Genomic DNA, 57,671 nt, shown 5'->3' on the forward strand with positions numbered 1-57,671 from the left:
AGTGCTATTTAGAAAAGGTATTGAATAGCAAGTGATTTTTCATGCTCTTGCCCTGGTGTGAAACCCCGCCTACAATACAGGGAATAAACTCACTTGTAGGTGTGATTTTACATCACGCAAAACCGCCTAAAATCAGCGGGGTATAAAACCCCGCCTACAACGCAGGGAATAAACCCTCTTGTAGGCGCGATTTTATATCGCGCAAAACCGCCTAAAATCAGCGGGGTGTAAAACCCCGCCTACAACACAGGGAATAAAACCTCTTGTAGGCGCGATTTTATATCGCGCAAAACCGCCTAAAATGAGGGGGGGTGTGAAAACCCGCCTACAACGCGGGGAATAAACTCACTTGTAGGCGCGATTTTATATCGCGCAAAACCACTATCATTAAAACGCCCTTAAGCAACTATCCCAAACAAGGTTAATAGCGCGATTAATACTAAATAAAACAGAATATTACGTTTGACTAAGCGCATCATACAGGTGGCTTCGTAAGTGCAACCAAAATGTTGCTGTTCGATTTGTTCCGCGGCTAGTGCAGTCGAAGTCACAACCTTACGATTACAGCTCTTGAAATCAAGCAAATAACGCAGCCAGCAACTGGTGCCTTGGGAAAAGTTACCTATGATCAAAAAGCCAAAACTGGCCACCCGCGCTGGTAACCAATCCAACCAAAACAATGTGCGCTGTAACCCGCGCTTAAATGGCCGTAAAGGATGTTCTTTATCATGATAAACCCAGTCTGCCACCGTTCTTATCACTGCATAGAGTATCGCACCTGGCGCACCGAGGATCACAAACCAGAAAATCACTGCGCAATAATGGCGAAAGTTCAGCCAAGCTAAGGTTTGGCCAAAAGTTTCACCACCACGCTCAAATTCGGTACGACGTTGCCCCATTTGCAAGGCATACAGCGTTGCCGCTTCGTTGTCACCTCTACTCAAAGCATTTAAGTAACCTTTGTAGTGGGCGCGCATTTGCGCACAACCAAATGCCACCAACAGCACGCAAATATTGGCAACTAAGTGCCACAGCACAAAGTCAGAAAATCGCACCAATAATACGATTGCCACCACCGGCAAGAGCAACCACAGTAAAAAGCCTAACGGCTTGCCTAGCATACCATCAGGTTGCAGATGCTTTTGGCTACGTTGGTAGTATTGCTGCATATAGTAATCCACTTGCCAATAGTTGGCCCGTGCCCCTAGCCTTTCAATAATTAAGGCTAAGATAATTGAAATTAAAACCATGCTGTTTCCTTCTTTAAAAGCAGTTAACATGCAGCCATACGGCTAAGCTCTCGCTAAGACTATGCTAATAATGCCCGAAAATATGTCCAATCAAAACCCATACCGGGGTCAGTTTTTCGCCCCGGCGCAATATCACTGTGCCCCACAATTCGCTCTGAAGTGAGCTTAGGGTAAGCCGTTAACAATGCCTTAGTGAGCGATGCCAGCGTATGGTATTGCGCTTGGGTGTATTCACCGTCGTCTACACCTTCAAGCTCAATACCTATACTAAAGTCGTTGCAACGTTCAACACCTGCATAGCTGGATGGCCCGGCGTGCCATGCGCGCTTGTCAAAATCGACGTACTGGGTAAACACACCGAGTCTATCTATTACACCATGGGCAGAAACACGCACGCCGCGCAAATCAACAAAACTGTCATCAGCACTGCAATCTAAGTAACCCATAAACAAATCGTGAATATAAGGCGTCCCATACACGCCGCGGGGCAGCGAAATACAATGCACGACTAGCAGGCTGATCTCAGCCCCCAGCGGGCGCTCGTCATAATGTGGCGACTTAAAACAACGTGCAGCGACAACTTGGTGCGCCTTAACTTCCATTCTCAACAGCACTCGGCTTAGTTAAAGTGCCTATAACATATCAAGGAACAGCACTTCATGCCAGCTTGCTGGCACTTAGCAATGTCGATTAAGTGGATGAAAAAAGACGGTAAAATATTAAACTTATGACAAAGGTATGATTGTGAATAGCGGACGCTAGGACAGCGAAGAAAAGAGCAACAAGGTGGAGTTATAAGTGATTGGCTAAATTTGCTTAAATCTAGGATGGACTTGAAAGCGGTTGTAGGACACAACGCACACAGCAAAAATGGCAAACGCCCCACGCAACTTAGGCTTAATAGGCTTTAGAGCAATGGAGCGAGCGAGGCGAAAGACAAGGTTAAATCGCTTGACTATATAGCCAATTGAGGAATTGTCGACGCGCTTTTACATCACTAAAGGTTAAATTACGATTACCGTTTTGATCTTTAATTGCTACGCAGCTTTTATTGATTGAAACAGAGATAACAGGAAGTGATATGTGAACAAAGTGTCCAGCATTTTGCGAATTTTTCATGGATGGATCTCGAATGAAAAGAGGCGAAATGTCTTAGACTGGATAGAACAAACGCACCGACAAGGTTGTCGATGCGCAGTATGCGCGGCGCAGTGCCACGCATCGAACGCACTAATTAAAGTACAGCTACGTTTTCAGCTTGTGGGCCTTTAGCGCCGTTAGTCACTGTGTAGCTTACGCGTTGACCTTCAGTTAGTACGCGGAAACCGTCAGCTTTGATTGCGCTGAAGTGTACGAATACGTCACGGCCGCCGTCGTCTTGAGTGATGAAACCAAAACCTTTAGACTCGTTGAACCACTTTACTGAACCAGTTGAATTTTGAGACATTTGAAAAACCTTTTTTAAAAAATAACTTTAGCAAATAAATTTGCGTTTAACGTGAGTACTCTGAATATTACATGGTGGTGCTAGTAGGTTTTCGCAAAGACGCAAACAACAACGTGTAGCGGACAACAAATAAATCATACTTCGTACAAACTCACCGCCATTATACATAGTTATTTGCCCCTGTCGATTCTTTTTTAGATTATTTTTTGACCACAGCAATTAAGTAAATAGAAAATTCTCGGATTTGTACTTTGCGCTACTGCTTTAGTACATTTGTACATCAAGACAAAACGCCGTAAAATTGCGCCACTTGTTTCTCTCCTCCAACTGCAAGAGACCAATATGTCGATTTCAAACCACGTTCCCGCTTCACTTATTAGCCAGCTAGTAAAGCTCGCGCTGGATGAAGACCTGAATTACCAATCTGCCGCTGACGGTGATATTACCGCCCAGCTAATTCCAGCGACTCAACAAAGCCAAGCTTTTGTGATCACCCGTGAAGACTGCGTATTCTGCGGTAAAGATTTGATTTTGGAAGTGTTTAGACAAGTCGACAGCAGTGTAGAAGTTGAAGTGCTAGTAAATGATGGTGATTTTGTACCAGCCAATAGCCGCCTTTTTACTGCTAAAGGTAGTTCGCGCGCGATTTTAACCGCAGAGCGCACCGCCCTGAACTTTGTGCAAACCCTCTCAGGTACGGCGACTACCACAGCACACTATGTTAAAGAATTGGCCGATTCTAATACCCAGTTATTAGACACACGTAAAACCGTGCCGGGTTTACGCGCCCTGCAAAAGTATGCTGTCACTTGTGGCGGTGGCAAAAACCATCGTATTGGCCTTTTCGATGCCTTCTTAATTAAAGAAAACCACATTGCAGCGTGCGGTGGTATCGCCAAAGCAGTCGCCACAGCCAAACAAAATCATCCAGGTAAACCTGTCGAGGTGGAAGTAGAAAACCTAGCTGAGCTACAACAAGCGCTGGATGCGGGCGCCGACATTATTATGCTGGATAATTTCAGCGTAGCGGATATTCAGCAAGCGGTAATCACCACCGCAGGCAAAGCCAAGCTTGAAGTGTCTGGCAATATGACCATAGATACATTACGCACCTATGCCCAAGCTGGCATTGATTATATCTCAAGCGGCGCACTCACTAAAAACGTACAAAGCATCGACCTTTCCATGCGCTTTGAATAAGTTTAGTCAGCTCTCCGACCCCCTCACAGGTTAAATGCGCGATATAAAATCGCGCCTACAAAAGCTCCACACCAGTCACCTGTAGGCGGGGTTTTACACCCCGCAAGTTTTTAACCGAAACTGCAGTTTGATTGGTTAAATGCGCGATATAAAATCGCGCCTACAAACGCTCCACACCAGTCACCTGTAGGCGGGGTTTTACACCCCGCAAGTTTTTAACCGAAACTGCGTTGTGATTGGTTAAATGCGCGATATAAAATCGCGCCTACAAACACTCCACACCAGTCACCTGTAGGCGGGGTTTTACACCCCGCAAGTTTTTAACCGAAACTGCGTTGTGATTGCTTAAATGCGCGATATAAAATCGCGCCTACAAACACTCCACACCAGTCACCTATAGGCGGGGTTTTACACCCCGCAAGTTTTTAACCGAAACTGCAGTTTGGGTGGTTAAATGCGCGATATAAAATCGCGCCCACAAACGCTCCACACCAGTCACCTGCAGGCGGGGTTTTACACCCCGCAAGTTTTTAACCGAAACTGCGTTGTGATTGGTTAAATGCGCGATATAAAATCGCGCCTACAAACGCTCCACACCAGTCACCTGTAGGCGGGGTTTTACACCCCGCAAGTTTTTAACCGAAACTGCGTTGTGATTGGTTAAATGCGTGATATAAAATCGCGCCCTCAAAAAGACCACACAATCTATTCTGTTCTGTCATCATTTTTATACGGTAATCCGCTGTAATCCGATTTAAGGCACAAGCCATTGACAAAACCGTGCAAACGCCGTTAAATACGAATAAAGTTTGATGTTGTAACAAAAAGTTAAAAACGGCCGTTAAGATGGCCAGTTTTAGCGCTACAAATTGGCTACAAAAACGCCAAACCTTGATTCGCATTACAAAAATACGATTTAAGAATGATAATTTCTTGTTACCATCATCATTAGGCATTAAAGTGAACGTAGCAAGCAGAATTAAGTCCTGTAAGTCACTTGGCAAACTGACAAACTCCTGCTTTAACTTATAATAAGCCGTAGTCGGCTTGTACAACTCAGCTAAGGATACCTTGGGGTTGTGACTTTGTTAGATTCGGTACGCGTGCCAAATTTGGTACGAGTATCTTTTATTTAATCCTTAGGAGAAGAAAAGATGACGCAACAAAAGCAACAGGGTTTTACCCTAATTGAATTAATGATTGTAGTAGCAATTATCGGTATTTTGGCGGCAGTAGCGTTGCCTGCTTATCAAAATTACACTGTAAAAGCTCGCTTTACAGAGGTTGTGACTGCAGCCGAATCTGTAAAATTTACTATGGCAGAATGTATGCAAACAAATAACAATGTGATTGCGTCTTGTGACACATTTGAAGAATTAGGTATTACCCAGCCAGTAGCAAACAATGGCCTAGCTTCTCTTAAAATTGAAGCAGGCGGAATTATTACAGCGACAGGAACCGCTAATGCAGGCGGTTTTACATATACGTTGACACCTCCAACAATCAAAGCTGGTGAAAATCCATCAACATATATATTTGCAAAAGGTGGTACTTGTACTGAATCCACAATTACAAATCTATGTTAAGTTAGGAATTGCGGTGGTTAAGCCACCGCAACTGACATTTACTCAATAGACATGCAAAAAAAATCAACTGCTGAATCCGCAGATACATTTATTTGGACTGGTGTAAGTGCTCGCGGTAAAAAACTTGAGGGCGAAATGACTGCACAAAGTATTGCCCTAGTTAAAGCGCAACTGCGTAAACAAGGTATTACCCCTTCCAAAGTTAAACGTAAACCTAAAGCCTTATTTAGTTTTGCCAGTACCGACAAGGTCTCTGCTCGCGATATTGCGATTCTCACTCGGCAAATTGCCACTATGCTTACCGCAGGTGTGCCGCTGATTCAATCAATTGATATGATAGCCTCGGGCACTAAAAATAAAGCGGTTACGCGCTTAATGGAAAAAATCTCCGATGAAGTCAAAGCCGGTCAGCCACTTGCCAAGGCGCTACGTGAACACCCGCGCTATTTTGATGATTTATACTGCGATTTAATCCATTCTGGTGAACAATCTGGCGCCTTAGACCGTATTTTTGACCGCGTGGCACTCTATAAAGAAAAAGCCGAAGCGCTTAAATCAAAAATAAAAAAGGCGATGTTCTACCCTATCGCTGTTATTGTTGTAGCGCTTATCGTTACTTCAATCTTACTGGTGTTTGTAGTACCGCAGTTCCAAGATATTTTTAATGGTTTTGGTGCTGAACTCCCTGCTTTTACCTTAATGGTGATAGCCTTGTCTGAATTTATGCAAGCGTATTGGTGGGTGATACTATTTGCTATTGGCGGCTTTATTTACGCCTATAAAGAAATGCTGATTAAAAGCAAACCGCTGCGTAACTTTAACGACCGCATGGTGTTGCAGCTACCCGTTGTAGGCGATATTTTAAAAAAGGCTGCGGTTGCCCGCTATGCGCGTACCCTTTCCACCACCTTTGCAGCTGGCGTCCCCTTAGTTGATGCGCTTGATTCTGCCGCAGGCGCTTCCGGTAATGTGATTTACCGTGATGCCATTGTCGATATTAAAGGCGAAGTTAGCTCAGGCAATCAAATGAACTGGGCAATGCGTAATACTAAAATCTTCCCCGATATGGTGGTGCAAATGGTGTCTATCGGCGAAGAATCCGGCTCGCTCGATAGCATGCTCGCCAAAGTAGCCAGCATTTATGAGCAGGAAGTTGATGATGCGGTTGATGGCCTCTCGAGCTTATTAGAGCCTCTAATTATGGCGGTGCTTGGGGTGCTGGTCGGCGGTTTAATTGTTGCCATGTATTTACCGATTTTCCAACTGGGTTCAGTGATTTAAACTGGCGTTGTATTTTTTGGCCTTGCAGTTAATTTGGAAAACCTAGCCATGCTCGAACTTTTTAGCCAAACTTTGGCGCTGTTGCAAAGCAACCTTGCTTTTTATCTCCTCACTGTAGCACTAACCACTTTGTGCATTGGCAGTTTTCTCAATGTGGTGATTTATCGTTTACCCAAAATGATGCAAAACGAGTGGCAAAACGAATGTCGCACACTGTTAGCGGATGAACTTAAAACTAATACAGTCGGCAACCAGCCCGTATTTAACTTGGTATTGCCACATTCGCATTGCCCGAGCTGCCAGACTCCTATCAAAATTTGGCAAAATATTCCGCTACTGAGCTGGCTGCTGCTTAAAGGCCAATGTGGTCAATGTCACAGCAAAATAAGTAGCCGCTATCCAATAATTGAAATGCTTACCGCGCTGCTCTCGGTGGTAGTGGCATGGCAGCTTGGCGCCTCCACTTTGGCGCTCACGTATATTGTGGTCACCTGCGCACTTATCGCCCTCACCTTTATTGATATTGACCATATGTTGCTGCCCGACCAAATCACCTTGCCGCTGTTATGGTTTGCCTTACTTGCCGCCGCTTTTGGTATCACTATTCCACCTGCTGAGGCAATTTTAGGCGCTGCAATTGGTTATATGTCGCTGTGGTGTGTATTTTGGGCATTTAAACTCCTTACAGGCAAAGAAGGTATGGGCTATGGCGACTTTAAATTGCTTGCCGTATTTGGCGCCCTGCTCGGTTGGCAGGCGCTTTTACTGATCATTTTACTCTCAAGCTTAGTGGGCGCCATTATTGGTAGCATTCAACTCAGCATTCAGGGCAAAGACAAAGCCACTCCCATTCCGTTTGGGCCATATATTGCCATTGCGGGTTGGATTGCAATGCTGTGGGGTGACGCACTGCAAACTTGGTATTTTGGATTATTAAGCTAATGGCAAAGTGGATTTTAGGCCTCACAGGCGGGATTGGCGCCGGTAAAACCGCGATTAGCGATGAGTTAGCACGGTTTGGTATTGAGATTGTAGATGCCGATGTGATTGCCCGACAAGTCGTACAACCAGGTTCAGTTGGTCTTAGGCAAATTGCCGCACATTTTGGCAAGGCTATATTACTTGCCGATGGCAGCTTAGACCGTGCGCAATTACGCGCGATTATTTTTGCCGACGCCGCGCAAAAAACTTGGCTAAACAACTTGTTGCACCCGCTTATTCGCACTCAGATACTTGAGGCGTTAGCACATAGCCAAAGCGCTTATGTGGTGCTTTCTGCGCCTTTGCTATTTGAAAACAAGCTACAAACACTATGTAACCACACTTTGTTAGTGGATGTGCCGGTCGAGCTGCAATTGGCACGTACTACCCAGCGTGATGGCGTAACCTCTGAGCAAGTCGAGCAAATTATTGCGGCGCAAATGCCACGGGAGCAAAAGCGCGCCCTTGCCGATGATATTTTAGATAACAGCGGTGCACTTGCCGACACCTTGGCAAAGCTTAAGCAGTACCATCAAGGCTATTTGCTAAAAGCGCAGCAACAAAGATAGCCAAGTAAGCGTTCCCTTACTAAAATGGTACCAGGAATGATGATTAGAATAATGAAAAGTTTATCTTTTTAAACGGCTTCCCCAATACAGCCTAGCTAATACCGTTTATTTTCACGACTCAAGAACTGGATTGAAGTATGGATCAGAATTCACCACTACTGCGTAAATTTATGACTTTAGGTCGAGTGACCGCAGAGCAAGTCAAAAGTAAACAACACGACGCACATTCAGTCGCTGAGCTAATCTCTCTATGTAGTGGCATGGACGGCAAAGCACTCGCAGAACAATGCCTTGATTTGTTTCGCGTGCCCTACTTTGATTTAAATGACTTTGATATTGAGTCCATTCCCAAAGAGCTGGTCAAAGAAAAACTCATTCGCCAGCACCATATTTTACCGCTCTGCAAACGCGGCCGTAAGCTGTATGTTGCAGCGTCTGATCCAACCGATTACGGCGCTTTGGAAAACTTTGAATTTAGCACAGGTTTACAATGCGAAGTGGTGGTGGTCGACTACCGCCAGTTAGAGAAGAAAATTGATTCGTTATTTGATGCCACCAGTGGCCTCAATATGAACGAAGATGAATTCAAAGAATTCAGCAAACTTGAAACCGACGATGGCCCAACTAGTCAGCAACAGCAAGATGACGACAAAGAAAAAGACGATGCGCCCATCATTGTTTATATCAATAAAATCCTGATGGATGCGATTAAAAAAGGCGCATCGGATCTCCACTTTGAGCCTTACGAACACAAATACCGCATTCGTTTTCGCATTGACGGTATTTTGCATGAAATGGCAAGCCCACCTATTACCCTGTCGAACCGTTTATCCGCACGTATCAAGGTTATGTCGCGCTTAGACATTGCTGAAAAGCGTAAGCCACAGGATGGTCGTATTAAGCTCAAGATCTCTGACCGCAAAAGCATCGACTTCCGGGTCAGCACCCTGCCGACCATGTGGGGTGAAAAAATCGTAATGCGTATTCTCGACTCATCCAGCGCTATGCTCGGGATTGATGTACTCGGTTATGAGCCAGAACAAAAGCAGCTCTATCTTGATGCCCTCAACCAACCGCAAGGCATGATCTTAGTCACAGGCCCAACCGGCTCAGGTAAAACGGTGTCACTCTATACCGGTTTGAATATTCTTAATAAGCCTGAGACCAATATCAGTACCGCGGAAGATCCGGTTGAAATTAACCTTGAAGGGGTTAACCAAGTGCAGATCAACCCAAAAGCCGATATGACTTTCGCCAATGCGCTGCGGGCGTTTTTACGTCAAGACCCTGACGTAGTGATGGTGGGTGAGATCCGCGACCTTGAAACTGCCGAAATTGCCATTAAAGCAGCGCAAACGGGTCACTTGGTATTAAGCACGCTCCATACCAACTCGGCGCCAGAAACCCTAACGCGGCTACTCAATATGGGAGTACCAGCTTATAACGTGGCCAGCTCGATTAGTCTTATTATCGCCCAGCGGCTGGCGCGCCGTCTATGTCCAAAATGCAAGCAACCTGAAACGCTGCCAAAAGAAGAGCTTTTAAAACAAGGTTTTAAAGAATCCCAGCTGGATAAAATAACCCTGTATGCACCAAAAGGCTGCGACCATTGTACTGATGGTTACAAAGGTCGAGTGGGTATTTACGAAGTGATGAAGATCACCCCTGAAATTGCCCAAGTGATTATGCGTGGCGGCAATAGTTTGGAAATTGCTGAAATGTCGCTAAAAGCAGGCTTCGCCAATTTACGCGAATCCGGCCTTCGAAAGGCCGCGGCGGGAATGAGCTCACTGGCCGAAATCAACCGCGTGACCAGCTATTAGCCCCGCTCCAAAACTCTCAACCTTGCGGGGTGTAAAACCCCACCTTGTTGTTTTACCCCTGTGGGCGCGACTTTATGTCGCGCTAATTCTAGAACAGCTTATTAAGGCTAAGCTTAACAAGGTCTCCTTATGGGGGCGAAAGTAACTATTTTTGGTTAAACAGATCTAACGCACTTTTGGTCATGGCGGTGACACCGGTTTTAATGGTGAGCGGATAATCTGGCGCAAATTTGCTTGAGTGTAATGACGGTAAGCTTTCACCCGTTGCAATACTTTGCTGATACTGCGCAGGTTCAACTCCACCTAACCAAAAAATGGTGATAGGCACAGCTTCATCAGTGCGGCCATACAAACCAAAATCTTCACCGGCCATAACAGGTTCAGCCTGCTGCACCTGCGCAGCACCAATCGCCTCTTTAATACTGGCAGTGACCCGCGTTGCCAGTGCTGGGTCATTATAAGTCGATGGAATACGCTCATCTTCATGCACGTACACTTCAGGCATGAGCTCTGCTGGCAACCCAGCACTTAGCGCAATACCTTCAGCGACGCGTTTAATTGCTGCGACTTGTTGGTCGCGCACCGCAGGGTCATATGAGCGTAACGTCAGTTGTAACTTCACTTCGTTAGAAATAACATTGTGCTTTGAGCCACCATGGATTGCCCCAACGGTAATAACCGACGGTTTCAATGGCGATATTTCTCGGCTGGTGATGGTCTGTAATGCCAACACTAAACGCGCCGCAATTACTACTGGATCAATGGTGGTATGAGGATAAGCGCCATGGCCGCCTTTGCCTTTCACTGTGATGTCAACTGAGTCCACATTAGCAAGCGCGTACCCTGGCGCTATCGCCACTTGACCAGCTGGCACATTGGCGCTGACGTGTAAACCAAGCACATAATCCGGCTTGGCAAAACGGCTAAATAAGCCCTCTTTGAGCATTGCCTTGGCACCGCCGCCCACTTCTTCCGCAGGCTGGGCAACTAACATCAATGTGCCCTGCCATTTATCTTTATTAGCCATTAGCTGCTGCGCGGTACCGACCAAACTGGTCATATGAATATCATGACCACAACCGTGCATTACCCCAACTGTCTGCGCATTACTACCTGTCGTAGTCACTTTAGAAGCATAGGGTTTGCCGGTTTCTTCAGTAATTGGTAGACCATCGGTATCCGCGCGGATCATCACAGTGGGGCCATCACCATTGCGATATAGCGCCACTACTCCAGTTCCTCCCACTTGTTCGGTTACTGTAAGGCCAAGTTGTTTAAATTCATCCGCTAGACGTTTCGCTGTCGCCACTTCGTGATACGACAATTCTGGATTCTGGTGCAAATGTAAATAGAGCGCTTCTAACGCTGGCAAGCGTTGTTGTAATTGCGCGTCAAGGGTATTGGCTGAAACACTCGCGGATAACGCCAGCATCACTGAAGAGAACAAAAATTTCATAGCAAAGCCTTTGATTGTTATTGTTAAACCAAACTAGCACAGGCCAAGGCTGAATGCTAATAAGCCACGGCTAATGTTTGACGTGGCTTAGCGTTGCTAGTGCTAGCTATTACCGCGAGAAATAGTTCTCCAGTATTTGATAATAAATCCCTTCAATCGCATCCAAGTCGGCTAGCGGTAAATGCTCATTCACTTGATGGATAGTATGATTTCGTACACCCACTTCAATCACTTGAGTTGCACCTGTGGCAAAAAATCGTCCATCAGACGTGCCACCAGCTGTGCTAAGCTGTGGATATTGACCCGTGCGCTGAAAAATAGCGTGTTCAACTAGGCTCAAAAAACAACCTTCTGTGCGGGCGCCAGTATAATAGGGTTCGCACGGCCGCTCCCACTGTAAGTCACAATTATCAGCCCAAGGCTGCAGTAAGGCTGCGATATTGGCCATCACGTCGTCACCTTTATAACCATGGCCATAACGAATGTTAAAGGTAATTTCACAGCTCGCTGGAACTAAATTATCGACCACATTGGCAACATTCACGCCTGTTATCTGCAGCGAGGTACTTGAGCCGGGTAAATCTAGCGGCCAACTCACTTCAGCTAAGGCACAGACTATTTTACCTGCCAAATGCGCGGCATTAACGGTATTTTGTGGATACGCCACATGACCTGCTTTACCTTTAATAACGATCCGTCCAGAAATCGCCCCGCGACGCCCATTCTTTATGGTGTCACCTACTCTAAGTTCAGCTGTGGGCTCCCCAACTAAACACGCATCTAGCGCTATGCCTTGCTGCTGCAGATATTCGGCAATGACTTTTGAGCCATGTTCCGCCTCACCCTCTTCATCACTGGTGATAAGCCAATACAAGCTGCCGCGCCGCTCCTGCATTTGTCCATCATCGCTAATAAACTGCTGACAAGCCGCCAACATCGCGGCTATGCCCCCTTTCATATCGCAGGTCCCACGACCATAAACAGCACCATCTAAAATGGCCGCGGCAAATGGCTCTGCACGCCACCCACTCCCCTTAGCGGGCACCACATCGACATGTCCGGCAAACGCCAAACTCGGCCCAGGAGCAAAGTGTTTTACCGCAACTAAATTATCTACACCTGCCACAGGCAAGCGCGTTAAAGTAAAGCCCAGCACACTTAGCTGCCTAGACAGCCAATCCAGTAACCCAGCATCGCTTGGCGTTACTGAAGGGGCCTGAACTAAAGTTTGTAAGTGGCTAAGCGCTGTGGCTTTGACAAATGGCTTGGATTGCTGATGTGTCATTTTCATGGTTGCAATTAAGTGGCGAACTTGAGAGTCCATTACAGCAAGCCAATATGATGAATTTATGGCGCTAAGATGGCGAGCACATGTCAATCCGCAACTTTGCCGTACTACTGTAAGTAACGAACCTCGGAAAACTTAATCTAAATCAAACTTTCAAAATCTTCTGAACACACCACAAGTGAAACTTGATCTAGAACAGGTTTTACCGCGCCACATAGCGTAATAATGCTTGCAACAAAGAGAATTAGCCGAATAGGCACAGGAGATGAAAATGAAAAAACTAAGCGCAGCATTACTCACTTCACTATTGATGACAGCCCCTTTAGCACACGCAAACTTCAGTGTGAATGTTGGTGCGATTAATGTGAACCCAACCAGTTCAGCTTCTGCCATTGACCAAAATAACGCGCTTGGCTTAAGTGCTGATGCGAACACTCAGTTAGGTATCACGTTTGACTACGCCTACTCAGATAACATCGTATTCGAACTAGTAGCAGCGACACCGTTTAGCCACACGGTGAATGGCGAAGGTGGCCTAAAAGGAGCTGAAATTGCTGACGTTAAACACCTACCACCAACATTACTAGCGCAATACCATTTCTTTGGTAAAGAATCTGCGTTTCGCCCGTTTGTTGGTATTGGTGTGAACTACACCGTGTTTTTTGACGAAGAACCAAGTGCGGCACTAAAAGCCACTTTAGGCACAGATGATGTGAAACTAGATCTAGACTCATCGTTTGGTTTAGCCGTACAAGTGGGCTTTAACTACATGCTGGACGAGAAATGGGGTATTCACGGCATGGTCTCTAAAATCGACATCAATACTGATGCCACTGTGTATGCCAATGGCGTAAAAGCACTCACATCAGACGTTGAACTTGACCCTGTTGTTGCCATGTTAGGTGTAAAATACACGTTCTAAATCACACCTGACAAATATGGCAAGGCCAATCGGCCTCACCTTTTCATGATATTGACTTTCTCAATCCCAGGGCCACATCAGTGGCCTTTTTCAATTTTTTGATTGCTAGACTTTTTTTCTTCCAACATCGCTTTCCAATGCATCACTTCTGCTGGCAGGATAGGCGCAGTACCAGTAAAACCAGCGACTTCGAGCATTTCCTCAACTGCAACCACTCCCTTTTTGCTACGAAACACGCCACGCACATAAGCAATGGCATGTAAGCCACGCTCAGAATGGAAGTTTTGCTGAATATAAAAATATTTATGATCCCAACCAACCAATTGCGTCGTCACCGTAAACTTTTGCAGCGGTTTGATATCACGAATGTAAGTGATGGCCGTGGCGTTTACTATCGGAAACCAGCGGCGCTTATAAATTGCAGCAAATAAACCAACCCGCTCTGTCAACCAAGTGCGAGCTAAATCCATAAAGGCCAAATAACGCGAGTTAGTTAAATGTAGGTTAATATCACAATCGCTTGGCAACGCTCGGAATTCTGTGTCGATAGGTGACAGTAGCGACTCATATTGGCCGTTACGCTTGATACGCCAAAGCAGTAATAAAAGACGAAAATACAGATTCATAATTAAATGGTCTAACCAGTTAGCAAGGTATTGAGTCTAACACAATTATCATTACGCTCAACTGCTGGATTACGGTGGGTTTTGGTTGCTAAGCAAGCACAACTCATCTACTCTAAAGAGAATATTCGCAAAGATACTTTAGCAATGAAACAATTAGTTAGCGCGCTTTTATTGACCTTGGTAAGTCTACCTTGTATGGCCGACTTTACCGTACCGGGCAATGGTAAAGTAGGCTACCCAACTGGAGCTGAAAAACCGTTTGAATTTGGTTTTGCTTGGCAGGCTGAGACTGGCCAGTTTAGTATCGGCAGTAAAAGTTATGAAATGGATCTGCCAGAATCTTACTCAGTGGCGCTGACCTTAAGTAAGGACGATAGCAAAGTGTGGGTGCAGGAATTTACCCCAGGTTTTATTGAAAGCTTTGAGTGGCAAATCGGTGAACACCTCGTATCTCTTAAGAAAAAGCAGTTTTCACAACCTGTAAAAGGTGATTATGTGCTGACCCTAAACGGCATTGATTACTTTCTTGCCCGCAACAACATCAGTATTACCATAACCTTTAATCAACAAGGTGTTGAAGACGTAAAACTAGATGGCGTGACCAAAGACATGGGCACCAAACAATAATGTTCGCAAGTTTAGCACTTTAAACAAACAGGCCGCTCATTGAGCGGCCTGTTTCGTTATACTTTTACGGTTTTACGATTAATGCCATATTCGCGCAGTTTATTCGCCACCGCGGTATGGCTTAATCCTAGGCGTTTCGCTAACTGCCTTGAACTGGGATAAGCAGGGAACAACTTACGTAATAAGGTTGCCTCAAAGCGTTTTACTGCATCTTCCAACGACCCTTCAAAATCCGTATCTAAGTATCCTAAGTCATCGGTAAAGTTTGGCAGTTGTAAGTGCTCGATGCGCAATTCTTTGCCATCAAGCAAAGACACAGCACGATACACAGCGTTTTCCAGTTGGCGGACATTACCGGGCCACGGATATTGTTCCAAATATTCCAAACAATGCTTGGCAATGACTGGCGCTTCATGACCAGTTTGCTGCGCATATTTTTGCACAAAGTGCTCCGTCAATGGGCCAATATCTGCTTTACGTTCACGTAGCGGGGACAATTCAAGCGTCAACACATTGATGCGATAATACAAGTCTTCACGGAACGTGCCTTCCTGTACCATAGCTGGCAAATCTTTCTGCGTTGCTGCGATGATCCGTACATTGACTTTCACTTCGCTTTCACCACCTACCTTACGGAAGGTGCCATCCTGCAAGAAACGCAGTAGTTTAGTTTGCAGCTGTGCCGACATTTCGCCGACTTCATCTAAAAATACCGTGCCACCATCCGCTTGTTCTAACACCCCACGCTTTGGCGTAACGTGTTCATCATAGCCGGCATAACCAAACAGCTCAGACTCAGCGACTTCATCTGGTAGCGATGCACACGACAGCGCCACAAAGGGTTTGACTGAACGGTTTGACGCATAATGACACGCACGTGCAAGTAACTCTTTGCCAGTGCCAGTTTCGCCGGTAATAAGAATCGGCGCTTCCAATAACGCCATCTTGCGCGCTTCGCGTACGACTTTACGCATTGCCGTGCTGTGGCTATGAATGGTGGCGAAACTCTCTTGACCATAACGGCGAAATGCGCTGACTTGCTGTCCTAAACGACTTTGTGACTTGATATTAATCACCGCCCCCGCCAGCACATCACCTTCTGGCCCTTGTGGCACAGAAATAGGCAGAATGTCAGCAATGAAATCTTCACCAGCAACTTCTACCCGAGTCGTCTGGCCAAGCACCTCTTTCCCCTCAAGCCAGCGAGTAAAGTTAAACCCTTTTAACAAATTATTGATTGGCGAACCTATTATCTCTGCAGTGCGCAAATTCAAATCTTTCACTGCAGCATCATTACAATGGCGCACAAAACCTTTCGCATCGATGGAAATAATGCCGTCTGGCAGCGCACTTAGCAGTGTGTTCAATTCATTATGTTCACGCTCTGAGGGCAAGTACGCGGTCGTACGCACATCTTCAACACCATCTATTAGACGGATCTCAGGCATGATCTTTTTAAATTGCTCAAATTCAATTGGGGGAAAACTGACGTACATACGACAGTTGACAGAATCAACCTCGATGCCTTTCAAATCTACGCGATATTTTACCAAAATATTCAGGATCTCTTGGGCAATACCAATTCGATCTGCGCAGTGGATCTCGAGACGCATTTGTTCCTCAAAAGGGGTTTTGTGACTTGCGATGATCATACTCTAAGAATAGACGCCCGACTAGAGGATTGTAAACAATTTTGAACACTTTAGTTTTTGCGATGAAAGCCAGCTGGGCATAAATAATACTTCTTGCGTACAAGCAAAAAAGACTAAGTTGACCTATAGTTGAATTGCTTAATTATTAGAATATCTTAACAATCCGCCACTTGAACTCAGATATGAAATATAAATATAATAAAAAAATATGAGTTTTCGCAATAGATAACAGGAAAAAAACGTTGGGGAAAATTAAAGTAGCTAGACTTATCGCCATTATTCCCATCATTTTGTTGTATGCCGGTTGTGGTGGTGGAGAGCCACAAACAACCTCGCCTATAACACCTGAGCAAGAGCAACAACTGAGTGCTCGAGAACGTTTTTTACAACAAAGCGCCCCACTTGCGCTTCATATCAAACGCGCTGATGGCAGCGCGCTGAGCGATATTCAAGTCAATATCGCTGGCGACATATATCATTCCGATAGCAACGGCTTAATTACTACCCGCTCGTTAGCACTTGGCAATTATTTGCTTAAACTCAGCGGCGCAAGTATTTTTACCAGCTTTAGTGTAGTAAGCCACCAAGGCCTAACTTCAGCCCAAGCCATAATCGCCACCGTAGCACCAAATACCGCACACCAGAGTTTATTTTTTGCTGGTGATACTATGTTTGGCCGCCGTTTTATGGACCCAAGCTTATTAACAATGTCTGCTTTTGTACCTGATGTGCTTGGCGCCTTGATTAGACCAACAAGCGCTGCCAACGATGCGATGAATATCACACAATACGTGGCAGACTTAGTGCAAAGTAGTGATTTTAGCTCGGTCAATTTAGAAACCGCGGTGACAGCTAACCCTACAACACCCCACCCCAGCAAACAATATGTGCTGTTTAGCTTGCCAGACACCTTACAAGGTTTGAGCAAGATAGGGGTAGATTACGTCGCCCTTGGCAATAACCACGTTTATGACTATCTTGATGCTGGCCTCAATGACACGCTGGCTGCAGTGAATGCAGCAGGGCTTTATCACAGTGGTGCCGAACAAGATCTGAGCAGCGCGCTGGCCGCTAGTATTGTCCAAATACCACAACTACGACTCGGGCTAATTTCAGCGACCTCGATTCTAGGTCAAGAGCATCAGCAAACCTATGTCGCCACTGACAATAAAAGCGGTGCGGCAGATTTAACTGCTTCAACTGCGCTCGACAGCGCAATTAAGGCGATGCAACAACAGAGCGACTTTCAGATTGTGCAAATGCACGGTGGCGATGAATATTCTTATGCGCCAACTGAATTTATCAGCAACCGTTTTGAGTTTGTCAGTAAACGTGGTGTAAGCCTAGCGATGGCACACCACCCGCATGTGGCGCAAGGTTTTGCTACCTTTAACGGCGTCCCGGCGCTACTTGGCTTAGGCAACTTTGTGTTTGATCAAGATAGACTCGAGACCATGTTGGGGGTAGCGGTAGTGGTGCATGTCGACCCACTTACACAGCAAGTTTACAACGCACTGGCTTATCCACTTTATATTGAAGACTCAGCACCTAAATTGTTGGCAGAACCTCTGGCTAGCCGTCTATTAAAACGTTTGGCACAGTACTCTGATGACAATGTCACTGTGATCCCTCGCGGCAGCTACGCTGAGGTGTATTTCCGCGCTCAGCAAGCGCAAGTTTCAACGCAGACCGTCTCAATCAATTTACCAGCCGGCGAACATATTTTAGATTTACGTCGCTATGCACCGCCATCGGCATTTTTATCTGCTCTAACCAGCAGCAATGCCGAGTCCAAGCTAACTTTAGGCCAAGACGTACTGTATTTTGGTGATTTTGATGATTGGGATAATGATGATGAGCGCTTAGAAGCCAGTCGCTGGTCTTACAACCACGAAGACATTTACCCTTGCTTTACGGCCGCACACCGCGGTCAGCAGGGGATGTGTTTAAGCCGCTCTAAGTTTGATAACACCCCGATTGCACTGTCGTTTCGTCATACCATTCGGCCGATGCCCGTGACACCGAGCGTAAAAGTCGATGCGATATATCCCGATATGACCTTATTTGGTTATCTAAAAGCAATCAATGCAGGGCGAGTATTGGCCGAAATAAACTATGTTTACACTTCTTCTGAGGTTGAACCCGCTAACTTTGAAGGTGACGCAATTCGTCGAGAAGAACAGCAAATTTATGCAGGCGGCAGCACTGACTGGCAAAGTTTTGCGTTGCCAATAAAACCCGAAAGTAAACTTGAAGCGACCAAACTCACGTTTCGCCATTTCCCGGCGCTAAGTGGCGATGCCTTATTGGCATTAGACGATATCGCTGCAATATCTTGGCAACAGCAGCTCACGTTGCAAAATTTTAACTGGCAACAGCAAAAACCCCATGGACTTGAATTTTTACGTGTAAATACAGCAAGCTCGGCTACATTTGAGCTTACTTTTAGCACCTTAAACTGAGTGTTTGGAGCCTTATTTGCCATCTATTTTAAGTCAACTTACAACACTATTGCAGCGCCGAAAAGGCATTTGGTTTAGCGTTATTTTGCTGCTCGCAGTGTTCAGTAGTGAACCTAATCGTTGGTTTGGCAAGGTCGATGCAACGCTCTACACGGCTTACAACCACCTTAATCAGTCGCCATGGCTGGCATCGCGCTTAACTACGCCTGAGGTTGTAAGTATCGAAAGTGATGTACTTTATCGTGAACATATAGATATCGTCTCAGCACTGGCTTCTTACCCAGTAAAAGCGGTGATTGTGCTGAGCAATGCCACCCTAGCCGGTGTAAGTTCGTTACCAAATACTTATTATCCGCTCCAAACAGAGCAGTTGTGTTTACCTGCACCAACTGTTTGGTATGGTGCAATGGGGGCGTATCAACCTGATGCAGATAATTGTAGGAATGTGTGGCAAACACTTTATCCAGAGCGAGATCATCAGCAAACTCAGTTACTGAATTTTCAAACTCCGATTGGTCAGATCCCCAAGTTTACTGCCAAACGCCTTTTAGCAGGCGATGTGCTGCCAACTCAACTCGCCAACAAAGTGGTTATCGTCAGCCAGAGTCACAATCGTTTAGTGCTACCTTTAACGATTTCTTTGTTGCCTAATTCCCACGATCCTTCCATTCTTTACGCCTATCTTGCTGATAATCTGGCTAAGCAGCAACTGATCACCATTACCCCTAGGGTTTGGCACCTAAGCTCGACCTTAGTACTGGTGCTGTTATTACTATTTTGCTACCAGCAACTGCAAGTACGAAAAGCCTTTTTAGTCGCGATATTGGCGTCAACTTTAGCGCTCCTGAGTAGCGCTACAGTTTTTATTACTCTGCAACACTTGCTACCGGCTGGCAGTTGGCTGATTTATATCTGGCTTATTTTCATCTTAGTGTTTTTAAATCAAAAGCTGCGTGATGAACGCCATTTGCTCGATTTGATAGCCTTAGTGCAAGAGCGCATGATGGGTCGCTATTTACCAAAGGCCTTTACCGCCCGAGATAATCCTTGGGATGCTATAGTGGTAATGGTAAGGCAGCAATTAGACTTACAGAAAACCATTTTTTTGGCCCGTATCAGTACCGACCATCGCCTGCGTGAGATCCGTGCTGTTGGCTGTAACATAGATGAAATCACAGAACTTCGCCGAGATTTTGAACGTGAGCCTTATGCCAGCGCTATTAAGGCCATTGGCGCAATTAAGGTAGAGCGCACTTTCTTCCAACATCTTGCTGAAAATGAGCAGCAATATTTGGTGCCTTTGATGTATGCAGGAGACATTCGTGGTTTCTGGGCTATGACAGTGCGTACCGACGCCACGTTTAACGAAAGTGCTTTTATCCGCAATGTAAACCGCTTTGCTAGCCAAATTGGCGAGTTACTGTTTCATTTTGACTTACACACTCGACAGCAACAAACTCAGCAACACCCTTTGGCAAAAACCTTGCTATTGACCATCAACCAACCTCTAAGCCAGCAAGTTCGTAGTGCTATCAATGAGATGGAGCAAAAGCTTAATACACTTGAGCAAGTGTTTAACCACCTGCACAGCGCTGCGATTTTATTTAATCTGTTTGGCCAAGTCGTACAAACCAACGCGGCTCTTGAGCGCTTTGCCAATTTGCATCAGTTGACCATCTTTGATATGACCGCGCTCGACATGCTAAGCAAAGTCACTTCGTTGTCGCATGAAGAAGCCAAAGGAAAATTGCGTTTTATTACCTTGCACCATGGCACGCTGTTTCTGCCCGTGCTCCTCGCTCAGCACAAATATATATTAAAAATCAGTGCATTGGACGAAAAGTCAGCATCCAGCAGTGGTAACCCATTTGAAATTGTTGGCATCGTGTTTGAATTTTTAGAAATGACGGAGCTGTTTGCTAATCTCAATTCACCTGAGATCTTACTCAATGCGCTGTGCAACAACTTACAGGAAAGTAGCACCGACCCGACGGAGGCTTGGTCTTAGTGGATTGGACTTTAGCACTCTTTCCTGAAGGCGGCGGTTTAGGCCAATCGGTTATCACCACAGTTTGGATTGGTGTAATGGTAGTTGGCTTTTTAAATTTGCGCTTTGGCTTTCCGCTTACGGGCTTAGTTGTACCGGGTTATCTTGTCCCTTTGTTTATTTCCAGCCCTACTTCAGCTGTCGTGATCTTAGTGGAATCTGTGGTGGTTTTCGGCTTAATGCGTTTGACTGCCAAAACCGCCATGGAGCACTTTGGCTATGCCGAAATGTTTGGCCGAGACCGCTTTTTTGCCATTATTTTATTGAGCATTCTGGTGCGCGTGGTGATGGACACATTACTTTGGCCCAGTGTCGCCCTGCTCTTAAGTCAATGGGACATCAGTTTTGATTATGCCTCGGAGCTCTATAGCTTGGGCTTAGTGATCATCGCGTTAACCGCTAATGTGATGTGGAATGGCGGCTTCCGCTATGGCGTAAAAGTAACGGCTATTCAGTTAGCACTGACCTATGTCATTGTGCGCTATGGCTTAATGGGCTGGACCAATTTCAGCATCGCCAATTTAAGTATTATGTATGAAGCAGTCGCAGCTTCTATTGTTGCGGCGCCAAAAGCCTATATTATTTTGGTGATTACTGCATTTTTAGCTTCCCGCGCTAACATCAAATACGGCTGGGAATTTAACGGTATTATGTTGCCCGCGCTACTTGCGTTACAACTTACCCAGCCAAGTAAACTCATTACCTCGTTTATTGAAACCGGTGTCATTTTGCTCATCGGCGGCCTGTTGCTTAGCTATACACGGCTGCGCCATGCCAACTTTGAAGGCGCACGCTTGCTGATGTTTTTTTTCAACATAGGTTTTGCTTACAAACTGCTGCTCAATTATTGGGTGGTGCACTATTACCCCGCGCTGAAAGTGACTGACACCTTCGCTTTTGGCTATATGTTATCCACTCTGCTCGCGCTCAAGATTTATCAAAAAAATGCCCTTGGCTTGATTATTCGCGCTACGTTACAGACCTCAGTACTTGGTGGCTTCTATGCCATTGCGATAGGTTTTTTGTTTATGTTTGTGCCAAGCTTATTATTTACTCCAACCTCGGTGGAGCTCCAGCCAGTAGGCGCTCCACGTACGCTCAGCGAACGAGTTAATGACTATAAAAGCGTGCTGTTTACCCAAAGCAAACAACCGTTATCGTTAGCACAATTGCAAGAGCAACAGCAACTTGAACGGTTTAGCCTCGCGGTGAAAGGACTTGCGCGCACGCCTGATAGCGAAGCTCTAAACAGGCTTGCGAGCGAATTTGCTGCGCTTGATTTTATCCTAGAGCAGGACGACGAACATTGGTTTATTAGTGATAGGCAAGGTCATGCTTCGCGTGGCTTATTTGTGCTCAATCGAAACCCACATGCAGAACATGTTGTGCTAGTCCCTTTTCCAAACAGTGAGCGACTTGCTAGTGACAGCGCTATTGCGCTTTATAGTCTTTACCGAGGGCGCGCCTTAGTGCTTGGTAATCAGCAAACACCGAGGGTGGAACTCAGTTCTCCCCCACCGCCACAAGCCTATGTCAATGCGTTTCTGACCGCGATAGGCAACACCGAACTGGTACAATTGCGTGAAACCAACAAACGTTACCAAACGCCACACTTAGCAACGCCAATCAGCAGTAGTTTTTGGATCTACAATCAAATCCCAAATTCAATCTCGCAGCGCGATTTGCTTGAGGTATTTGGCCCACTTACGGCAAATTTTGGGTTAGCTACGCCGTTTAGTTTACCTACCCCCCAATATCATGGCCAATTTATCGAGATTTTTATCAACAGTGAGAACTACGCGACCTTGCTGGCTAAGCTCGCGGCCCAACACAGTGCATTTACCACCACCGCGCTACTTGAACGTAATATCAGTCTTGATACCTTGATAGCTGAATATACACCACATATCTCAGCAAAAGGCAGCTATCAGTTTCAATTGTTAAGTTTTAGTCAGGCAGCGCTCTGGGAAAACGAAATCCTTAAGCCTTTGTTTGCCCTTGCTGCAAACAGTGATCCAGAAACATTAACGACAGCAACACACTTACACCTCAATCGACTGAACGCTATTGCGTTCACTATGGGCTATCAGTTGCAGTATATTCGTAACTCTGAAGGTCATTTTGTGGCGCTCTTGCCGCGTGATGAAGCTCAGTATTATCAGCTAGGCCAAGGTATGTACGTGCTTGCCTTAGGTAAACCAAGCGCTACGACCATACAAGTGCCAAGGCCATTATTTGAAAGTAATACCTTAAAGTTTGCTGCTCAATTATTTAGTCAAAGTAATGCTGAGCTGTTGCTGATTGCTGGCGCACATCCCTTTGCCAGTCCTACTGCCAACGTAATGTCGCCAGATAATGTGACCTCTTTATTTAATGTGGTACACCAAAGTGCGCAGCGCTATTTTAATGGCGTACCCATTCTAAATTTACAGATCCGCAGTCACAGCGCACCTTCATCAGTGCGCCCAAGCGCCATTGCGTTTCAGAACACTTTTGCCCAACCAGAGCAAGCAAACTTGCTCGCACAACTTGAGACTGCGCTACGCCGTTTAGGAGTAGAAGCGCAATGGGTGCAAGGGCAAAGCGCCACCCGCGGATTAGAACTTGGCACATCCCCACAATCGGGATATCAGCAATTTAGTACACAAAGTGAGTTGGCGACATTATGGTTAGCCGCAGACTTTAAACAGCAGTTTTCCATCTCAGCTCAAGCACTTGAAGAGCGCTTACTGAGCGTTGCGCATGATGCCGTGGTGTATCCGTTTAATCACGCACAGTTTGCTCAATTGCCTTGGGCTCAGCTCACCGACCAACAGCGCAATCAGTTACAAGCCATGCAGCAAGCGTATTTAAGTAATCAGCATGTGCCTTATTTGTACGCGCTTTGTCAGGCGCTCTCAGATAGTCATTGTAAGGTGGTAGATATCTTCCAGAACCAAACCGAGCTGGCGCTACTAATAACCAATGGTGAAGTCATTTATGGCGTCTATCTGCCAACCCGTAACAAACTACTGTTCAATCGCGCCGACGTGGCGGCCTTGATGGTGCAACCATGAGTGCCCTAAAACGCGCCTTATTGTGGTTATTCATGCTGATCTTAAGCTTTGGCTTGCTGTGGTGGGCCACACAACTATACTGGTGGCTGGCCTCAGCAGAGCCTGTGGCAGCTCGTGGCGATGACGAAACCCGTTCAAAAGTACATTGGCTATCACCAACCAAACCGTTAGTTTACGCCTTTAACCCAAACCGCACGCAAGGTATTCGTGTGCTGTCCAACGCGATTTTTAATGGTGCGGTGACCATCACTACTCCAGTCAACTATGCCATTGAATACGCTTTGTTAGACGACAAACAACAAGTATTAAGTCGTCATGTTTATCACCATGCTTCAAAATTGGTCGACAACACAGTTGCTGAGCAGGTCAAACAGTTGATTGAAAATCGCGAAGCCCTTTCGGTAGCATCTGGGCAGTCTTTTTTCATTGACCACGCACACTTAAAAACCGCTTCGGCGCTGTCACTCCGTCTTATTCCAGAAGAGCCATTAATGCGCGGCGTAGTGGTGCGGTTACACGCCAAAGTCCCTACCGCAGAAGGCGATTTGGAACGCGCGTGGTTAAAACTCCCTCAAGCCCGCCGCGATAGGTTGCTTGCTTATCACTCATTGGGGGCCAACGGCGTAAGTGAACAGGAGTTAGCGCAGGTCGTTGCCAGCACTTGGCTTAAACTTGCTCCGCAAGGCGTGCCGAACATAGACTTCAGCGCAGATACACTCTATGAACACCTCCCCTATAATGTAATGACTTACGATTTTGGTGCGTTACAGCTCGATTTAGATGGCTTTTACAGCAGTGCGGGGCTTAACGCTTCAATTCGGCTTCGCGAAGCGACTACGCTCAAGATGAAAAGCACCTCACCACACAGTGACTTAACCTTAACTTGGTACGATTTTGCCGAGCTCCAGCCACCACAAAACGTGCCGCTCACAGCGTCAAACGATGGTTTTTACGTAACACCAAAACTGAAACCTGGCTTGTTATTGATCCAATCAGACGCAGTGCGCGTGAGCCGCTGGTTTTTATCTGATGGTACCCCAGTTCAAGCCAAACATAGTTATCTTTACGCCTTAACACCAGAGCGCAGTGCGCATTTTAGTGTTGTATCTGGTGCGGATGTTGCGCTTGAATTGCGCGTGCCGCCCAACGCGTTAATAGACAGTACCGCAGCAATCAGCCAAGCACCATTGAGTGTTGATATTGCGCTCTATCAAGATGGGCAATTAATTGAACGCAGTACCATAGAGCTAAATCGTACTATGTCCACCACAGATCGGCATATTGCTGATGACACCAATCGCTATCAAGTAGGCGAAGCCAACCGAATTTATTTACAAGTACCTAAGTCTGTCAATCGCATTGAACTTAGCAGCAATGCTAGTGTGTGGGCAAAACTCCAAGCTCGCCTTGGGCACGGTCATTATCGCCAATACCGCTGTGAGCAAAACTGCCAACCTGAGCAATATCGAGAAATCGGCGCTTGGTTTAGCCAAGCAGCAGACAATGACTACGATTTTATCGCCGCGAATGCGCTGTTTGCAGTACGTTTATTTGAAGCAGCCCCAGAGCCGCAGCCCACTACAACAACTTATCAAAGTGTGCCTTTAGACTCCGCTAAACGTACCGTAACTGCGCTGCTACCAGCGCCTTGGAAGTACTTTGAGGCACCACCAGCGGCAACCCCATACCGTTTTAGCCGTGTAACAACGCCTTTCGATATGAATCACCCGGATATGAATCACCCGGAGTTGAAATTAATTGCCAGCTATAACAGCCCCCCTTATGTGCAGCAGTGGTCTGGGGTACAGCAACCAGAGCAGCTCAGTGCCAATCTCAAAAACGCCAAGCGGGTGTTTATCAATAACCAAGCTGCCGCTCCTTGGTTGGAACAAAGGCTTTACTTTGTTGCGCGTGGCGACACACTCACCTTACGCTATGATAAAGTGCCGCAAAGCATAGTTCTCAAGCTGTTTGCCACCCGCTCTAATCACACTTTACTGCTGCAAACGGCGCTTAAAGGCGTGCGCCGTGACGGGATTTGGTCAGATTACACCATTCGCAACAAGGACTTTTTCTTGGCACCTTGGCAATCTGAGGGTGAGCAAGCGTTTTTACTGCACCCCAAAACGCCCACGCTCTATGCCTATGACAGTGTCACCTTACCAATCGGCACTGATTTAAGCACACTGCAGCAACTCGAGCTCACTGTCGATTCCGACGTTTGGATAGGTATTAGTAATGAGTATTATGATGCGCAGCGACAAGTGGACTGGAGGCAAAATGAACTTCGTTAAAGTGGTTTTACTAACATTGTGGTTATTGCCCCTGTCTTTAACTGCTGCCCCTACAGCAAACGCAATTGCCGATTGGCTTAACGACCCCAGAGCACCTTTAGCCGGCATTGAGGTCAAGGCCAAAGCCACCTACTGGCAAGCAATAGATACCGACCCCGATGGTTTTGGTGGTGCCGCCAATTATGCGCCTGAACGTAGCCAATGCGTTATTTTTGCACCACATCAGTTTTTTGATGAGCACACTTTAACCTTAGCGCAAAGCCTTTTCCCATTGTGCCAACTGTTGTTATGGAATACTCAACATCGTCATACTCGCACTAAACAAGGTGACAGCCGAGATTTCAGCCTCACCACACAAAGCTGGCCATATCAATTACTTAAGGCCTATTTAACGCGTTACCCCAGCGCGACTATTATCCAATTACACGGTTTTAGTCGTGATAAACGCCATACTGAAGCCGCTAAAAATGCCGATCTTATCCTAAGCAATGGCAATCGCAGCGGTTCAAAGCGGCTACAAGACCTACAGCAATGCTTTAGTAACGCAGGTTATCAGGCACTGCGCTACCCGCAACAAGTCAGCGAATTGGGCGGTACGCGTAATGTACTCAATCAACTGCTCACTCAACCGGGGCAGTTTATTCACCTCGAAATGGAGCGCAATACTCGACTTGGCCTAGTGCAATCTGAAACCAAACTGGAGCAGTGGAAACTATGTTTCGCTTTCTTGCATTCCTCTTAGCGCTAAGCGTTATAACACCAGCACTTGGTTCGCCTGCAGCGGTGTTAACACCTGCGCAGTGGCAGCACAGCGCGATGGTTACGCCATGGCCGGATAACTCAGATGTCAGCAGCTTTAATCGTGACCCCGTTGCTGTAAGCGCGGACAGCAGTTACAGCTTAGCAGCCGAACAATCAGCATGGCTTTGGCTGCCCGCGTATCGTTGGTTACAAGTACCTGTTAAGGATGTAAAAGCAACCGATTGGTCCGCTGGTAATACCCCGTTTGCCCAAGCTCGGCTCGATTTATTCCAATGGCAGTGTCAAGAACAACACTGTCAATTACCTAGTAGCGCCCATAACCGCTGGCTTAGAGTCACCAATCACAACACTACCGCACGAGCTATACCTGCACTTGAGGGGCGCTGGCAAAGCGCTGACGATGCTTTTTGGCAACCACGCGCTTTGGCATTATCGGGCCAACGTTTAAACCAAGGAGCACAATCAAGTTACTGGTATCAACTCGAGGCAAAGCAAAGCGTACAGCTCTTTTTTGCCAACCCCAGCTATATAAAAATTGCCTTTCGTCAGGATTTAACCCTGTTGGATGACGCACAACCCGGCGCACTCAATATTTACCTTAATGAGCAGCTGGTTACGCGCTTAGTCGCCAACCAACAGCAAGCGTTGGAGTTCAACAACGTCGAGGTGAGTATCGCCCGCAGTGAGTTTCTAAATATCCCAGCCAACAGTTATTTGCGTGTCAGCGCCAATGCTTTGCATTGGTTGCAAATAAGCGACGCGGCACGGCCATTTTTGGATATGCGCAGTAATGATAAATTGCCATTACCTGAGTTGCTGCCTACTTGGTATAAAAGTTTAAATAACACCGCACAAGCTATTTATCTGGCTAAGGATATCAGCGCATTAAACCCGGCAGCAAACCAGCTACGTACTAACCTTGCACAGCGTCGCCAAGCCGACCTTGAGGCTATTTTTACCCTCGCTACACCGCTTACCCCTACGCTACAAACCCAGCCTATCACCACCATGTATAGGCAAGAAACCGTACAGGAATTCTGGCGTCAAGTCGAAGACTTAGTTTATCCAGCAAGCCAAGCTCGTCATTTGCAAAGCCACAACCTAACCGAGCAAATGACTTTTCAGCTGCCGCGTAGACGCGTAACTGACAAGGTGAGTTTGTATCTACGTGCAACACGCCCAAGCCAGTTGACGTTACAAAGTGAGAGTTTAACCCAACAAATTCAGTTAGTTGCTACTGAAAGCTGGGTCAAACTGGACATTGCAGTACCACTTCAAACGAAACAGTTACTATTCACTACCAACGAGCCACTACAACTTGCGCTAGTGGCACAAACCTTGGCACCGCTGCCTTATCATGCCGGTTGGCTAAGCCAACCGGGTAGTAACCAGCAAATAGCACCGGCAATTGAGCAGTGGTTGGCCGAGCAGCAAGCTCAGCGCGCCGAGCTGTACTTATCAGCCAGTCGCGCCTTAGATAATACTTCAACGGCAGCTGAGCAATCAGCCATCAGTAACAGTACCAGCACCAGTCAAGGCTACTATCTGCTCGGTGAAGCAGCGCAATTAATGACTGACGCGCCATTATTAGCCTTACCCACACTCAAACAGCTCACTTCCCATAGCGATATCAACATTGCGAGCAAAGCTTGGCAATTGCGAATAAAGGCGCTGCGGTTATTGCAAGAGAGTAATCTTGCCGAGCGCTATCTGCGCAGTTTACTGCAAAGTGCTCAACCTGAACTTGCCGCTTTGGCTGCAGAGCTTCTTATCGACTACTACCAGCATACTGCGCAGTGGTATCCGTTATTATCTTTATGTAGCAGTCTCCATCCAGCTCCAGCTGATTGCAAGGCACATCAAACAGCTTGGTTGATGGAGGAGCAACAATGGCTCGCCCTTGCTTGGCATTCACGCGAAGCTGACGCTGAGCATTTTACCCTTGCTAAACATTGGTTAGGCTGGACTGACGATGATGTGCGTCCACAGCCTGTCTCTTGGCAAATGCAGCAACATGGCCAGTTGATGTTACAAACTGCAACTGGGGAGCAAACAGTCAGTGTATTAAACCAAGCGCAAAGCATCACGTTACAAGCGGAGCAAGACAGTGAGGTTCGCTTAAAAGTACGTGCAGCTTTTACGGCCAGTAGCACTGAGCGTAACGCTTGGCTGAAACTTAGCGGAACGCAGCAAGCGCAATTTTTGCCTATTATCAACGATATCTCAGCCGAGCAACTCACCTTAGCTGACGGCACCCCGCTTTCTATCGCAAGTAATGCCCGCTTTACTTTACATCAAGGACAGTCTTTAACGCTCAGTAGCGACACCCAGCTCTATCTTGAAATCGCATTACAACCGTTAGCTCAAGCCACAATACGACCACAACCGCTGCCAAGCGAGCAATGGCTTTCACCACATTTGTCAGCGGAGCAGTTTATTGCCACGCTTTACGGTGCGCCAGTCGATCCTACAACCCTGATTAATAATGCGTTATACCTGCTCGAGCGCAATGAGTTGAGCCAAGCACACTATATTGCGGTGCTACAGCGGTTGCATTGGCTTAAATACGACCAAACACCAGAGCCACGTTACGCTCGTTTAATGCGCTATGGCGAATGGCAAGAAGCCACTCGCTACCTTGATTTTGCCAGTGCCGAATTAATCCCGCTTGATACTCCAATCGCAGCGAGCCAAGCCGAGCGAATACTGCGCCACAGTGTAAGTAAAGACTTACCGGGGATAGTGCTGCGCGCCAACCATCTATTGCAGTTCGATTTATCCAAATTACAAACCAGTGCCGTACGCCTCGCGCTCTATTACAGCTCAGCTGAATTTGCACCGCATCAAAACACTGAAGTTGCTATCACCTATCAGGGCCAAACCACCTCTCATACCATAACGGAGCAAGAGCCGCTGTATTTGGGTTTTGAACTGCCACAGATAGCTGAGCAGATCCCACTCACATTGCAATGGCTAACCCCACAACTGGCAGAAATGGTTACAGTCGAGCTTGAAGTGCCAAGCGGAAATGGTCAATGGCAAACGTTTTTACTCGATAACCAACAGCGTTTTTATCGCGCCGACGCCAAACAAGCCGTTAAGTTGGAACTCACTCATGACAGCTGGCTAAAACTGGAATATTGGCAACCTTCGGGTCGGGTTGAGCAACAAGCGTTTTATCCCGCAGGGCGCATCACTCTTGCTGCTGCAACGCAGTTTCCAGTGCGTGCTCAGTCATGGCAATTGCGTTCGAGTAAAGAAAAACTCAACTACCGAAAGCAGCTAGTGCAGCCTATCGGTGAACCGTGGCAAGCCAATACCATAGCCGTAACCCAAGTGCAGTGGCAAGATGCACCAACGCAACTCACCGACGCCCCCTATTGGTATGGCGAACTACGGCTACGCGAACAAGGGATCTTTGAAGGGGATGACGAGCTCACCAGCAATGCAGCACAGCAACTGGCGCTTGGTTTTAAACAGGCTTGGCAAAATCATTGGTTGCAAGGTGAGGTCAGTAAAAGTGTGAGTCCAAACTTCCAAGATTACTGGCAGCTCGACCTAGGTTATCGTTTTCGCGATACGGAACAAAGTTGGTACGCTAAGGCCGACCTCATAACGCTTTGGCAACCTAGTACAGCTCAGTTTGACGCGCTGTGGCGCGCAACTGCAAAGCTGGCGCTCGGCCAATATCTCAACAGTGATACATTGCTACGCCATCGCTGGCAGTTCCAAGGCTTTTATAGCGATAGTAATATTGATGGCTTTCGCTATTACTTACAACCCGACATTAGCCCTGCGCTTTTTACTTATTATCGTGAAGATCACCACACTGGCTGGCAATGGGACTGGATCAGTCAATATCAACCGTATCTTGATCAGCGCTGGCAAGTTGGTGCGAGTTTACTGAGTAATGCTGATTGGCAAAGTTTAGATACCGCCCGTTTTACCCTTGATTGGCAACAATTCTATCAAGGGCAAACGCTCAATTTGGGACTGAGTAGCCGCTATCGTTTTGCCGATGACAATCGTGCGCAAAGCTTTTGGCAGTATTACTTTAATGCACGTTGGCAACTGCCGCTGCAAGTCACTCAGCATTTAACTGCTTGGTTTAGTTTAGATTGGCAACGTAGTTTACAAAATGCCGACAGTAACTTGGCCATTACACTACAACTCGGTAATCTCGGCACCACAGGCTACAACCCGTTTGCTTTTGATGAAGTTATGTTTGAATCTTTACGGGTTACGGAGCTGCTGCGCAGTCTTGAGGAGAGCTATGAGTAACACCGCGCTTAAGCAACAGATCACCGATTTATTATTTGCTGACATCGCCAAATTCTGGCTTAACCTCTATCGCCAAAAATATCTCAATCTAGTCGAAGAGTTAGCACAATGGCCGTTATTACAAAACCGCCCAGAACAAGAAGATGAGCAAAGCTGGCTGATGCTACAAAGCATTGCGTTTTTGCAGCACAGTATCAATCAGCGCTGTGTGCGCTTACAGCAGTTGGAATCCGGTCAACGCAGTTTTGTCGAACGCTTAAATCATGCCGAACTGCAGCTGGAAAAAGAATTTCACATTTTACGCTATGCCGAAGAACTAGGCGCTAGCCGCACTCAGCTTCAAGGCGACAAACAAGCTTTACAGCGCTGGCTTGACGCCAGTGCCATGACCGCACGCTATCAAGATCAGGTTGCTGAGCTCGAGCAAAGTCTTAAGTTTTTAATTGGTAAATTGGGCGATATCGCAAAACGCTATTTACGCCGCGACCCAAGCGCGATGGCTTTTTCATGGCAAAAGCTGGATTTACAGAACTACTTTATCAATCTCTTAAACACCCAAGGCAATAGCCATTTACGTAACAGCCTGTTCCGAGCGCTGGTAAACCTTGGAGCACTGTTGCACGATGCCGGCTCCGAACTGGAGTTGCATGCAGAATTAGCAGCGCATTTGGTGCAAGCGCTGGAGCAACCCGACACTCCCTATCAAGCTATCATAGACATACTTGAGATCCTCATCCAGCAACGACCGACGTTTGTCCGCGCGCATATGTGGGCCGCTATCAGTGGCTCAGAATTATTAGCTGACGGCAAACCAAATAATCCCGACGAGTTATTTATGCAGTGTGCCTTTGCGCGCATTTTGGCCAGCCAGCCCACCTTAAGTAGCAAAGATGAACAATTGCTGCTGGCACTGGCGGCACATTGTTATCCAAGTGTGCGACAAAGTGTGCTGGAACAACTGCATGCCTTACCTTTGCCGCTTTGCGAGCAGATCTTGGCGGCACGTTTTGCAGCTGAATCTTTAATCGCGGTGCGCTTAACCTTAGTCAAACAACTGTGTGACTTCCGTCTTGGTGAAGGTGAATTACTTTGGCCTTGGTGGCAAGCATTATTAAGTGATAACGAGCCTCTGGCAGTAAAACGCTATTGCCTTGAACTAACCGCTCGCATGCTACTCAATATGCAAAGTCACAGTGACCGTCCCGAGTTGCTGCATCAACGTTTTTTAGGCTATTTAAATCACCGCTTAGAAGTTGAACCTGAGATTGCGGTACGGCGCTATATTGCCCGCACTCGCGAGCAACTAGTGGGATTTGCGCTGCAATCTGCCATGGTCAAACTGGAACAACATTTGGCAAGTGCCGATACGGTTATAAAAATTAGTCAAAGTGAGTTTAGCGCCGAGTTATTAGGACGCTTATTAAGCATTAAAGCGCAAGCTAAAATTGCCTTTAATGTCACAAGTCACAAGGGTTACTGGCTGGTTCGTAAAGACTACCATTATGGCTTTCGCTTATGGCGGTTTTGGCATGAACTCACCCACCCGAGTACAGATAAACGCCAAAGTTATTCGCATACTACCGCCCGAAAACCCAGCGCCGAGATTTTTGTGCCAAGCTGCACCATTGCTGAGCTCAGTGAAACTCAGGTTCCGGGCGAACCGCTTTTTGATAATAAAGATCACAGCACTAGACCTTATTTGCCACTGCCCGATCACCTTTTGTCGGTGTTAAGTCAAGACAATGTGCCAAGCCCAAGTTTATGCTTTACCCCTGATGGGATCTTGCTATTGACTCGTCCAGCCAGTTTTATCACCAGATTAAAAAGCTATTTCCAGATCTCGTTACGGTTTGCCGAACTTGACCGTCTGCGCAAAGGCAATGCGGTTGAGCAGCAACATTATTTAGCCGCAATTCAGCAATATGGCTTTGAGTGCCAGTTTAAAGCCTATGGTGCGGTGTTAGAGCAACCCACGCCTATTGAGCGTTCGATTGTCGAGCGCTTCCAACGGCCACTTAGTTCATTATCGCTAACAGGTTTTAATCTATGGCTCAGCTTTAAGGAATACAGCGTTTCAATCTATCAAAATAGTATCGGGCAACTGATGTTCTTCGTAGTGGCGTTTATTACCTACTTTTGGACTCGACACGTGCATGTTGGCCGAAAAATAAAACGTAATCGTCGTGCTATTCCAATCAGTATTGGTGGCTGGGGAACGCGTGGCAAATCGGGCACAGAACGTCTCAAAGCCGCGCTCTTTTCTAGTCTAGCACTGCGGGTGGTGAGTAAAACCACTGGCTGCGAAGCTATGATGATCTACACCAAAAGCAGTGGCGAACAATTTGAGATCCCGTTATTTCGACCATTTGAAAAAGCCAGCATTTGGGAACAACACGATGTGCTCGAATTTGCGAAAAATGTTCGTGCCGACGTATTCCTATGGGAATGTATGGGGCTTAACCCAAGGTATGTGAAAATTCTCCGCCGCTGGATGCAAGATAATTTTGCCACCATCACCAATGCCTATCCAGATCATGAAGATATTCTTGGCCCTCGCGGAGTGGATGTCGCCAAAGAGATTGGCGCCTTTATTGGTGAACGCAGCCAAGTATTTACCGCTGAACAAAGCATGATGCCCGTGCTTGAGCAAGACGCGCTCACCAAACACACTTCACTCATCCAAGTGCATTGGAGTGATGGTTTACAGATCTCACCTGAGATCCGCGCACTCTATCCCTATGATGAACATCCCGACAACATCGCGCTGGTATGCAAAATGGCAGCTTATATTGGGATCAGCAAAGACCGCGTTTACAAAGAAACGGCCGCGCGTATCGTCCCTGACGTCGGCGTACTGCGCCACTTTGGTCCTGCTAAAGTCGCTCACCTGACGCAGTCCTTTGTCAGCGGCATGTCTGCTAATGAGCGCCTTGCGACTTTGGACAATTGGCACCGTCTCGGGCTTGATGCAGTGTCCGCTGAGCCGCTGAGACAAAGTGTCGCGCTTATCAATAATCGCGCGGACAGGGTGGCTCGTTCCAAAGTTTTTGCGCAATTATTGGCACAAGATCTGAGCTTTGAATTACTTGTCGTGGTGGGTAGCAACGTTGACGGCTTTGCCACTTATTTACGCCAAGCTCTCGAAGAGCGTTTGCAACGCGCCATCAGCAATCAGGATAAAGACGAGATAACTGCGCTGTTCAGGCATTTAAAGATTGCCGACCACGAGCAATATTGGCTTAACAAGTGGCAGCTGCTGCTCGCTCCTGAACTTGACCATCAAGCCACCTTGACGGACGTTCCTATGTGGTTAAATGCTGCTGAGCTAAGTGTTACTCAGTTTGCTTTTATCAACAATCAACTCGCTCTGTTACACAGTTGGTATCGCATTACGCAAACTGGCAAGATAGAAAATTCAGCAGCAGAGTTAGCGGCTTTATTGTCACAGTGGCAGGCTTGTCGCTGTATTGAAGTTACTGACAGTTACATCAGTGCCGATCAATTAGCGCTGACTATCGCCAGTCATGGTCTTAGCAAGCAACATCAACTGATTTTTGGTATGCAAAATATTAAAGGACCTGGGCTTAGCTTTGTAAATGCATGGCAAAAATGGCAGCGCATGCAACAGACCTTGAGCACCTTACTGAGCGACAAGCAAACCTCGGTACCGTTTCGGCGCCTGCTGACAGGGATTTTACAAGAGCCGGAATATAATCTACTCACCCAACAACTGCTCACCGACAACTTGCCTTTGCTGCAAAAATCACCGCTCGCGCAAAGTGAGTTTGTCCAAGCCGAGCTAGGTCAACTCACGCTGCGGCTAGCAGCTGATAACAAGCAAAACGCCACCACCAGTAATGAGTCACACGCGGTGTTGCGCTTTGTTGCCCAAGTGATTGAGTCATTTTTAGATGCTGGCGCTGCGGTGAAGCGAAAAAAAACCGCGCTGCAGATTTATCAGGATATTGCGGCCAAGCGTATTACGGTTGAAAAAGCAGTCAGCTTGCTGCGAGATCTCAATCGCAGCCAAAAACCAGGATGGCTCTATCTGAAGTGGCAAGCCAAAACCAACAAAAAATAATACTTTTTAATTATAGAAAGTTTAAATCTGACGATTGATTTCCTATTTTTCGGATAAACAATGTTCCACATTTGATCTAACACAAACAAACTGGTACTATTTACCTAGTTTTATAGCAAGGATTGTTAACATTAACTTAACATCCGTGAGGTCACAATGAAGTTTTCATTATTATCAATCACATTAGCAACGTTAGTAACAGCAACGCCTAGCCTTGCTGCCAACTTAGTCGCAAATGGATCTTTTGAACAAACTCCGAGTTTTTCTAGTACATGGACTTTATTTGACACGTTATCTGGCTGGCAACGTGAAGGCGCTAAATTTGAAATCCAAAAAACATCATTAGGTATCATTGCCGCGCAAGATGGCAATCAATATTTAGAGCTCGACTCAACCGCTAATTACACTGCCAAACAAACCATTGCCACGACAGCGGGCAAAAGTTATGTCTTAACGTTTTATTACTCAGCCCGAGTGGTGAATAACACCAACACTAACCGTGCCTCGGTCACATGGAATGGTACTGAAGTCATCGCGTTAAACGCCACAACCCGCGGCTGGCAAAAAGTCGAACTGCAAGTTACTGCAACTTCTGCTGATAGCGAATTGGCGTTCAAAGGCATGGGTACATCTGATTCGTATGGCGCCTTGATAGACAACGTAGCGTTAGTCGAGAAAGTGTCACGCCCTAACTGTACTACAGGCCTATTTGCGATTAACAATTTCGGCGACCCAGTCGAAGGTTATGTTTATCACTTGGACCCTGCCACGGGTGAATCTACTATGTTGGCAAATCTGACCAATACCGCGTCCAATATCGCTGCTGCAAATGGCAACTTGTTCTTTATGGAGCAAACCAATAGCAGCAATCGCGATTCAACAATTTGGCGCTACGATTTACGCACCAGCAGCCAAAGCCAAGTTGTGGCGACCAACTCCTATCCGATTTATCGCTCAGCGGTGCGTGACGATGGCCAAGCACTGCGTGCAACGAGCCAGACTTATATGTACGACTTTGATTTGCAAACTGGCGCTAAAACTGTACTGGGCAAATTAAGTTATGCCGGTGACAGCTTTGAGCATGGTGATATCGCCTACTCAGCCGATGGTAACGTACTTTATGTACTTACTGGTCAAGCGCTATATACGCTAGCAACAGGTAGCATGGAACTGACTAAGATTGGCGAACATGGTATTAACTGGGCGTCTGGCCTTGCAATTACCGACAGTGGTGAAATGTATGTGTCTGGTCGTAACAGTGGCGAAAATGCCAAACTTTACCAGCTTAACCCACAAACTGCTGAAGCCACATTTGTGATGGAAGGCCCTCGTCATATCAATGACTTGACCTTCTCAGGCGAACAATGCCTGTAATCTTAAGCTAAATTCAAGCAGCAAAAGCCAGTTTAAAAACTGGCTTTTTTATTTCCCGGTACAGCCAAATCCAAGTGCTGGTAAGGCTTCCCCATTAGGCTTCGACTGGGTATACTGATGTGCTTTTATAGAAAAATTCGCCACAAACTGTGGACGAATACGGAAAATTGGCCACCCGTTCAAGACGACAAATACAACAATGGCCAAACGATTAACTAGTTAGGAAGAGTCTATGAGTTCATTACCCAAGACAGGCGATTTTTTAGGTCATCCTAAAGGATTGTTCCTGCTGTTCGGCACAGAAATGTGGGAACGCTTTGGCTATTACGGCATGCGTGCCATTTTAGTACTGTATCTGGTAGCGTTAAGCCAAGATGGTGGTTTCGGCTGGTCAAACGCAGACGCGTTAAGCCTATATGGTACTTTTACCATGGCCGTCTACATCACTCCTTTGATAGGTGGTTGGCTAGCCGATAACGTATTGGGGCAGCGTAAAGCCATTATCATTGGTGGCTTCTTGATGGCCGCGGGTCATTTTATTATGGGTATCCCACACAGCGTGCTCGCGGGCCAAGAAGAAAACGTATTCTATTTGGGTTTAGCGTTACTGTGCTGTGGTAACGGTCTATTCAAACCAAACATTTCTACTATGGTTGGCGACCTCTATAGCGAAGGTGATAAACGCCGTGACGGTGCCTTCACGATTTTCTATATGGGTATCAACTTAGGTGGCGCATTAGGTCCATTAGTGGCGGGTTATGCTGCTGCAGTCATGGGCTGGCAAGCTGGCTTTATTACCGCTGGTATCGGTATGATAATCTCTGTAGTGCTACAAATGTCTCTAAGTCAGAAGTACTTAGGTGATATTGGTCGCGTTCCAGCTGCCAAATTATCGCAAGCTCGCTCTGAAAGTAACACTAAAGAGCCACTTACCAAAGTAGAACGTGACCGCGTCAAAGTTATCGCGGCGATGAGCGTGTTCAGTATCATCTTCTGGATGGGCTTTGAGCAAGCCGGAGGTTTGATGAACCTCTTTGCTAACGACTACACCAACCGCATGTTGCTCGGCTTTGAAGTGCCAGCCTCGTGGTTCCAATCACTAAACTCAATTTTCATCATCGTATTTGCACCAGTTGTGGCTATGGTATGGCTTAAGATGGACAACCGTGAACCTAACTCACCGGTGAAGTTCGCAATCGCGCTGGTATTCTTGGCACTGGGTTTCTTAACTATGATGCTAGCGCTTATCACTGAAGGTGGCCAAGGCGACCAGATGCAGATCAGCATGATGTGGTTGGTGCTGTTTTATCTATTCCACACTTTAGGTGAACTGTGCTTATCGCCAATCGGTTTATCTATGGTGAGTAAACTAGCCCCACTACGTTTAGCATCTATGCTAATGGGCTTCTGGTTCCTATGTACCGCGGTAGCAAATAAAATTGCGGGCTTTGTTGGCTCGTTCATTGGTGAAGGTGAAGCCGCAATGGAAAACGCCATGGGTATTTTCATTGGTCTGGGTGCTACTGCACTTATCTCTGCTGGCTTGATGTACTTCCTAAGCGACCGCTTAGTTGATTGGATGCACGGCGCAGAAGGCAATACGCAGCCGCATACCCAAGAACATATGCTTGCTGAAGAGCTAGAAGTGACAGCTGTAAAACAATAACAGCATGACTTTAGAGCGCTTAGCAGAGGGGGTAACTGAGGTTACCCCTTTTTTGTATATCAAAGTTTACAACTTAAGCGTTTTAGCACAATTTTCACCTTCTCTCGACTCACTCACTCGCCAGCACTGCACAACCAGATAAAATTAAAAATTTGATATATTTCATAACAATAGGGTTAAGTTCCTCGCTGAACAGTAACGCTAAAACGAGAAATCTCTGTCAAGCCCCAACCTAAAAATGAGCTTTGCAGCAAGTGAGTCATTTTGTGGCAAAAAATTGGTTGCTTGTGCAACTAAATTTACATTTTCAAAACCCTCATTTCACGCTCTCATCTTCCTCTTTTTCGCTATTTGCAAGATGATCAAGTCATCATGAAATAACACATCGCAGTGCTTAAATTGCGGGAGAAAGACAATGAGTGAAGTGAATAATCCATTAGGTTTAGTCGGTATTGAGTTTACCGAGTACGCAACGCCAGACACAGACTATATGCACAAAGTCTTCACTGACTTTGGCTTTTCTAAATTGAAGAAATTCAAAGGCAAAGATATCTCTTATTACAACCAGAACGATATCCACTTCCTTTTGAACAACGAGCGCACCGGCTTTTCTGCTGAGTTTGCCAAGTCACATGGTCCAGCAATTTGCTCTATGGGCTGGCGTGTCGAGGACGCGGCTAAAGCGTTTGCCACTGCCGTTGAGCGTGGCGCAAAACCAGCAACGGATGCAACCCACAAAGATTTACCTTACCCAGCCATTTACGGTATCGGTGACAGCCTAATTTATTTCATCGATGTGTTTGGCGATAAAGGCTCAATCTTTGATACTGACTTTGAAGATTTAGCCGAGCAAAACCGCGTTGCTGACAAAGGCTTTTTACGCATTGACCATTTAACCAACAACGTATTCAAAGGCACCATGGAAACGTGGGCTAACTTCTATAAAAACGTGTTTGGTTTTACAGAAGTACGCTACTTCGATATCAAAGGTCAAAAAACCGCGCTACTGTCTTATGCACTAAAATCACCATGCGGTACCTTCAGCATTCCAATTAACGAAGGTAAAGACAATAACAACAACCAAATCGATGAGTACTTAAACGAGTACAACGGCCCGGGCGTCCAGCATTTGGCATTTTTGACTAATGACTTAGTGGGTTCGTTAGACAAACTAGATCGCTCTTGCATCCAAACTTTAGATATCGTTGATCACTACTATGATACGATTTTCGACCGTGTACCTTGGGTTAAAGAAGACCGCGAAAAGATCAGACAGCACCAAATCCTTGTCGATAGTCAGAAAGAAAATTGCTACCTATTGCAAATTTTCACCAAAAACCTGTTTGGTCCAATCTTTATCGAGATGATCCAACGCGTTGATGATGGTGGCTTCGGTGAAGGTAACTTCCAAGCGCTATTTGAATCGATTGAACGTGACCAAGAGCGTCGCGGCGTCATTTAATTATCATGACTGAAAAAGCAGCACCTTGGCGTGCTGCTTTTTGTATTTTCTGTTGCCTGGTTGAAACTTACCATGCAGCACATTTGCAGTGTGCTGCGAATGTGCCACAATAGCGCCACGGCAACGCTTCAAGGAATTATCATGTCTTTTATTAACGAAACTCACGACGTTAACTTACGCAGCTGGGTTGCCAGCGCGAACGACGGTAAAACTGATTTCCCAATTCAAAACTTACCATTTGCTATTTTTCGCCGTAAAGGTTCGCAAGAAGCGTTCCGCGGTGGCGTTGCGATTGGCGATCAAGTGCTAGATTTGGCCGTGGTTGCCAATCAACAATTGTTCACCGGTTTAGCGCAAGAAGCAGTCGTTGCAGCGGCGCAATCTAAGCTCAATACTTTTATGGGCCTAGGTAAAGCGCATTGGTCTGCACTACGTTTGGCATTGTCACAAGCGCTCCGTGTTGGTGCAACAGCGCAATCTCAGCTAGAAAGCGCGTTAGTGGCGCAAGCTGAGGTTGAATACGATATGCCGTGTACCATCGGCGATTACACCGATTTTTATACGTCAATTTATCACGCCACAGCAGTTGGGCGTTTATTCCGTCCGGACAACCCATTATTGCCAAACTACAAGTGGGTGCCAATTGGTTACCATGGCCGCGCTTCGTCAATTGGTGTATCAGGTCAAACCTTTCCGCGACCAAAAGGTCAAACGAAAGCGCCTGACGCCGAAGTACCGAGCTTTGGACCATGTAAACGCTTAGATTATGAACTAGAAGTGGCCATTTACATCGGTAAAGGCAATGCCCTAGGTAATGCCATCGCTTTGGATGACAGCGATGAGCATGTGTTTGGCTTTAGCCTCTTTAACGATTGGTCAGCGCGTGATTTACAAGCTTGGGAGTATCAGCCGCTTGGTCCATTCCTTGCGAAAAACTTCGCCTCTACTGTATCGCCTTGGATTGTTAGCAACGAAGCATTAGCGCCGTACCGTCAGACTTGGCAACGTGACGCGGCAGATCCACAGCCGCTGGCTTATCTTGACTCAGCACACAACCGTGAGCTTGGCGCTTACGACATTATTATGGATGTTGCAATTGAGACTGAGCAAATGCGTGCTAAAGGTGAAAGTGCCAGTGTGGTATCACAATCTAGCTTTAAACACTCTTACTGGACTGTTGCACAAATGGTTGCCCACCACACAGTGAATGGTTGTAACCTACAACCTGGCGATATGCTTGGCTCAGGTACGCAGTCAGGACCAAGCCACGAAGAAGCCGGTTCACTACTAGAATTAACCCGTGGCGGCAAAGAGGCTATCACCCTTAATAACGGTGAAACACGTACTTTCCTAGCCGATGGTGACAACGTCATTATGCGTGGCTGGTGTGAAAAGCCGGGCTTTGCCCGTATTGGTTTTGGACGCGTTGAATCTACTATTTTAGCGGCTCAATAACCTTGTAAATTTCATTTATAAAACAAAGGGGTGAAATTTCACCCCTTTTTGTTTGATTTTTTTGCTGGCCTTTTAGCGAAAAATTGCTAAATTAGAGCGATCTTTGCAGTAATGACGATAATATGACGAACCAATTCAAGCGCTTTCTACAACGCTGTTGCCAACCAAAACAGGTGCTGATCCGCCGTAATGGTCAAGTTTCGACTTGGCAAATCGGTCGTTTCGCGCAAATTTTGGTGCTGGCGCTCGTTATTGCGCTGGCTATCTGGCTCGCTATTGTCACGCAAGGCTATTATGAGCGCCAATCAACTATCTTCTCACTGACTGAGGTTGGGCAAACTAATGCGCAATCTTGGCAGGCAGAAAAGCGCCGTCTCACCGCACAACTTGAACAACAACAGCAACAACTCGCAGCACTGCAACAAAAACAAATTTTGCTCCAAGAAGTCGTTGATTCACTGCCCACCAGTTTAACTCAAGGCCTAAGTGGTAACGGTGAACTCAGTGCTAATCTCGATGGTAGCAACGACAATATAGAAGAACACAGTGACGAAGGTCTGCCCGATATTCATAGTTCGGATGAAACATCAGAGCCATTAGCTGCAACCACCACGGCAGCACAACAAAACCCAGCGGTAGCAGTAACAGCCCCGCAAACTGCAACAAAAGCAGAACCAACACCACCTCCGAGCGTGGTCAACGAATCGCAAAGTCAGGCGCCCGCCAAAACAGGCAGCAATGTGCCGTTTGCGGCACAAGCCTCGGTGCTCAATAGCCAACTCGAATTACTGGTACAACGCCTGCAACAGGCAATTGACCTACGTCAACTTGCACTCAAAGCGAGTTTCTCCGAAGCCGGTCTTATCGCCGCCCTAGCACCACTTAATTCTGCCGAAGGCCAAGGTGGTCCACTCCACCAAGTGGCTGACGATGCGCTCAGTAAAGATTACCTCTCGTTGGCTGATAGCCTAGTGCGGTTAAATCAACTTGAACAAGTGCTTGCCAACTTACCTGATTCCCTACCCGCTGAAGATTATTATATTTCTAGCGCTTATGGTTTACGTAAAGATCCCCTTACAGGTCAACGCGCTTTTCACAAAGGTGTTGATTTAGCGGGCTGGCACAAAACACGTATTTTCGCCCCAGCCGATGGTGTGGTAGTGCGCGCTGGTCGTAATGGTGGCTATGGCAATTTTATTGAACTTGAGCATGCTAATGGAGTTAAAACCCGCTTTGGCCACTTGCACACCATAGCCGTTGAAAAAGGCCAAACCGTTAAAAAACAAGATGTGATTGCCCTGATGGGGAGCACAGGTCGCAGCACTAGCACGCATTTGCACTATGAAGTACTGCATAATGATAAGCAGATCAATCCAATTAAACTCACAAAGGCGTTAAGTAGTGTTCAGTAAGAAAAAGCCCGATAGTTTATTTTCATTTATTGCCGAAGGCATGCAAGTCACGGGTAATATTCAGTGCGCTGGTGAATTACAGGTTGATGGTCAAGTCGATGGCACAATCCAAGCCGCCCGTTTAGTGGTTGGTGAAGGCGGTAAAATTAATGGCGAGATCAATGCGTCTACTGTGCTCATCAAAGGTATGGTGGAAGGCACCATCAATGCAGAGCAAGTGACCATTGAAAAATCCGCTAAAGTCCGTGGTGATGTGATCCACGATACGTTAAGTATGGAAGCTGGCGCGATTGTAGAAGGCAGCTTAACGCACAAACATCAAGTTGCATCTGTAACGCCATTAAAAGAAAAGTCACAGGAAGCTTAAACCAATATTCCAGCCGCTACCCAATTCACCTAAACCAACACCTGAGGTTAACCAATAAATGTCTGGTGCGCCTGCTGAGGCCCCTGCTGTCAGTAAGGATACTGAAATCCACAGACGCTCATTGAGGGTGAGATAAGAGAGCCCCGATATATGTTTGTTGCAAGCCATCGCTTGGCAACCATGATAACAGATGAAGCAATCTATCTTGCAAATGGGCAATAAACAGGCCGCTAACGCGGCCAAAAGAATGGTATTACCTATTGAGTCAGATAAGGCTCGTATGTGTTAAGCTTTTTCTGCTGGCCATTTGGCAAACGCGAACACCCAAACTATGATGAGGTTTACAATAGGAACAAGCATTATTAATGCCCACCATCCGGAATAACCCGCCTTTTTTGCAATTGGCCTGAACAGGAGTAGTGGAATTAAAACAATGATCAAAATTATTAATAGTTGCCAAATACTGATGCCACCGATGCCCATGATTAGTTGCCTCCCTTTGGCTGAATATTCCATTTTGAAAGCGCCAAAATTAGCGCACAAACGAGAACACCTAGGCCGGGTATCAGTATGGTGAGACTGATAGCTGGGTTAAGGCCAGCCTTCCCGCATATGCGCCATGTTGGATATAGCAGCAGCACCGCTACGAGAATGATTTGAACAATGAGTTCTTCCACTTATTTTTCCTTTTCTTGTGAAGCCTAAAACTTTTAGTTTTTATAGGATACGTTGTTTGTATCACATAATCCCTTGTTGAACTGGGGCAATACCTGCACTTAGCTTGGTGTAGTTTATACTATGGGTATTTGCTTTTTAAGCTTAAGGGGTAATTGGTTTGCCCAATCCGTTACCTTACTTTGCGCTTCCTAGCATCGCTCAGTCGTTTTTATGATTTCATTACAGCCAATTCAGGGGCTTTAAGCAACCTTTTTTAAGCCGCGCAGCACATCCCCTCCCGATTATTTACATTAGGTTAACTTATTGAGGTTCGGCAGCTCGTTTGTGCTGCTAACTCAGTCGTATATCAGCCTGAGGGTCGTCTTGGTTGTGTCTTTGTGCTGTGAACAGCCATTTTAGACTCAGTCACCCATCCCCACAGATTTGACAGGCTCAACTCGATAAAGGCGGTGGTTGCGCTTCTCTTAGCTATGTGGTTTGAACCTCTGATTCAATTAAAACAATGACAATTAAAACAATGTCGTCCATCATTATTGATATTGATGCTGGGAAAATCAGGTTAAAATGGATGAGAGCACTTCAACCTTTTAAGGTAAAAAATGCTCATCAATAGGTTGGCTTTTGGCGCACAAGCGTTTCACAGCAAGCGGCTATTGTTCATCCTAGACCTTCTCGCTCTGAACTAACATTAAGTATCAGACTTGTTACTGCTCCACAGCAGTGCGCAACCGTTATTAAATTATGACTTCTTTGCCGTAATATACATAGTGACATCGGCATGAAAGACTAAGTTGCCATCTTTATCAAAAATATCTACTGGCACAATTAAATCGCTTTTATCCTGCCACTCGGCGGGCACATTGATGCTTGCAATGGCACTTAAATCACTGGTGGCTTTTTGCAGATATTGCACCTGCATACCTCTTGGGATCCAGCGATGGGTTTTGCTTGGTAAGGTCGCATCCAACATCACACCAGCACAAAGCTCGGCTAGGTTACATTGAGCTATCGCATGCACCGTACCGATATGATTATGAACCCGCCGGCGATTTGGCAAAATAGCCCGACAACAGCCCGGTTGTAGCTCTGTAACATAAGGTTTAATGGTCGCAAAATAAGGCGCCTTGAAACAAATTGCTTTAGAAAACAACCAGTTTCCAAAAGGTAACCAGCTTAAGCGCTGATAAATTTTTAGTAATTGCCCACTCATTCTGACGCTCCCAATGTGTTAGCCTTCAGATTACACATCAGACCAGTTGTTGTAAATACGCCGAAAATACGACCAACTCACACCCTACTGCGACTGATATCGCGCCAAGCGGCTCTTAGTCCTGTCTATTTTTATTTTCGCCGTTAAAATAGCAGCCCTGATCTAGGAGTAGTTATGACCACGCGCCCCACTTCACCGTTTAAAACTTGGCTTATTTTAATCTTTCTCGTGATCTTCTGCCCTTTGGCAATTGACTTATATCTACCTGCTTTTATGGTTATGGCGCAAAGCCTTAACGTGACTGAAGCGCATATCCAACAAACCGTTGCGGTATTTATGCTCTCTGTGGGGCTAGGACAATTGCTCGCAGGACCTCTTGCAGACCGTTTTGGCCGCAAGCCTGTGGCACTGAGTGGAATAATCTTATATGGTATTGGTGGCGTGTTAGCGGCCATTGCCGAACAATGGTCTGTGCTGATGCTGGCACGAGTGCTCCAAGGGCTGGGTGCCTGCGCGACATTTGTTAGTTGCTTTGCGATTGTCCGTGACAGTTTTGATAGTAAACGTAGCGGCGCGATGATCACTTACCTCAATGGTATCGTCTGTTTTATTCCCGCCTTGGCACCGATTTTTGGCGCATGGCTGACCCAAGCCTTCGGCTGGCGTGCAAACTTCTTGTTCTTAACCTTATTTGCCGTACTGGGCTTATTGGTCATCCTCGCGTTTTACCGTGAAACACGTCCGGCAGACACTCATTATAGTGGCCATTTGCTCGACTTACGCCGTTTTACGCCAATGTTGGGCCACCCTCAATTTATGTTTAACGCCGCTATCACTATGCTTGGCATGTCTGGCATTTTGGTATTTGTGACCACAGCCCCAGGTTGGATCATGAGCCACCTCGAGCGTGATATGAGCGAATTTACCGCTTGGTTTACCGCTAATGCCGTGGTCAGTATTGTCGCCAGTTTTATCGCTCCGCGTTTTATCAAGCGCAATAGTCAACAGGCGTTGCGCTGCGGTTTAGCACTGTTTGTCCTCGCTGCAGTGCTGCTAATGCTCACTCGCTCGGTCACAGCTCCTGTCGCCTTAATGCTACCTATGTTTATTGCCTCGTTGGGGTTTGCACTCAGTTTAGGTTCAGCGGCGGGCAAAGCGCTGGCGCCATTTGCTAAGCAAGCAGGTACAGCTTCAGCGTTGATAGGGGTGATGCAGATGAGCGGCGCGGGTGTACTCGCACTTGCCTCACAAACCTTAGCACTCTCTGCACCTGTACAAATCGCCGTGCACTTTTTCGCGTTGGCGCCATTTTCACTCGCCCTACTATCACGAAAATCACAACAATTGCACCCACATTGCTCAGGCTAACCTCTCGATTTAAGGACCCTCTAAAGGTCCTTGAACATAAATAACATCCAGTTAGATTAATGTACCTCATTGAAAAACAAGGAAACGTATAGACTTCCCCTAATACATTTTATTTATACAAATAGAACAAAAAACTCTCAATAATACCGATAAGAACAACAATCTCACCTTTACTTCGTCGTATAAATCCGTCACCCTGTCGCAAGGTTAATTTGATGTAACTCAGGTTAATCACCAGATACTCACGCACAATTTGTTAAGAGATAATAAAATAATGAAATTAAACAAATTCACTTCAGCATTACTATTGGCTGGCGCATGCCTTTCAGGTCAAGCTCTGGCAGACGATAACCGCTACATCATTCAAGTAGACAATAATGGCAAAGGTATTGTTAAGGCACTCGCTAAACAACTTGGCGCAGAGCTACATGTTGATGGCAATGGTTTCATCGCAGCAACTTTTGCTGGTAAAAGCCTAGATCAGGTGAAAGGTTTACTTAACAACCCACACGTAAAACTGGTTGAAGAAGATTTCAAACGCCATGCCATGGGCATCTACAATGATGACGCGGGCAACCCAATGACGCAACAAGTAACTCCTTACGCAGTCTATCAATCACAAGCCAATCAAGTCACTTTTGATGCCAACGCGGGTATGAAAGTGTGTGTGATAGACTCAGGTTTAGATGCATCTAACCCTGATTTTATTTGGGGTAATATCACCGGCGATAACGACGCTGGCACCGGCAACTGGTACGCACACGGCGGTCCACACGGCACTCACGTTGCAGGTACTATCGGCGCTGCAGATAATAATGTTGGTGTAGTTGGTATGGCGCCTGGCGTGGCAATGCACATCATCAAAGTATTTAATGCTGAGGGCTGGGGTTACTCTTCAGATTTAGCACATGCTGCCAACCTATGTAGCCAAGCAGGTGCCAATATCATCAGCATGAGTTTAGGTGGTGGTGGTGCTAACAGCACTGAATCTAACGCATTTGCAAACTTTACCGCTGCAGGTGGTTTAGTCGTGGCTGCGGCAGGTAACGACGGTAACAACGTGCGCTCTTATCCTGCGGGTTACCCATCAGTAATGATGGTGGGTGCAAATGATGCAGATAACAACATTGCGGATTTCTCACAATTCCCAAGCTGTACTACTGGCAGAGGTAAAAACGTCAAAGACGACGAAACCATCTGTGTTGAAGTGACTGCAGGCGGTGTAGATACACTGTCAACTTACCCAGCAGATATGGCAACTTCATCTAACCTTACTGCTGATGGCGCTTTCTTCGCCTCTTCTGCAATGGAAAATTCAGGCAATGTCACAGGTTCACTGTTTTTCATGGGCACAGCTGAAGCAACTAACGCTGCGGCAAGCGGTAAAGTCTGTTTGATTGACCGTGGTAATATCTCTTTCCACGATAAAGTTGCTAATTGTGAAGCATCCGGCGGTATCGGTGCGATTATCGTCAATAACGAAGCGGGTATGCTTTATGGCACTTTAGGCGATACCAATAGCACTAGCATTCCTGCGGTAGGTGCAGCCCTTGAAGACCGCGCAGCACTGCTGGCTGCAAGCTCAGCTAACATAAATATCGGTACCAGCGATTACGGCTTTATGAGTGGTACGTCGATGGCAACACCTGCAGTATCAGGTATTGCGGCATTGGTATGGTCAAACTTCCCTGAGTGTACTGGCACTGAGATCCGTGCGGCATTAAAAGCAACCGCACAAGATGCAGGTGCTGCAGGCAAAGATGTGTACTTCGGTTACGGTATTGTTAAAGCTGCAGATGCGCATGCTTACTTAACCGCCAATGGTTGTGCTGGCGACAATAATGGTGGTGGTGACACAGGCGGCGCAAGCATTAATCTTTCCGCGTCTGGCTATAAAACACGTGGCTCTGCTTATGCTGATTTAAGCTGGCAAGGCGCTGCCACTAGCAGCGTGGATATTTATCGCAACGGTAACAAAATTGTCACGACAGCAAACGATAATAGCCACACAGACAGCTTAGGTAAGGTATCTGGTACCTATATCTATCAAGTATGTGAACAAGGCTCAACCACTGCCTGCTCAGCCAACCAAACTGTGGTGTTCTAAACCCAACCAATCACTAAGCGGGCTTGAAGCCCGCTTTGTTTTTTTGTTTTGACCTAACTCACATTAAGCGCGTTGTTGATAATACTTAACTATCTGTGGATGTTGCTGCAGTCGCATCACATATTGTTGTACTACTGGGGCATGTTCCGCGACTAACGTTTTATCAATATGATCAAGTAAACCACTATTTAGCCAACTTAAATGTGCCAAGGTTTTGAGATCGGCAATGGTGAGTCGCTCTTCAACAAAAAATGTTTTGCCTTCGAGCTTCTGAGTTAGCCACTGTAAATGTGGCAATAAATAATTGTCGACCAACTTACCGCGCGCTTCTTTTAGTGCATCACCCTGCAGACCAAAAGTCATCACAATGCGCCCTGTCACGTCTTCAATAGAGTCGATGATTTCATCACAAAGTAAAGCCTGATACGCATCTTGTGGATACAACTCAGCTAAGCGTCCCACGTAACGCAATATCGCGCTAGATTGAGTAATTTGTTGACCGTCCAAGGTCAATACTGGCACTTGTGCCAACGGCATACGTTTTTTCACTTCAGGAAATTCAGCATAGCCAAAACGCTCATCTTCAAACGCGATACCGCCAATAAATAGCGCCAATCGAATCGGCTCGGCACGTCCACCGTTAACATCAAAATACGTTACTTTATAATTTGCCATGTCCTTCGCTCCTCTTTGCGTAGATGACTGTGTCGCTGCTTAAATTACGCTTCTAACCGCTTACCTGACAAGCTCTTTTTAAACTTTTTTGAATAGACGTTCAAAAACAATCAGTTCGTTAAAACAAGAGTGTAGTACTTATTTTTACAACAAAATGGCTTAGAAAAGTCACCTTCACACTAAATATCCCTATTTGGCTAACCGCGGCTAAGGTACAGAATGAAATTCAGTTTTCATCTGCCGCAGTTGTGGTTAGACTCAGCGTAATAACAAGAATAACTGTCGGTGTGCTGATGTTATTAAACCCTGAATATGTCGTGTCGTTTTTAGTTGCCAGTTTTGTGATTGCAGTCGCGCCTGGCCCTTCCAATGCCTTTTTAATGGCGCAAACTTTCACTAACGGTAAAACTGCGGGCATGCAAAGTGCGCTTGGATTTGCCTTGGGTGGTGTAGTACATACCGTGTTTGCAGTACTGGGTTTATCTGCCATTCTCAAAGCCTCCCCTACAGCGTATGCCGTAGTGCAATATTTAGGTGCCGCATATTTATGCTACCTTGGTATCACTACTTTATACGCAACCCTAAAAACCCATATAGATAGTGCTGACAAACCCCATGTTAGTACCAAAAAGTCGGGTAATGTGACGTTTCAAGCCATGATGACAGAAGTGCTCAATCCTAAGGTCGCACTGTTTTTCATTGCTTTTATTCCGCAGTTTGTTGACCCGACACTAGAGACTTCAACCACCTTACAACTTGCCTTGTTCGGTTTACTCTATCCCATTTTTGCCTTTCCGATTGATTGTATGTATGTGCTTGGCGGCGACAAAATTGCAGGCTATTTTCGCCGCCACCCACAGGCGCCAATTTGGATTGACCGCGTATCTGGGGTTATATTTATCGCCTTGGCGATTAACTTAATGTGGTAACTTGAAATGGAAACAAAAGTGCAACCAATACCAGCCAGTAAGCATATTGCACTGGTTGCCCATGATGGCAAAAAAGCCGCACTGCGCGCTTGGTGCCAAGCGCATCAGGCTATCTTAGAGCAGCACACCCTGTACGCGACTGGCACTACAGGCCACGTTATTGAACGAGATACAGGTTTAACTGTACACAAACTACTCAGTGGTCCTATGGGGGGTGACCAGCAAATTGGTGCCAAGATAGCTGAGCATGAAATTCATATGTTGATCTTCTTTTGGGACCCATTAGCGTCGCAACCCCATGATCCCGATGTAAAAGCCTTATTACGTTTAGCAGCGGTTTGGAATATTCCGGTGGCGTGTAATGAAGCAACCGCAGATATGTTGCTATCAAGCCAGTTAATGGACAAAGAAATCGACCGCCATTTACCTGATTACGATAAGTATCTCGCCACTCGTATGGGCTAAACGAAAATAGGCAAGCGCTTGCTTGCCTATTTTACCACCGCTGCAGTACCAGAAAATGGAACTGCTAATCCGACATTTTTAGATAAAATGCTTTACATAAGGCGATAAACTCATCGCTGTACTGGCCCGTCTCGGTATGAATAGTCAAAGACTCTTGCATCATTACGCCCGCTACCCAGGCAAACTCCATAAGGCTACGAGAAGCTGGTTTATCTGGCTTACTATGCACTAAGCAATGGCGCTTTAACGACAAGCCGACCTCCGCAGCGCGATTGATAAAAATCTGAGCTTCATGACAAGGTAATATCAGCGCTAAGCGTGATAAGCTGTGACTATGGGCGACAAATGCTTCGATTAGCTCCGAAAAGCTTAAACTATCCGTATGGCGCGCGGTGGTGCGAGCCAAAGCTGGGCTTTTTAAGCTGTCATTAAAATACGGCGGATTACTTATCACCAAGTCAAAGGGCTTATCCACTTGCAGCATTTGCACTGCGCTTGGCACTAACAACAAATCTTGCCAACCACTATTAGCAAAGTTCACCTCAGCATCTTGAATCGCCCCAGCCTCTAGCTCCACTGCGGTAATGTGCAACTCAGGTTGGCGCTGTTTAAGCATTAACGCCAACAAACCTGTGCCCGTACCAATATCGAGCGCTCGCTTGGCGGAGCCAATACTTGCCCATGCCCCGAGTAAGATCCCGTCAGTCGAGACCTTCATCGCGGCATGCGCTTGCTCGATTTTAAACTGTTTAAATTGAAAGCATGACATGAAACGCCTTTTCCTCCCCCTCTATCGCGCGTATAATTACGCCTATTGTCCTTTATTTTTGATGCTTTATGCAATTTACTGAATTCGATCTTGATGCCAAGCTATTGGCAGCCGTGAACAAAATGGGTTTTAAAACCGCCACCAGCATTCAACAACTGGCGATTCCAGAAGCGTTGCGTGGGCGCGATATTCTTGCTTCGGCACCAACAGGAACCGGTAAGACTGCCGCGTTTTTGATCCCGGCTATTCAGTATTTACTTGATTTTCCGCGTAAAGATCCAGGTTTTGCGCGCGTGTTAATTATGACACCTACCCGCGAACTGGCCTACCAAATCCACGAGCAGTGCGAATTGCTTGCCGCCAACACCTATTTAAAAATCGGAGTGGTAACGGGTGGGATCAATTATGGTAGCCACAAAGAAATTTTTGAAAAAAACAACGATATTCTTATCGCCACCCCCGGCCGATTAATGGAATATCTTGAAACTGAAAACTTCCACGCTGAAAACGTTGAGCTGCTGATCCTTGATGAAGCAGACCGTATGCTCGACATGGGCTTTCGTAAAGAAATGCTTAAGATCTGTGACGAAGCGCGCAACCGCCGCCAGTGCTTCTTGTTTTCTGCCACATTAGAAGGCGACAGCGTCGAGCTTTTTGCTGAGCGTATTCTTAACGACCCAGCACTGTTAGAAGCGGACTCATCGCGTAAAGAAAAAGGTAAGATCCATCAATGGGTCCACCTTGCGGATCATTACCAGCACAAACTGGCTTTATTGGATAACTTGCTAAAGCAAGAAGAAGTACAAAAAGCCATCGTATTTGTGAAAACCCGTGAGCGTTTAGAAAAACTCGTCGGTGAGTTAACGTCGTTAGGTATTCGCACCACTTGGCTGCGTGGCGAAATGCCACAAGACAAGCGCATGACGGCGATGGAAAACTTCCACAGTGGTCGCACCAATATTCTTATCGCAACCGACGTAGCGGCGCGCGGTATTGATGTTGCTGACATCACCCACGTTATTAACTTTGACTTGCCACGCACTGCCGATGTCTATGTTCACCGTATTGGCCGTACTGGCCGCGCAGGGAAAAAAGGCACGGCGATTTCTTTGGTTGAAGCTCATGATATGGCCGTGCTTGGTAAGATTGAGCGTTACACCGAACAAAAGCTCAAACGCCGTGTCATTGAGGGTTTAGAGCCGCAGCACAAAGAAGCGACGCTACCGAAGAAAAAGAAAGATCCTGCTAAAATTAAAGCGAAGAAAAAGGCCCGTAAAAAGGCCAGCAAGAAATAATCATCCTGCAAAAGCCCCGTATGGGGCTTTTCTATTTCTATCCTTTATCTTTACGATAAAAAATTCGCGTGAGTAACCCACTCCAAATAGGGTTATAGTCCAGCCCAATAATTGCCAGCAACAATAAGGCGTTAGACGTGAAGATTTGCTTTATTATGTATCCGTGGGAGCGCGTTGAGCCCGATACGGACAGCACCATTCGACTTATCCATGAGTCGGTATCACGCGGCCATACCGTCGCTATCACCACCATCAATAACCTTACGATCCGAGACAGTGTTGCGATGGGTTTCTGTGACGTATTCGTCACGGGCAATAAAATCCCAGATAACATGGTGAGCTTTTACAACAAAGCTGAGTTTCGCCGTGTGCAATTGCCATTAGCGGGCTTTGATGCGATTTTTATGCGCGCCAATCCACCTTTAGATCCACTGGCAATGAATTTCCTTGATTCAGTTCGCGGTGATACTTTTATCGTTAACGACATTGATGGCTTACGGATCGCGAATAACAAAATCTACACCGCCTCATTTCAGGGCACTGCCAAAGAATTTATCCCAGCCACACACGTTTCTAAAAACAAAGACTATTTAGAGCGCATTTTTGACGAGTCGCCCGGCGATAAAATGATCTTAAAGCCGCTCGATGGGTTCGGTGGTCGTGGCGTGATTGTGGTGGAAAAACGTGCTAAACAAAGTTTTCGTTCACTGTTGGAATTTTATATTGGCGGGGATGAGGCAGGACGCGGTAGTAACTATGTGATTTTGCAAGAGTACGTTGAAGGTGCCGAGCTTGGCGATGTGCGCATCCTCATGCTCAACGGAGAGCCCATTGGCGCCATGAAACGGGTTCCAGCCAGCAATGAAGTACGGGCCAACGTGCACGCCGGCGGTAAAGTCGTAAAGCATAAACTCAGTGCTCAAGAACGCGCGCTGTGCGCGCAAATCGGCCCTAAATTGGTGCGCGATGGGCTGTATTTTGTCGGTATCGATGTGATTGGCGGCAAACTGATTGAAGTGAACGTATTGAGCCCTGGTGGTATTTCGCGGATTAACCGTCTTAATCGCACCAAGTTGCAAGTTCAGGTGATTGATTTTGTTGAAAGTGTAGTCCAAGCAAAAGAAGTGATCAGCAGTCGTAAACACCAATTCCGGCAGGCCATTGAAGATGCACACACACCTCACTGAGCAGGATATCGCAGCCGCGCTCGCGGCACAGCGCCCCATTGAAGGCATAGTCGCTGACGGTGGATTTTACTTAAGCATTCGTGAATACGTGCCTTATGTTGCGACCGCAGTACATGCAGGGCATCGCACTCGCGCTGAGTTGGATGCTTATTTTGCGCTCAGCGCCGACGACCGTTATAAGGAAGAAGATCCTTATACCGATGCCTTTATTGAAGCCATGCCGATCCGTTTGGTGGCACGTGATTCCCGCTATGAGTATGACTTAAATCGCGCACCGGATGCGTGTATCTATGATACCGCATGGGGCCAAACCGTGTGGCAACAGCCATTAAGCGATGCGCTCAAAGCGCCAGCACTAGCAAAACACGCGCAGTACTATCGAGTGCTACATATGCTGCTAGAACGCCTTGAAACCTTATTTGGTGCCTGCTTACTGTTTGATATTCATAGCTACAACTGGCAAATTCGCCATCATCATTACGCACCTGTGGTTAACTTAGGCACTGCGCAAGTTGATACTTTGCGCTGGCGCCCCATTATTGATGGCTTTAAAAAGGCCATTAGTGGCAAAGCGGTTGCTAATATTGCTGTCGATTGTGCTGAAAATACCGTATTTCAAGGCTTAGGTTATCAAGCCAATTATATTCAAAGCCATTTTAGCAACACCTTAGTGCTTGCCACTGAACTGAAAAAAGTGTTTATGGATGAGCGTAGTGATGAGCTATTCCCGCTGGTATTTGAAAAGCTGCAGCGCAACTTGCATATTGCAATGACCAAAACAGCGCGCTTATTTGTGCATTCCTACACACCTAAGCGTAAGCCGCGTAAGCCAACCGAGAGCCGCCTTGATCCAAACCTGTTAGAGCTCGACAGCCAACTGTATCGCTTGGCAAAAAACCTCGATACCTTACATTACGTCAACCCGATTAATATCGCGCAAGAGAAGCGTCGTTTTTTTGCACGTCGTGATTATCAACCCAATTTTAGTTATCGCCCGCTGAAAATTGACCCGTACGAATTTAAAGAACGTTTATATCGCTTGCCGGTCAGTCAATTGTCCGACCCTGTGGTAAAAGATCTCTATCGTAAAGTCATTGATAACTACGCGACTAAGATTGAACTTATCACCCAAATTGGCCGCGAACAGTTCCTTTATAACTCGCTGCGCTATTACGGTGAACCCAGTAGTACCGACATTGCCAATGCGACATTTTTGCTCCATGCGCTAGAAACTGAGCCGCTCCCGCCAAAAAATATCGATGCCAAAACCGCACTGCTGCACTTTAACGCTGCTATTGAACGTTTACAGATCCCCTGTAAAGCCAGTTTATCAACTAAGATTGTCTCAAAAGCTATGGTAGATAACAGCAAAAAACTGTTACTTATCAATAGTTCAGCGATGTTTTCTCAGCTTGATATCGACGCGTTAATCGAGCATGAGATAGGTGTGCACTTGCTCACCACTCTTAATGCCGAGGCGCAACCTTTAAAAGTGCTACATTTGGGGTTCCCCGGTAACACCTATACCCAAGAAGGTTTAGCTATTTATCGCGAATTGTGCAGTGGCAATCTCAATCTCACCCGCCTTAAAGTATTGGCATTACGTGTTATTGCGATTGATATGATGCTGAAAGGCGAAAGCTTTGCGCAGGTGTTCCAATATCTTGATGCAGCACCTTTTATCACTACCAGTGAGGCATTTGCGCTAACAACCCGGGTGTTCCGTGGCGGTGGATTTACCAAAGATTTTCTCTATCTCAGGGGTTTTAGGGATATAGTTAAACTTGCGAGTAACCGTCGTTTAGATAATTTATATCTAGGTAAAACCGGCTTAGCTTTACTTGACACGCTTGACACTTTAGTCGAGCAAGGAGTGCTACAAAAACCGAAATACTTGCCCGATACCAGTCAAGATCCTAGGGTGCAACCGGCGGTATTAAGCTACCTTATCCAATCAATTAAATAATCCGACTTAGCTGCATCTATAATCAGGATGCAGCATAAAACTTATTCCAACATTTCTCTTTGCTGATTATTACGCTAAATCAATACGCTACACAGTCCCCATAAAACACACAATTGACAATATATTAACTCTTGCTAGTATTCCTAATCCAAATACAAAACGGATTATTAAAATGGAATGGTCTAAATTATTGCTTGCTGCGTCACTGGCTTCTAGTAGTGCTTTTGCAGTGCCTGCCGACCCCAAATTGGTAGAGATTTTCAGCCACAGTGAAACCATGAAAATGGCGAAACTGTCACCCGATGGTAAATTTCTTGCTCTCGCTTTCAATTATCAGGACGAAACCGCCATTGGTGTGCTTAGTCTGCCTGAGTTAAAGTCTGTTTCTAGCACCAAACTAGGTGGTCCATCGACCATGGGGCCGTTTTTTTGGGCTAATGACAACCGCTTAGTCAGCCAAGTGATGGAAAAACGCGGCTGGTTAAGTGCCCCAGTCACTTATGGTGAATACTACGCATTCGATTACAACGGCAAACGCGGTAAGCTGATTTATGGCGCTCGCGCAGGGGAAATGCAAACCGGCTCACGGATCAAAAAAGCCCAAAGCACTGAAGGTTGGGGAGAATTGGTCGACCCCTTATATGAGGATAGCGACTACATTTTGCTGTCTTCTACGCCATGGAGCACTGATTTAAGTGCTTTGCCTGAACTTATCAAAGTTAACGTCAAAACCGGAGCTCAACGAGGCTTTGGCAAAAAGGCACCGATCCCACATGGCCAGTTTATTCTCGACAATAACAAAGAGCCTTTACTGGTATCTGGTCGAGATAAACTCAACAACATTCGCACTTATCTCTATAAAGCTGACAACAATAGCTGGCAAGAGCTAAACACTCTCCCTGAGATGAACCCGCTCGCAGTCACTGATGACAACCGCTATGTTTGGGTATTGGCACGCACAACAAAAGACAAGAGCGGCCTTTACAAACTTGATACTCAAACCAGCACGTTAGCTGAGGTATTCACTGACAGCGAATATGATGTGGCAAGCGCGGTATATAGCTCAGACACCAATCAGGTAATTGCGCTGACGTTAGCCTCACCAACCCCAACCTATATTGTGATTGATAACAAGCATCCTGAGGCGCAGCTACTCAAAGACTTAATCGCGACTTTCCCCGGTGAAGAAGTCACCATTTTTAACCGCACTGAAGATGGCTCCCAAGTATTGGTTTTGATAGGCTCTGACATTTCCGATGGTGTGTTATACCTTTACAACACCAAGAAAAATACCATCCGCGAGCTCTATACTTTCCGCGCTGCAACCAAGCAGTTACCGCTGGCTCAAACTGAATCCTTTACTTTTACCACATCAGATAAGCTTACTGTACAAAGCTACTTTACCCCAGCGCGCCAAGACTTAGCTGGTAAAAAACAAAAAATGGTAGTGTTAGTCCACGGTGGACCTCACGGCATAAGAGACACTTGGTCATTTGACCCGGAAGTCCATTTACTCTCACAACATGGTTACAACGTGCTACGCGTGAACTATCGTGGTTCAGGTGGGTTTGGCCAAAGTTTTGAAGAAGCTGGGT

General features: G+C 46.3%; 42 protein-coding genes (1 of these 42 running past the window's edge). 29 read left to right on the plus strand and 13 right to left on the minus strand.

The genetic code is table 11. The annotated features are described in order from the left end of the window. Positions 1-398: 398 nt before the first annotated feature. The 3 genes from ampE to cspE all read right to left on the minus strand — a co-directional run bounded on the left by ampE (position 399) and on the right by cspE (position 2,697). Positions 399-1,250 (minus strand): beta-lactamase regulator AmpE, encoded by an 852-nt coding sequence (gene ampE / locus ACFOEE_RS12590; RefSeq protein WP_377124763.1) that lies wholly within the window; start codon positions 1,248-1,250, stop codon positions 399-401. Positions 1,251-1,309: 59 nt separating this feature from the next. After that, positions 1,310-1,852 carry a 1,6-anhydro-N-acetylmuramyl-L-alanine amidase AmpD gene (gene ampD / locus ACFOEE_RS12595; protein WP_377124765.1) on the minus strand — a complete coding sequence of 181 codons (543 nt, stop codon included), beginning with the start codon at positions 1,850-1,852 and terminating at the stop codon, positions 1,310-1,312. Positions 1,853-2,484: 632 nt separating this feature from the next. After that, entirely contained in the window at positions 2,485-2,697 is a 213-nt protein-coding gene (gene cspE / locus ACFOEE_RS12600; RefSeq protein ID WP_377124767.1) for a transcription antiterminator/RNA stability regulator CspE, read from the minus strand. A gap of 342 nt (positions 2,698-3,039) precedes the next feature. On the opposite strand from cspE, the gene nadC reads away from it, so the two are divergent. Beyond that, on the plus strand, positions 3,040-3,897 hold the full coding sequence (nadC, locus tag ACFOEE_RS12605; protein WP_377124769.1) for a carboxylating nicotinate-nucleotide diphosphorylase: 858 nt from the start codon (positions 3,040-3,042) through the stop codon (positions 3,895-3,897). Positions 3,898-4,532: 635 nt separating this feature from the next. Here the strand turns inward: nadC and ACFOEE_RS12610 are convergent. Next, positions 4,533-4,901 (minus strand): hypothetical protein, encoded by a 369-nt coding sequence (locus tag ACFOEE_RS12610; RefSeq protein ID WP_377124771.1) that lies wholly within the window; start codon positions 4,899-4,901, stop codon positions 4,533-4,535. A gap of 150 nt (positions 4,902-5,051) precedes the next feature. Here ACFOEE_RS12610 and ACFOEE_RS12615 point away from each other — a divergent pair, with 150 nt between their 5' ends. From ACFOEE_RS12615 to pilB, 5 genes are all read left to right on the plus strand, one after another. After that, on the plus strand, positions 5,052-5,483 hold the full coding sequence (locus ACFOEE_RS12615; RefSeq protein WP_377124773.1) for a pilin: 432 nt from the start codon (positions 5,052-5,054) through the stop codon (positions 5,481-5,483). Between the two features lie 51 nt (positions 5,484-5,534). Beyond that, positions 5,535-6,764: a type II secretion system F family protein gene (locus ACFOEE_RS12620; RefSeq protein ID WP_377124775.1), complete on the plus strand. Its 1,230-nt coding sequence runs from the start codon at positions 5,535-5,537 to the stop codon at positions 6,762-6,764. Positions 6,765-6,812: 48 nt separating this feature from the next. Continuing rightward, entirely contained in the window at positions 6,813-7,706 is an 894-nt protein-coding gene (locus ACFOEE_RS12625) for a prepilin peptidase (protein WP_377124777.1), read from the plus strand. After that, positions 7,706-8,314 (plus strand): dephospho-CoA kinase, encoded by a 609-nt coding sequence (gene coaE / locus ACFOEE_RS12630; RefSeq protein ID WP_377124779.1) that lies wholly within the window; start codon positions 7,706-7,708, stop codon positions 8,312-8,314. Before ACFOEE_RS12625 ends, coaE begins: the two co-directional genes overlap by 1 nt. 137 nt (positions 8,315-8,451) lie before the next feature. Then, positions 8,452-10,137: a type IV-A pilus assembly ATPase PilB gene (gene pilB, locus ACFOEE_RS12635; protein WP_377124781.1), complete on the plus strand. Its 1,686-nt coding sequence runs from the start codon at positions 8,452-8,454 to the stop codon at positions 10,135-10,137. Positions 10,138-10,282: 145 nt separating this feature from the next. On the opposite strand, the gene ACFOEE_RS12640 is transcribed toward pilB, so the two are convergent. Continuing rightward, entirely contained in the window at positions 10,283-11,593 is a 1,311-nt protein-coding gene (locus ACFOEE_RS12640) for a M20 metallopeptidase family protein (RefSeq protein WP_377124783.1), read from the minus strand. Positions 11,594-11,702: 109 nt separating this feature from the next. Beyond that, complete coding sequence (gene dapE, locus ACFOEE_RS12645; protein ID WP_377125010.1) at positions 11,703-12,878, minus strand: succinyl-diaminopimelate desuccinylase; 1,176 nt, start codon at positions 12,876-12,878, stop codon at positions 11,703-11,705. A 274-nt stretch (positions 12,879-13,152) separates the two neighbouring features. Between dapE and ACFOEE_RS12650 the strand changes: the two genes are divergently transcribed. Further along, positions 13,153-13,803, plus strand: coding sequence for an OmpW/AlkL family protein (locus ACFOEE_RS12650; RefSeq protein WP_377124785.1), 651 nt, complete (start codon positions 13,153-13,155; stop codon positions 13,801-13,803). A 77-nt stretch (positions 13,804-13,880) separates the two neighbouring features. Here the strand turns inward: ACFOEE_RS12650 and ACFOEE_RS12655 are convergent, their stop codons facing one another. Beyond that, positions 13,881-14,429, minus strand: coding sequence for a thioesterase family protein (locus tag ACFOEE_RS12655; protein ID WP_377124787.1), 549 nt, complete (start codon positions 14,427-14,429; stop codon positions 13,881-13,883). A gap of 144 nt (positions 14,430-14,573) precedes the next feature. On the opposite strand from ACFOEE_RS12655, the gene ACFOEE_RS12660 reads away from it, so the two are divergent. Then, entirely contained in the window at positions 14,574-15,056 is a 483-nt protein-coding gene (locus tag ACFOEE_RS12660) for a hypothetical protein (RefSeq protein ID WP_377124789.1), read from the plus strand. 56 nt (positions 15,057-15,112) lie between these two features. Here ACFOEE_RS12660 and tyrR read toward each other — a convergent pair whose 3' ends face one another. Continuing rightward, a complete protein-coding gene (gene tyrR, locus ACFOEE_RS12665) occupies positions 15,113-16,669 on the minus strand; it encodes a transcriptional regulator TyrR (RefSeq protein ID WP_377124791.1) in 1,557 nt (518 codons plus the stop codon). A 281-nt stretch (positions 16,670-16,950) separates the two neighbouring features. Here tyrR and ACFOEE_RS12670 point away from each other — a divergent pair, with 281 nt between their 5' ends. The 13 genes from ACFOEE_RS12670 (at position 16,951) to ACFOEE_RS12730 (ending at position 43,427) form a co-directional block, all read left to right on the plus strand. Next, positions 16,951-19,170 (plus strand): CapA family protein, encoded by a 2,220-nt coding sequence (locus ACFOEE_RS12670; protein ID WP_377124793.1) that lies wholly within the window; start codon positions 16,951-16,953, stop codon positions 19,168-19,170. A 16-nt stretch (positions 19,171-19,186) separates the two neighbouring features. Then, complete coding sequence (locus ACFOEE_RS12675; RefSeq protein ID WP_377124795.1) at positions 19,187-21,178, plus strand: hypothetical protein; 1,992 nt, start codon at positions 19,187-19,189, stop codon at positions 21,176-21,178. Beyond that, positions 21,178-24,273: a poly-gamma-glutamate biosynthesis protein PgsC/CapC gene (locus ACFOEE_RS12680; protein WP_377124797.1), complete on the plus strand. Its 3,096-nt coding sequence runs from the start codon at positions 21,178-21,180 to the stop codon at positions 24,271-24,273. The genes ACFOEE_RS12675 and ACFOEE_RS12680 overlap by 1 nt, the downstream gene beginning before the upstream one ends. Continuing rightward, the gene (locus ACFOEE_RS12685; protein WP_377124799.1) at positions 24,270-26,567 is read left to right on the plus strand and encodes a hypothetical protein; all 2,298 of its coding nucleotides are present in this window, start codon (positions 24,270-24,272) and stop codon (positions 26,565-26,567) included. Before ACFOEE_RS12680 ends, ACFOEE_RS12685 begins: the two co-directional genes overlap by 4 nt. Then, positions 26,512-27,309 carry a hypothetical protein gene (locus tag ACFOEE_RS12690; RefSeq protein ID WP_377124801.1) on the plus strand — a complete coding sequence of 266 codons (798 nt, stop codon included), beginning with the start codon at positions 26,512-26,514 and terminating at the stop codon, positions 27,307-27,309. The genes ACFOEE_RS12685 and ACFOEE_RS12690 overlap by 56 nt, the downstream gene beginning before the upstream one ends. Beyond that, positions 27,282-31,610: a hypothetical protein gene (locus ACFOEE_RS12695; protein WP_377124803.1), complete on the plus strand. Its 4,329-nt coding sequence runs from the start codon at positions 27,282-27,284 to the stop codon at positions 31,608-31,610. The genes ACFOEE_RS12690 and ACFOEE_RS12695 overlap by 28 nt, the downstream gene beginning before the upstream one ends. Continuing rightward, a complete protein-coding gene (locus tag ACFOEE_RS12700; protein ID WP_377124805.1) occupies positions 31,603-35,691 on the plus strand; it encodes a poly-gamma-glutamate synthase PgsB in 4,089 nt (1,362 codons plus the stop codon). Before ACFOEE_RS12695 ends, ACFOEE_RS12700 begins: the two co-directional genes overlap by 8 nt. A 156-nt stretch (positions 35,692-35,847) precedes the next feature. After that, the gene (locus tag ACFOEE_RS12705) at positions 35,848-37,065 is read left to right on the plus strand and encodes a DUF642 domain-containing protein (protein ID WP_377124807.1); all 1,218 of its coding nucleotides are present in this window, start codon (positions 35,848-35,850) and stop codon (positions 37,063-37,065) included. Between the two features lie 232 nt (positions 37,066-37,297). Next, a complete protein-coding gene (locus ACFOEE_RS12710) occupies positions 37,298-38,731 on the plus strand; it encodes a peptide MFS transporter (RefSeq protein ID WP_377124809.1) in 1,434 nt (477 codons plus the stop codon). 415 nt (positions 38,732-39,146) lie between these two features. Beyond that, positions 39,147-40,193 carry a 4-hydroxyphenylpyruvate dioxygenase gene (hppD, locus tag ACFOEE_RS12715; protein ID WP_377124811.1) on the plus strand — a complete coding sequence of 349 codons (1,047 nt, stop codon included), beginning with the start codon at positions 39,147-39,149 and terminating at the stop codon, positions 40,191-40,193. A gap of 141 nt (positions 40,194-40,334) precedes the next feature. Continuing rightward, the gene (gene fahA / locus ACFOEE_RS12720; protein ID WP_377124813.1) at positions 40,335-41,648 is read left to right on the plus strand and encodes a fumarylacetoacetase; all 1,314 of its coding nucleotides are present in this window, start codon (positions 40,335-40,337) and stop codon (positions 41,646-41,648) included. Positions 41,649-41,770: 122 nt separating this feature from the next. Next, the gene (locus tag ACFOEE_RS12725; protein ID WP_377124815.1) at positions 41,771-43,060 is read left to right on the plus strand and encodes a peptidoglycan DD-metalloendopeptidase family protein; all 1,290 of its coding nucleotides are present in this window, start codon (positions 41,771-41,773) and stop codon (positions 43,058-43,060) included. Beyond that, positions 43,050-43,427, plus strand: a complete 378-nt coding sequence (locus ACFOEE_RS12730; protein WP_377124817.1) for a bactofilin family protein — start codon at positions 43,050-43,052, stop codon at positions 43,425-43,427. The genes ACFOEE_RS12725 and ACFOEE_RS12730 overlap by 11 nt, the downstream gene beginning before the upstream one ends. On the opposite strand, the gene ACFOEE_RS12735 is transcribed toward ACFOEE_RS12730, so the two are convergent. The 3 genes from ACFOEE_RS12735 to ACFOEE_RS12745 form a co-directional block, all read right to left on the minus strand. Next, entirely contained in the window at positions 43,413-43,595 is a 183-nt protein-coding gene (locus tag ACFOEE_RS12735; RefSeq protein ID WP_377124819.1) for a hypothetical protein, read from the minus strand. The two genes, ACFOEE_RS12730 and ACFOEE_RS12735, sit on opposite strands and share 15 nt — an antisense overlap. A gap of 117 nt (positions 43,596-43,712) precedes the next feature. After that, positions 43,713-43,943 (minus strand): hypothetical protein, encoded by a 231-nt coding sequence (locus tag ACFOEE_RS12740; RefSeq protein ID WP_377124821.1) that lies wholly within the window; start codon positions 43,941-43,943, stop codon positions 43,713-43,715. 901 nt (positions 43,944-44,844) lie between these two features. Continuing rightward, positions 44,845-45,315: a hotdog fold domain-containing protein gene (locus tag ACFOEE_RS12745; protein ID WP_377124823.1), complete on the minus strand. Its 471-nt coding sequence runs from the start codon at positions 45,313-45,315 to the stop codon at positions 44,845-44,847. 174 nt (positions 45,316-45,489) lie between these two features. Between ACFOEE_RS12745 and ACFOEE_RS12750 the strand changes: the two genes are divergently transcribed. Both ACFOEE_RS12750 and ACFOEE_RS12755 read left to right on the plus strand, forming a co-directional pair. Further along, complete coding sequence (locus tag ACFOEE_RS12750) at positions 45,490-46,683, plus strand: multidrug effflux MFS transporter (protein WP_377124825.1); 1,194 nt, start codon at positions 45,490-45,492, stop codon at positions 46,681-46,683. A gap of 274 nt (positions 46,684-46,957) precedes the next feature. Further along, on the plus strand, positions 46,958-48,790 hold the full coding sequence (locus ACFOEE_RS12755; protein WP_377124827.1) for a S8 family serine peptidase: 1,833 nt from the start codon (positions 46,958-46,960) through the stop codon (positions 48,788-48,790). Positions 48,791-48,853: 63 nt separating this feature from the next. Here the strand turns inward: ACFOEE_RS12755 and ACFOEE_RS12760 are convergent, their stop codons facing one another. Then, on the minus strand, positions 48,854-49,465 hold the full coding sequence (locus tag ACFOEE_RS12760) for a glutathione S-transferase family protein (RefSeq protein ID WP_377124829.1): 612 nt from the start codon (positions 49,463-49,465) through the stop codon (positions 48,854-48,856). 293 nt (positions 49,466-49,758) lie between these two features. Between ACFOEE_RS12760 and ACFOEE_RS12765 the strand changes: the two genes are divergently transcribed. Both ACFOEE_RS12765 and ACFOEE_RS12770 read left to right on the plus strand, forming a co-directional pair. After that, a complete protein-coding gene (locus ACFOEE_RS12765) occupies positions 49,759-50,394 on the plus strand; it encodes a LysE family translocator (RefSeq protein WP_377124831.1) in 636 nt (211 codons plus the stop codon). A 6-nt stretch (positions 50,395-50,400) separates the two neighbouring features. After that, positions 50,401-50,859, plus strand: coding sequence for a methylglyoxal synthase (locus ACFOEE_RS12770; protein ID WP_377124833.1), 459 nt, complete (start codon positions 50,401-50,403; stop codon positions 50,857-50,859). A 64-nt stretch (positions 50,860-50,923) separates the two neighbouring features. On the opposite strand, the gene ACFOEE_RS12775 is transcribed toward ACFOEE_RS12770, so the two are convergent. Next, positions 50,924-51,628, minus strand: a complete 705-nt coding sequence (locus ACFOEE_RS12775) for a tRNA1(Val) (adenine(37)-N6)-methyltransferase (protein ID WP_377124835.1) — start codon at positions 51,626-51,628, stop codon at positions 50,924-50,926. Positions 51,629-51,696: 68 nt separating this feature from the next. On the opposite strand from ACFOEE_RS12775, the gene srmB reads away from it, so the two are divergent. The 4 genes from srmB to ACFOEE_RS12795 form a co-directional block, all read left to right on the plus strand. After that, positions 51,697-52,923 carry an ATP-dependent RNA helicase SrmB gene (srmB, locus tag ACFOEE_RS12780; protein WP_377124837.1) on the plus strand — a complete coding sequence of 409 codons (1,227 nt, stop codon included), beginning with the start codon at positions 51,697-51,699 and terminating at the stop codon, positions 52,921-52,923. 137 nt (positions 52,924-53,060) lie between these two features. Next, a complete protein-coding gene (gene gshB / locus ACFOEE_RS12785) occupies positions 53,061-54,110 on the plus strand; it encodes a glutathione synthase (protein ID WP_377124839.1) in 1,050 nt (349 codons plus the stop codon). Then, positions 54,091-56,076, plus strand: a complete 1,986-nt coding sequence (locus ACFOEE_RS12790; protein ID WP_377124841.1) for a flavohemoglobin expression-modulating QEGLA motif protein — start codon at positions 54,091-54,093, stop codon at positions 56,074-56,076. The genes gshB and ACFOEE_RS12790 overlap by 20 nt, the downstream gene beginning before the upstream one ends. A gap of 172 nt (positions 56,077-56,248) precedes the next feature. Then, positions 56,249-57,671, plus strand: partial view of an alpha/beta hydrolase family protein gene (locus ACFOEE_RS12795; RefSeq protein WP_377124843.1) — the 5' portion only. The gene runs 533 nt beyond the window's last position; 1,423 of the gene's 1,956 nt are visible here — the first part of the coding sequence; its start codon is at positions 56,249-56,251; the stop codon falls past the right edge of the window.

Origin of the sequence: Pseudoalteromonas fenneropenaei (assembly GCF_042643375.1) — a bacterium.
GTDB lineage: Bacteria > Pseudomonadota > Gammaproteobacteria > Enterobacterales > Alteromonadaceae > Pseudoalteromonas > Pseudoalteromonas fenneropenaei.

Coding starts and splice junctions, on each gene's coding strand:
- ACFOEE_RS12685 (WP_377124799.1), top strand. CDS start 24,270: ATGAGTGCCCTAAAACGCGCCTTATTGTGGTTATTCATGCTGATCTTA.
- ACFOEE_RS12745 (WP_377124823.1), bottom strand. CDS start 45,315: ATGAGTGGGCAATTACTAAAAATTTATCAGCGCTTAAGCTGGTTACCT.
- fahA (WP_377124813.1), top strand. CDS start 40,335: ATGTCTTTTATTAACGAAACTCACGACGTTAACTTACGCAGCTGGGTT.
- ACFOEE_RS12750 (WP_377124825.1), top strand. CDS start 45,490: ATGACCACGCGCCCCACTTCACCGTTTAAAACTTGGCTTATTTTAATC.
- ACFOEE_RS12775 (WP_377124835.1), bottom strand. CDS start 51,628: ATGTCATGCTTTCAATTTAAACAGTTTAAAATCGAGCAAGCGCATGCC.
- pilB (WP_377124781.1), top strand. CDS start 8,452: ATGGATCAGAATTCACCACTACTGCGTAAATTTATGACTTTAGGTCGA.
- ACFOEE_RS12740 (WP_377124821.1), bottom strand. CDS start 43,943: ATGGAATATTCAGCCAAAGGGAGGCAACTAATCATGGGCATCGGTGGC.
- ACFOEE_RS12760 (WP_377124829.1), bottom strand. CDS start 49,465: ATGGCAAATTATAAAGTAACGTATTTTGATGTTAACGGTGGACGTGCC.
- ACFOEE_RS12755 (WP_377124827.1), top strand. CDS start 46,958: ATGAAATTAAACAAATTCACTTCAGCATTACTATTGGCTGGCGCATGC.
- ACFOEE_RS12640 (WP_377124783.1), bottom strand. CDS start 11,593: ATGAAATTTTTGTTCTCTTCAGTGATGCTGGCGTTATCCGCGAGTGTT.
- ACFOEE_RS12735 (WP_377124819.1), bottom strand. CDS start 43,595: ATGGCTTGCAACAAACATATATCGGGGCTCTCTTATCTCACCCTCAAT.
- ACFOEE_RS12710 (WP_377124809.1), top strand. CDS start 37,298: ATGAGTTCATTACCCAAGACAGGCGATTTTTTAGGTCATCCTAAAGGA.
- ACFOEE_RS12790 (WP_377124841.1), top strand. CDS start 54,091: ATGCACACACACCTCACTGAGCAGGATATCGCAGCCGCGCTCGCGGCA.
- ACFOEE_RS12660 (WP_377124789.1), top strand. CDS start 14,574: ATGAAACAATTAGTTAGCGCGCTTTTATTGACCTTGGTAAGTCTACCT.
- ACFOEE_RS12655 (WP_377124787.1), bottom strand. CDS start 14,429: ATGAATCTGTATTTTCGTCTTTTATTACTGCTTTGGCGTATCAAGCGT.
- nadC (WP_377124769.1), top strand. CDS start 3,040: ATGTCGATTTCAAACCACGTTCCCGCTTCACTTATTAGCCAGCTAGTA.
- ampE (WP_377124763.1), bottom strand. CDS start 1,250: ATGGTTTTAATTTCAATTATCTTAGCCTTAATTATTGAAAGGCTAGGG.
- dapE (WP_377125010.1), bottom strand. CDS start 12,878: ATGACACATCAGCAATCCAAGCCATTTGTCAAAGCCACAGCGCTTAGC.
- ampD (WP_377124765.1), bottom strand. CDS start 1,852: ATGGAAGTTAAGGCGCACCAAGTTGTCGCTGCACGTTGTTTTAAGTCG.
- ACFOEE_RS12765 (WP_377124831.1), top strand. CDS start 49,759: ATGTTATTAAACCCTGAATATGTCGTGTCGTTTTTAGTTGCCAGTTTT.
- ACFOEE_RS12615 (WP_377124773.1), top strand. CDS start 5,052: ATGACGCAACAAAAGCAACAGGGTTTTACCCTAATTGAATTAATGATT.
- ACFOEE_RS12770 (WP_377124833.1), top strand. CDS start 50,401: ATGGAAACAAAAGTGCAACCAATACCAGCCAGTAAGCATATTGCACTG.
- ACFOEE_RS12705 (WP_377124807.1), top strand. CDS start 35,848: ATGAAGTTTTCATTATTATCAATCACATTAGCAACGTTAGTAACAGCA.
- ACFOEE_RS12695 (WP_377124803.1), top strand. CDS start 27,282: ATGTTTCGCTTTCTTGCATTCCTCTTAGCGCTAAGCGTTATAACACCA.
- ACFOEE_RS12700 (WP_377124805.1), top strand. CDS start 31,603: ATGAGTAACACCGCGCTTAAGCAACAGATCACCGATTTATTATTTGCT.
- tyrR (WP_377124791.1), bottom strand. CDS start 16,669: ATGCGTCTCGAGATCCACTGCGCAGATCGAATTGGTATTGCCCAAGAG.
- ACFOEE_RS12690 (WP_377124801.1), top strand. CDS start 26,512: ATGAGTATTATGATGCGCAGCGACAAGTGGACTGGAGGCAAAATGAAC.
- ACFOEE_RS12625 (WP_377124777.1), top strand. CDS start 6,813: ATGCTCGAACTTTTTAGCCAAACTTTGGCGCTGTTGCAAAGCAACCTT.
- ACFOEE_RS12650 (WP_377124785.1), top strand. CDS start 13,153: ATGAAAAAACTAAGCGCAGCATTACTCACTTCACTATTGATGACAGCC.
- cspE (WP_377124767.1), bottom strand. CDS start 2,697: ATGTCTCAAAATTCAACTGGTTCAGTAAAGTGGTTCAACGAGTCTAAA.
- ACFOEE_RS12620 (WP_377124775.1), top strand. CDS start 5,535: ATGCAAAAAAAATCAACTGCTGAATCCGCAGATACATTTATTTGGACT.
- ACFOEE_RS12725 (WP_377124815.1), top strand. CDS start 41,771: ATGACGAACCAATTCAAGCGCTTTCTACAACGCTGTTGCCAACCAAAA.
- srmB (WP_377124837.1), top strand. CDS start 51,697: ATGCAATTTACTGAATTCGATCTTGATGCCAAGCTATTGGCAGCCGTG.
- coaE (WP_377124779.1), top strand. CDS start 7,706: ATGGCAAAGTGGATTTTAGGCCTCACAGGCGGGATTGGCGCCGGTAAA.
- hppD (WP_377124811.1), top strand. CDS start 39,147: ATGAGTGAAGTGAATAATCCATTAGGTTTAGTCGGTATTGAGTTTACC.